Consider the following 41,416-nt stretch of genomic DNA (forward strand, 5'->3'; position numbering starts at 1 on the left):
TGTGTTCGGGTCGACGCGCAGCTCCTCGCAGTCGACGCCCTTGCCGAGGAGTTCGGTGCGCGCGCCGGGAACGTCGTCGACCTCGAACGCGAGATGGCGCAGGCCCAGCGCTTCCGGTCCGCTGCGCCGGGGCGGAGTGTCCGGGAACGAGAACAACTCGAGGATGTACTCGCCGTTCAGGGCGAGCTTGCCCATCCAGGAGTCGCGCTCGGCCCTGAAGTACTCCGCTTCGAGCGTGCAGCCCACGACGTCGAGGTAGAACCGCTTCGAGCGCTCGTAGTCGCTCGCGATGATGGCGATGTGGTGCACCCGGTTGATCAGCATGCTCCCAGACTGACACAGCCGTTTCTGTGAGTCTCATAGCCCGAGTCCAGAAAACATCCGGGACCGGCAACTATCGTGAAGATTCTGACCATGGAACGCAACTAGGGGTTTTGTTGACGAATCACAGGCCCGAGGGTCGCGCGGACGCCCGCAGGCACGCCAGGGCGGCCACACTCATCCGTCACCGGCGCCGACCGAGTCGCAGCCACACGACGCTCGCCCTGATCAAGGCCCTCGCGATCGCGCTTGCGGTCGTCCTCGTGAGCGGTGCATCCGTTGCGGCCATCGCGGTCAGCCAGTTCGCAACGAAGGTTTCGGCCAACGCGGTCGACATCTCCAACGGGGCGACCGACCTCCCCGCGATGCCCCAGCTCGGCTCCTTCGAGGGCGGCTTCAACGTTCTGGTCGTCGGAGTGGACAACTCCCTCACCCAGTCGGCGGCCTATGGGGAACGCACCGGCACCCTCAACGACGTCAACATCCTGCTGCACGTCTCCGCCGACCATAAGAGCGCGGTCGTGATCAGCATTCCCCGTGACCTCGTCGTCAGCCAGCCTGCCTGCACGGACCCCGACACCGGGAAGGTGTCGAAGTCCGTTTCGTCCACGGCCATGAACGCGTCCTTCGGCAGGGGAGGCCTCGGCTGCGTCGTCTCGACCGTTTCTGCGCTGACCGGGCTGACCATTCCATACGCGGGACTGATCTCCTTCGAGGGCACGGTCGCGATGGCCGACGCCGTCGGTGGCGTCCCGATCTGCCTCAACGATGCGATCAAGGACCCGTACACGGGACTCGACCTCCCCGCGGGAACGAGCGTCGTTTCCGGAACCCAGGCCCTGTCCTACCTGCGCAGCCGCCACGGCGTCGGCGACGGCAGCGACCTGTCCCGGATCTCCTCGCAGCAGGCGTACATGTCCTCGCTCATGCGCGTGATGAAGAGCAGCGCGACGCTCACCGACGTGTCGAAGCTGTCCGCACTCGCGACGGCGGCAGGGACGAACCTGAAGCTCTCCACATCGCTCGCCAATATCCCGACCATGGTCAGCATGGCGCTCGCCCTGAAGGACATCGACCTGAACCAGCTCGTGTTCGTGCAGTACCCCTCGGCGACAGACCCGGACAACCTTGCGAAGCTCGTGCCCTCGACGGCGCTCGCCAAGAAACTGTTCGCCGCGGTGACGGCTGACCAGTCCTTCACCCTCGACGCCGAATCCCTCGGCAACAGCGCCGAACTCGACCCCACGTCGACGCCCGTCGCGACGCCCGCCGCCACGCCGGCCCCGACGCCGACCCCCTCTGCTTCGGCGACCGGTGCCGCGACGGGCACACCGACACCCGCGGCGACGGATCCGGCGGCGCCCGTCCAAATCGCCGGCCTGCGCGGCCAGACCGCGAGCCAGCAGACCTGCTCGATCGCCTACAACTACTGATCCGGGGGTACGTCGCGTTCCGCGGGGCGTACTCTCGATCGCGCACGATACTGGTCCAGGGGCACGTCGAGCTCCGCTGGGCGAGCTCCGGCTGGTCGTGAGAAACCGGCCAGGTGTCGGCGGTTCCCACGCGCACTGTCCTTTCGCGCTCCCTGGTGCTAACGTCATCTTGTTCAGTTGACTTATATCTAGGAGAGTGAGATGAATTCTCGAGATCTCCGGCGGCAGGTCCTCGTCGTGATCGGCGCGCTCGTCGCCCTCGTCGGATCCTTCATCGGGTCGGGCGCAGCGGGCGGCACGCCCATCCAGGATGCCGCCGGCGGCGCGCTTGCGGCCGACGCGACCCTGATCGCGCCTGCGGTGCCCGCGTTCGCGATCTGGACGCCGATCTACCTCGGCCTGGTCGGATACGCCATCTGGCAGTGCCTGCCGGCGCAGCGGAGCGATCCCCGGCAACGTCTGCTCGGCTACCCGATCCTCGCGTCGCTGATCCTGAACGCAGCGTGGATCCTGAGCATCCAGTTCGACCAGCTCTGGCTCAGCGTTCCCGTCATCGTGGCTCTGCTCGCGGTGCTCGTCTGGACCTTCCGGCTCACCCTGGCCTCACGCCCGAAGTGCATCGTCGAAACGATCCTCGTCGACGGGACCATGGGCCTCTACCTCGGCTGGGTCTGTGTCGCGACCGCTGCGAACGTGACCGCCGTGCTCGTCGCCGCCGGTTTCACGGGCTTCGGGCTCGACCCCGACCTGTGGGCGGTCGCCGTCATCGCGGTCGCCGCGGTTGTCGGCGGGTTGCTCGCGATCGATGGTCACGGCCGGCTCGCCCCGGCTGCCTCCCTCGCCTGGGGACTCGGCTGGCTCGCCGTCGCGCGACTGGGCGGCGCCCCGCTCTCCATGCCCGCGGGTGTCGCGGCACTCGCCGCCGTGGTGCTCGTGATCGCCGTCACCGTCGGTGCGCGCCTGCGCATGGCCGAACTCCCCGTATCCCCACCGACCCGAACGGTAGTCGCATGACCGACCAGCACCCAGCCACCCCCACGTCACCCGCCGCCCGCACCGAGTCTCCGCGCCGCCGCTGGGCCGGCCTCGTCTTCATCAGCGTCGCCGTCGCGCTCATCATCGTCGACTCGACGATCATCAACGTCGCGATCCCCTCGATCGTGCGGGACCTCGCGATCACCTCGACCCAGGTGCAGTGGGTCCAGGAAAGCTACACCCTCGTCTTCGCCGCCCTCCTGCTCGTCTTCGGCACGCTGGCGGACCGGTACGGCCGCCGTCGGATCCTGCTCCTCGGCGTCGTGATCTTCGCCGCGGCATCCGTTCTCGCCTCGGCGGCCCAATCGGGCGACCTGCTGATCGGAGCCCGCCTGATCCAGGGCATCGGCGGTGCCATGGTGCTTCCGACCACGCTATCGCTGATCAACGCGAACTTCCGCGGCAGGGACCGCGGCATCGCCTTCGCGATCTGGGGCTCCACGATCGGCGGCATGGTCGCGGTCGGGCCGTTGCTCGGCGGCTGGTTGACCACGTACTTCTCCTGGCGATGGGCCTTCGGCATCAACGTTCCCCTCGGCGTGATCATCGTCATCGGCGTGCTCGTCTTCGTCTCCGAGTCGAAAGACGCCGGTGAACCGCGCCGGGTCGACGTCGTCGGCGCCGTCCTCTCGGTGGTCACGAGCGCGACCCTCGTCTTCGGGCTCATCGAGGGCCGCAGTTACGGCTGGTGGCTCACCAACAAGCCGATGGTGATCGGCGGCTTCACCTGGCCGTATTCGATTTCACCGATCCCGATCGCCTTCGCGATCACCCTCCTCGCCGGCACGGCCTTCATCCTCTGGGGTCTCTCCCGCCAGCGCGCCGGAAAGACCACCCTGCTCGCGTTCTCGCTGTTCCGGATCGCTTCCTTCCGCAACGGGAACATCGCGGCCCTGATCGTGTCGCTCGGCGAGTTCGGCATCATCCTGTCCCTGCCGCTCTGGCTGCAGAACGTGCTGGGCTATGACGCCCTGCAGACCGGGTTCGTGCTGCTCGCGCTCGCGATCGGTTCCTTCGTTGCGAGTGGTTTCGCGGGCGCGTACGGTAACCGGGTGTCCCCGGAAATGATCGTCCGGGTCGGAATCGTCCTGGAGATCGTCGGCGTCGCCGGCCTCGGCCTCGTGATCACCGCGGACGCGAGCTGGTTGTCGATCGTGCCGTTCCTGTTCGTGTACGGAATGGGCGTGGGCCTCGCGACCGCCCAGCTGACCGGGGTCGTGCTCAAGGACGTGCCGGTCGAGAAGAGCGGCCAGGGCTCAGGCACCTCATCGACCGCGCGGCAGATCGGCTCCGCGCTCGGCATCGCGGTGCTCGGCACCGTGCTGTTCACCTCGGTCGGCGCCTCGCTGGACGCGAAGCTCGCGGACGTTCCCGGGTTGCCCGAGTCTGCGCGCACCCAGGTCGTCGACGCTGTCGTCGACAGCGCCGGTGCGGCGATCCCCGCCCTCGAAGCCCAGAGCCCTGCCGTGGCCGCGGCCGCGCGGGACGCCTTCAGCGAGGGCACCCGGTACTCCGCGTTTGCGGCGGCCGGCTTCCTCGTCATCGGGCTGCTCGCGACCCTGCGGCTCTCCGGAACCGCGCCGCACCGCGACGGACGTGAGCCCGAAGCGGATGCCGGCGCCCAGGAATCCGCCGCCGTCACCCCGGCGGAAGAGCCGGTCTAGGGCGATCGACAGGGCGCTAGAGAGGCGGCCTACGGCCTGCGCTCGTCCTGATCGTTGGTCCTGTCGCCGCCGCGACGGCGGCCGCGGAGGAAGGCCAGCAGCACAGCCCCGACCAGGACGAACGCCACAGCCACCAGCAGGGGAAGGACGGCGTCGCTCCCGGTGGCGGGCAGGGCAGGGTGCGACATCGGTGGGGGCTGCGCCTGCCCGGTGTGTGCGGGCGGGGGCGCAGCAGTGGCAGTCGGTGCTAGCGTGCCCGTCGGTGCTGGCGTGCCAGCCGGCACGTCGCTCAGTGCGGAGACGGACATTCCGTCCGCCGCGGCGACCCAGACCCGTCCCAGTGCAGAGTCCGCGGCAATCGCGTCCGGGGCGTTGGGAACCGAGACGGTGCCGATGATAGTCCGGGCGGCGGTGTCAATCACCGACACCGTTCCGCCGTTGACGTTCGAGACGTAGGCCCGTCCGGAGGTCGGGTCGACGGCCACGCCGGACGCCCCAGCGCCAACACCGAGGGTTGCGGTCACGGATCCGGTCAGCGCGTCGACGAGGGAAACGGTGTTGTCGCCCGCGTTCGTAACAGCCACGGTGTGGGCGACGGGATCCACGGCGACACCGTGCGGGGAGCCGCCGACGGCAATCGTGCCCGAGACCGTCAGCCCCGTGATCGAGGCGATCGCGTTCGAGGCCGGTAGGGAGACGTAAACCGTGTGGGTGCCGGTGTCGACCGCGAGGCCCTGGGTGGTCGTGCCGACGTCGACGGTGCCGAGGAGCGTCTCGGTCGCGCCGTCGAGTGCGGAGACGGTGTGGGCGTCGGGGCTGGTCACGTAGACGGTGTTCGTCCCGGGGTCGACGGCGACCTCGGCGACGGCGGTACCCATCTCGATCGTGCCCGTCACCGTGGTGCTCGGGCCGTCGATGACCGTGACCGCGGTTCCGCTCGCGCCGTACAGGGTATGGGTCGCCGTGTTCACGGCGATGCCGCCGAGGCTCGGGTCGACGGGAATCGTCGTCGTCACCGTCGTGCCGTCGATGACGTACACCGCGGACGGAGTGAGGCTCGTGACGTAGACGGTGTGGGTGTCCGTGTCGACGGCGACGCCGCGCGGGTTGTACCCCACCGGGATCGTGGTGACGACAACCCAGGCGGCGAGGGCGCCGCCCACGGCGACCGGGGCGAGGACCAGAGTCCCAGTCAGGGCCAGCGCGGCACTGACGCGGGACAGGACGCCGATGGGTGAGTTCCTGCGCATGAGGTTCCCCTCGTCACTGACGCACTGTAGCCGTGCAGCGGCAGCGGCGATAGCTTGCCAGTCCCCACGGGGTCAGCGCACCCGACCGGACGGATGCCGGCGCCCAGGCATCCGCCGCCGTCAGCCCGGCGGACAAGCCGGTCTGACGACAAGGACGCCGGGACAGCGGCCGGCTGAACGCCGGGTCTGCGCGGCTAGGAGGCCGGCCGCCCTGGTGCGGCCGGCCGCGGCGTCGCCGTGGTCCGGCGAGCGGGCTGCGGCTTCTGGTACGCCAGTTCCCCGCCCACCCTGCCGCCGTACGGACGACCGTGATCCGCGAATTCCTCGCGGAAGAACGCCATCCGCCACGGCCCGAGTTCGATACGCGCTCCGGTGCGCAGGATCCGTCCGCCCGCTGCCGAACGACTCCCGTCGATGCCCTGGGACTCCGTTCCCGGAGCGACGGCCCCGAGGAGAAACAGCACGTACTCGTCATTCTCGTCGTGCCGGATCTCGGCGTGGATGGGAGTGAGCCCGTCGAGCCTCAGATCGGCGTCCGGGCTCGATCCGATCGTTGTGGTCTCCGGCATGAGGTCGAACTGGCGGGGCGGCCTGCCGTCCCAGTTCTCCGACCCGACGACGAAGATCAGCCGGGGTCGTCCGGATCCGCGGGTGTAGTGCGTGGTCGTCACCGTGCGCCGGATGCGGCGGTCGAGCGTCGGCACCAGGGGAAAGAGGGTGGAGGGCGGCAGGGTCACGACCGGTGCGGCTTCCGCGCCGCCGGCACGCCTGCGACGGCGCAGCAGCGGCGCCAGCGCCGCCCGCGTACCGAGGGCGACATGCGCGGACCCGGTCAGGAGGCGCTGCAGCCGCTGGGCCGGGATCGCACCGAGCCGGACGACCAGCCCATTCGGACCGCTCAGCGAGACCGAGAGCCCCCGTTCGGCCAGGTCGGCAGCGAGGGTACGGACCTCCTTGAGAGTGATCGTCCTCGTCTGCAGGAAGAGCTCCGGCCGGTTCGCGAAGATCTCTACGTCGGTTCCCGCTGCAGTGATCGTTCCCTGCATCCGCTCGCCGCCCTGCTGACCGTTCGGCTCGGCAAGGGAGAAGGCGAGATCGATGTCCAGGCGGGTGGTCGTTGCCATGGTCAGTTGGCGATGGACTCGACGGCAGGACCTTCGCTGGTCGTGACGCGGAGGGTGCCGTTCAGCTTCCACGTCGCCCGCGGGGCGTCCGGTCCGATGTCCCGCGGGACTTCGACGGCCATGTCGATGAAGGTGTAGTTGATCACGGCGCTCTTGCCGGTCAGGTACGACCACATCTCCTTCCCGAGGTCGGTCCAGTCCTGGATGATGTGGCCGTCGGGGCCCGTCGCCGTACCGGTGGTGTCGTCGCTCGGGCTCGTGCTGGTGGTTTCGCTCACGGTGTGTCCTTTTCGAATTCGTCGGTGAGGTCACGGAGTCCGACGTCGAGGAAACCCTCCGGAGCCTCCCCGTGAGGTGAGCCCGGCCACGTCAGCACTGCCGTTGGGTCGAGGCTAATGGGCCGCTCCGTGCTGTGGGGGATTCCACAGCCGGCTCACAGCAGCCGCATGTCGGTGGCTTCGGTTAGCCTCGGGTCAGATCCTTTCGGGAGGCCGTCGTGTTCCTGCTTGACCCTGTCACCGTCGTGTACTCGGCGAGCGACCTGAGCGCGGCCGCGGTCTGCGAATGGGCCGCGCTGCGCCGGCTGGACGCTCGCCTCGGGCGGATCGACCCGGTACCGGACCGCGTTGACGCCATGCTCGCTCGCACGGCGGTACTCGGCGACGCCCATGAGCTGCGGATGCTGAACCGGCTCCGTTCGTCCGGGCCCGTCGTCGAGATCGAGCGTCCCGCCCGCGCCGAGCGCGCTGCGATCCTCGAAGCCGCCCGGCTGAGCGCCGAGGCCCTCCGGGCCGGCGCCGGCGTCGTGTTCCAGGCCGCCTTCTTCGACGGGCGCTTCCTCGGGTACGCGGACTTCATCATCCGCTCGCCGGAGACGAATGATGCGGCAGGAGGAGCCCCGGTGAGCCCGAGCTATGAGGTCTACGACACGAAACTGGCCCGCTCGGCCAAGGTCACCGCGCTGCTGCAACTTGCGGCATACAGCGACCAGTTGGAACGCCTCGGCATCCGCACCGGCGAGCGGGTTCACCTCCTGCTCGGCGACGGGCGCACCAGTTCGCACCGGCTGGCCGACATCCTGCCGGTGTACCGGGCCAGGCGGGCCCGGCTCGAGGGCCTGATCGACGAACGCCTCGCCGACACCGCGCCGACCCCCTGGGGCGACCCCCGGTACGTCGCCTGCGGCCGCTGCGCGGTCTGCGAGGAACAGGTGCAACTGCACCGGGACGTGCTCCTGGTCGCCCAACTGCGCCTCTCCCAGCGTGCCCGCCTGCGCGCCGCGGGCATCAGGACGATCGAGGAGCTCGCCGCGTCGACGGGGCCCGTGGTCGGCCTCACCGATTCGACACTCTCGACCCTGCGCGCCCAGGCCCGGCTGCAACTCGACCCGCACCCCGGCCGACCGCTCGCCTGGCAGGTGACCAACCCGCCGGCGCTCGCCGCACTTCCACGGCCGAGCGCGGGGGACATCTTCTTCGACTTCGAGGGTGACCCCCTGTACCAGGAGGGTGCGGACGACGCCTCGGCCGGCACCGTGGTGTGGGGCCTCGACTACCTGTTCGGCCTCGTCGAACCCGACGACACCTTCCGCGCCTTCTGGGCGCACAGTCACGCCGAGGAACGCCAGGCCCTCATCGACTTCCTCGCGTACGTGCAAGAACGACGGGAACGGCACCCCGACCTGCACATCTACCACTACGCCCCCTACGAGCGCACCCACCTGCTCAGTCTCGCCGCCCGGCACGGTGTCGGGGAGGATGCCGTAGACGACCTGCTCCGCAACCACGTGCTCGTCGACCTGTACCCGATCGTGCGGCAGGGCCTCCGGGTCGGCAGCCGCAGCTACTCGCTCAAAAAGCTCGAGCCCCTGTACATGGGGGAGGAGGCCAGGGAAGGCGTCGACAACGCCGCAGACTCGATCGCCGAGTACGCGCACGCGGGCGAGCTCCTCGCCGCCGGCCAGGCGGAGGCCGCTGCGGCCGTCCTCGAGGACATCGCGCGGTACAACGCCTACGACTGCCGTTCGACGAGGCGGTTGCGGGACTGGCTCCTCGATCGCTCCGCGGACGACGGCGCGTTCGGCGACGGTGCCGCCGGACGCCTCGGCTTCCGGGGCGATGCCGGCGAGCTCTCGATCGCGGTCCCCGAACGGGAACGCGACCCGGTCTACCTCGAACTGACCGCCCTGCTCGAACAGGTGCCGCCGTCCGGCCGCACGCGGGACGAGACCGCCCTCGCCCTCGCTGCCGCGGCGATCGACTACCACCGCCGTGAGCAGAAATCGTTCTGGTGGGACCACTTCTCCCGGCTCTCCTCGCCCCTCGAGGACTGGTCGGACACCAGGGACGTCTTCTCTGTCGTGCGCGCCAGTGTCGAGATCGGCTGGCACCGCGAGGGCAGGCAGGTCCTCGACCGACGCCTGCTCCGGCTCGAGGGCACCCCGGCGCCGGGAAGCTCGGTCAAGGCCGGGCAACAGCCGTTCCTCGTGTACGACCCGCCGTATCCGCCGATCCGACGGAGCGACGAGCCGGGCGCCCGCACCGCCCACAACAAGGCGACCATCGTACAGGTGGGCGCCGACGGGGGTTTCGACGGTGCAGCTGAAGACGGTGTCGCAGACGACGGTGTGCTCTTCGTCGAGGAGATCCTCGAACGCGACGCGCCCCACCACGACGCCCTCCCGGTTGCCCTCACTCCGGGAACCCCTCCGCCGCCCGGCAGCCAGGTCGGCGCCATCTCCCAGTGGGGCAGGGCCGTGCTGTCCGCGTGGCCGCTCCCGCTCGCGGATGCCGCGTTCGACATCCTGCGCCGGGTGCCGCCCAGACTCCGAGCCGGCGATACCCTGCCTCTCGTCACCGCAGGAGACACCCGGGCCGCCATCCGCGACGCCGTGCTGGCCCTCGACCACTCGTACCTCGCCGTCCAGGGCCCGCCAGGAACCGGGAAGACCTTCGTCGGCTCGCGGGTGATCGCCGACCTCGTCGTCCGCCACGGCTGGCGGATCGGGGTCGTCGCGCAGTCGCACGCGGCGGTCGAGAACATGCTGCGCGCAGTGGTCGAGGCCGGTGCCGACGTCGGGCTCGGTCAGGACCGGGTCGGCAAGAAGCCCAAGACCGGCGAGGAACGCACCGCCACTCCCTGGCTCGCCCTCGATGCGAAGGGCCTCGCCGCGTTCACCGGCCGGCCCGGCGGCTGGGTGCTCGGCGGGACAGCGTGGGATTTCAGCAACGCCGACCGGATCCCGCGAGGCTCGCTCGACCTGCTCGTGATCGACGAGGCCGGCCAGTACTCCCTCGCAAGCACGATCGCCGCGGCCGTTTCCGCAGAGCGACTGCTGCTCCTCGGCGACCCGCAACAGCTGCCGCAGGTGAGCCAGGGCACGCACCCCGAACCCGTGGACCTCTCCGCGCTCGGCTGGCTCACGGACGGGCACCGGGTGCTGCCCGCCGACCTCGGATACTTCCTCTCCACGAGCTGGCGGATGCACCCGGCCGTCTGTGCGCCCGTCTCGACGCTCTCCTACGCGGGCAAACTCCGTTCGCACCCCTCCGACCGGGCTCTCGCCGGGCTGGAACCCGGGCTGCATCCCGTTCCGGTGCGCCACGCCGACAACGCGACCTCGTCGATCGAAGAAGCGGATGTCGTCGTCGGGCTCGTGCGGGACGCCATCGGCCGGCCGTGGACATCCGCCGGGCGAACCGCCCCGCTCGGCGAGACGGACGTGATCGTGGTCGCTCCATACAACGCCCAGGTCGCCCTGATCCGGGAACGTCTCCGGGCGGCCGGCTACTCTGCGGTGCCGGTCGGCACGGTCGACAAATTCCAAGGCAGGGAGGCCGCGGTCGCGATCGTCTCGCTCGCGGCGTCCTCTGCGGAGGAGGCGCCGCGCGGCCTCGATTTCCTGCTGCTCGCGAACCGGCTCAATGTCGCCATCTCGCGCGCCCAGTGGGCGGCGTGGCTTGTCTACTCGCCAGCGCTCACGGACTCGCTGCCCCGCAGCGTCGAGGCGCTCACCCAACTGAGCGCCTTCATCACCCTCGTCGACGGGTAGACGAACGACGGGCGCAAACCGACGGGCCCAAACCGACGGGCACCAAAAAAGGAAGCACCCTCGGCGACCGAGGGTGCTTCCTTGTCCTGCCGGTGGAGTACTACTCGGCGTCGAGATCCGTTTCGAGGATCTTCACGAGGGCTTCGAGCGCCTCGTCGGCGCCTTCGCCTTCCGCACGCAGCACGACGACGTCGCCGTTGGCCGCGCCGAGGCTCATCAGGCTCAGGATGCTCGAGGCGTCCATGGCGTCTTCAGCAGGCTCGCCCTCCATCGCGATGGTGACCTCGATCGGCAGCTCGCCGACGGCGGCCGCAAAAATGGACGCGGGGCGGGCATGCAGGCCGACTCGGCTGGCAATGGTGGCTGTGCGTTCGGACATAGTTCCTCCTGGTTGATACTCGGCGACGGTCGTGCTCGACGATACTGCGGGCTGACTGGAGTGGTGCGGGGTGTTGCTACGCGAGTGCGGTCACAGACCCAACTCTTCAAGTATGGGCAATCCGGCGCGCACGCGCTTACGGGCTTCTGTCGGATTCGGCGCGGAAACCGCGAGTACCGCGAGCTTCTTGGCGTCTTCGAGGGTGACCGACTTGAGCACTGCTCCGACCGCGGAGAGTGACCGGGAGGTCATCGAGAGGGTTGCGACACCGAGCCCGACGAGGACGACCGCGAGCACGGGATCGGCAGCTGCCTCGCCGCAGACACCGACGGGCTTGTTGTTGCCCTCGGCAATGGAGCCTTCGACGGTCAGGCCGATCAGCTTCAGCACGGCGGGCTGCCACGGGGAGTTCAGCGCGGCGAGGGTGCCGAGCTGGCGGTCGGCGGCCATCGTGTACTGGGTGAGGTCATTCGTGCCGAGGCTGACGAAGTCGACCTCGCCGAGGATCCGGTCCGCCAGAAGGGCGGCGGAGGGAACCTCGACCATGACCCCGGGGATCTTGAGTCCGGCGGTCGCACACATCGCTGCGAACTCGGCGGCTTCCTCGGGAGTCGCGATCATCGGGGCCATCACCCAGACGATCGCGGGGGAACCTTCGGCGGCCTGGGCGATCGCGGTGAGCTGGCGGGCCAGCACGCCCGGCGTGGTCAGGTCGGTGCGGTAGCCGCGAACGCCGAGCGAGGGGTTGGGCTCGCTTGTGTCGGTCAGGAACGGCAGCGGCTTGTCAGCACCGGCATCGAGGGTGCGCACGACGACCTTCTGGCCGGGGAACGCGTCGAACACGCCCCGGTAGGCGATGACCTGTTCGTCGATCGTGGGCTCGGTCTCGCGCTCGAGGAAGCAGAACTCGGTGCGGAGGAGTCCGACGCCCTGGGCGCCTGCCTCTGCGGCCTTGACGGCGTCCTTGGCCCCGCCGACGTTGGCGAGCAGGGGGACGAGGTGGCCGTCCGCGGTGCGGCCGTTGCCGTCGAAGACGGCGAGGATCGCTGCGGCGGTCTTCCATGCTTCGACTGCGGCGGTTTCCTCGGAGCCTGGCTCCAGGGAAACGGTGCCGGCGGCGCCGTCGACGTAGATCTCGGTGCCTTCGGCGATGGTGTCGACACCGGGCGCCGCGACGACGGCGGGGAGGCCGAGGGCACGCGCGATGATCGCGGTGTGGGACTGCGGCCCGCCACCGGACGTGACGAGGGCGAGGATCTTCTCGGGGTCGAGGGTCGCTGTGTCTGCGGGGGCGAGATCTTCGGCGACGAGAATGTAGGGCTCGTCGGCGAGGGGGATGCCCGGCGCGGGCACTCCGCGGAGCTCGGCCACGATCCGGGCGCGTACGTCGAGGACGTCCGTTGCCCGCTCGGCCATGTAACCGCCGAGGTTGATCAGCATCTCGGCGACCGAGGCTCCGGACTCCCAGATTGCGCGTTCGGCGGATGTTCCGGTGTTAATGTGCTTGACCGCGGCCTTGATCAGCATGGGGTCTGTGGCCATCAGCGCGGTCGCTTCGAGAACGGCCTTGCTCGCGCCCGAGGCTCCTGCTGCACGGCTCTGCAGTTCACCCTGGACGGTCTTGGCCGCGGTGCGGAGGAGGGCAGTGGCGGCATCCGCTGACAGCGACGCAGCCAACCTTTCTCCGGCCGGGGGTTCACTGACCGGTTTGGGCATCTGCCGAATCGATCCGATGATCCGTCCGGGGCTGACGCCCACGCCGGAGAATTTCTGCTGCACGGTTTAACCTCAATTCTTGCGTGGGAATTGGTTGCCCACGGTAACGATATTACGCGGCGGCCGGTACGGATCGCGTATCGGCCGCCGCGTCTTCATGCGGTGATGGTACTACTTGCTGGTTATGCGGTGACGAGAACCGGGGCTTCCACTCCGGCGGTGACCTTCTTGGTGGTGTACCGCTTCAGGGCGATGACCGCGAGGCCGGCGACGACGGTGCCGATCGCGATGGCCAGCGCGAACAGCGCGAAGCTGTCGATCGCGAAGAAGACGAAGATGCCGCCGTGCGGGGCCTTGCTCGTGACACCCCAGGCCATCGACAGGGCGCCCGTGACACCGGCGCCGAGCATGCTCGCCGGGATCACACGAAGCGGGTCTGCCGCTGCGAACGGGATTGCACCCTCGGAGATGAAGGATGCACCGAGCAGCCAGGCCGCCTTGCCGTTCTCGCGTTCGATCGGGCTGAACAGCTTCTTGTCGAGCACGGTGGCCAGGGCCATCGCGAGCGGCGGAACCATTCCGGCGGCCATCACGGCGGCCATGATCTGCCACGGCGCCTGGTTGGCCAGGGTCGCGGTGCCGAGGCCGGCGACGGCGAAGGCATAGGCGACCTTGTTGACCGGGCCACCGAGGTCGAAGCCCATCATCAGTCCGAGGATCAGTCCGAGGACGATCGCCGCTGCGCCGCTCATGCCGGTGAGCCAGGTGTTCAGCGCCGCGGTGAGCCAGGCGATCGGACCACCCAGCACGAGGAACATCAACCCGGAGGCGACGATCGAGGCGATGAGCGGGATGATCACGACGGGCATCAGGCTACGGAGCCAGCGCGGAACGTTGAGCCGCGCGAAGCTGGCCGCTGCGACACCGGCGAGCAGGCCGCCGGCGATGCCGCCGAGGAACCCGGCGCCCATGAACCCGGCGACGGCACCGGCGACGAACCCGGGAGCGATACCCGGACGGTCGGCGATCGCAAAGGAGATGTACCCGGCGAGGGCCGGAACCAGGAAGCCCATCGACAGGGCGCCGATCTTGAAGAAGACCGCGCCGAGGTAGATCGGGAGGCCGCCGTCCGGCAGGTTGAAGAGGCTGTTCTGCAGGGTCACGACGTCGGCGATCTTGGTGATCTCGTAGCCACCGAGGAGGAAGCCGAGTGCGATCAGCAGGCCTCCACCGGCGACGAACGGGATCATGTAGCTGACACCGGTGAGAAGCGCGCGCTTGACCTTCTGGCCGATGTGCTCGTTCTTCTCGTCGACCTCCGCTGCCCCTGCGGTCCCGCCGACGCGGCGGGCGTTCGGGTTCTCCGAGGCCGCGATGGCGTCCGCGATGAGTTTGGCCGGTTCGTCGATTCCGCGCTTGACCGGAACCTGGATGACGGGCTTGCCCGCGAAACGCTCGCGGCCGCGCACGTCGACGTCGACTGCGAAGATCACTGCGTCGGCGGCGGCGATGATCGCCGGGTCGAGCATGGTGAGGCCGGCAGAACCCTGCGTCTCGACCTGCATCTCGACGCCGGCCGCTTCCGCTGCTGCAGAGAGGGCCTCAGCGGCCATGTAGGTGTGCGCGATGCCGGTGGGGCAGGCCGTGACGGCGACGAGGCGCTTGACGCCGGTCGGGACGGATGCCGCGGGGGCGGCAATTCCGCCGCCGACGGCGACCGGAACGGGGGAGACGACGTTGGTGACGAGCTCGACGATCTCTGCGGGCGTCTTGGCGGCGCGCAGGGCGGCCGTGAACGCGGGCTTCATCAGCGAGCGGGACAGCTTCGCGAGGATCTTAAGGTGCTCCTGGTCCGCGCCTGCCGGCGCGGCGATCAGGAAGACCAGGTCTGCGGGGCCGTCTCCTGCGCCGAAGTCGACCGGGGTCGACAGGCGCGCGAGCGCGAGGGTCGGCTCGGTAACGGCGGCGGAGCGGCAATGCGGGATGGCGAGGCCGCCCGGGATTCCGGTGGCCGTCTTCGCTTCGCGGGCGAGAGCATCCGCGTACAGGCTCTCGATCTCGGTGGCCCGGCCTGCGCCGACAACGAGCTCGGCGAGTCGCCGGATGACGCTCGAGGGAGCGGCTCCGAGGTTCTTATCCAGAGCGACGAGCTCTGGGGTGATCAGTGCACTCACTGGACATCCTCCTTTGGATGGGTCAGCTGCGTCACGGTGACGTCGCTGGGCTTTGTTTGGTTCAGTGCCGGAACGGTTGATCCGGGCAAAGATGCGGCTGCGGCCCCGTGGGCCGCCGCCTGACGGAGCGCGTCGGGGGCGCTTCCGCCGGCCAGGTCGCGGAGCAGGAAACCGGCCAGGGACGAGTCACCGGCTCCGACGGTGCTCACGGCGATCATGGGCGGAGTCTGGGCGAGCCAGGACCCGTCCTTCGTCGTCAATACGGCCCCCTGGGCGCCGAGGGTCGCGAGGACCGCGCCGACACCACCGGCAACGAGCCGGGCGGATGCCGCGGCGACCATGGCGGGGTTGCCCTCGAGGGCCGCGGGGTCCGGGATGCCGGTGAGCTCGGCGAGTTCCTCGCCGTTCGGTTTGATCAGGTCAGGGCCGGCGCTCACAGCGGCTGCGAACGGGGCGCCGGAGGAGTCCACGGCGACCTTGGGTGCCGCGGCGCCGTAGCGGGCGCGCAGCCGGCGGATGATGTCCGCATAGAAGTCGACGGGAGCGCCCGGCGGCAGCGAGCCCGCGAGCACGACCCAGCCGGCGCCATCCGCCCGGTCGAGCACGAGCTCGATCAGTTCGGTCTGCTGCGCGGGGGTCAGCACCGGACCGGGCACGTTGACCTTCGTCGTGGTGCCGTCCGGTTCCGTGATCGCGACATTGCTGCGGATGCTTGCGCCGATCGGCATCCCGAGGTGCGGGATGCCCGCATCGGACAGTGCGATGAGCACCGGGTCGAGGGCGTCGCCAGGCAGGATCGCGAGGCTCTCCACGCCGGAGGCCTCGAGGGCGCGGCAGATGTTGACACCCTTGCCCCCTGGCTCGACGTGGCTCGCCACGGCGCGCTGGACCTCGCCGCGGGCGAGAACGCCGTCGAGCGAGATCGTGCGATCCAGGCTCGGATTCGGGGTAAGCGTGATGATCACGCGATCACAACCTCTACGTCAGCCACGGCCAGGGCCGCGGAAAGTTCCGGTGATGGGAGGACGTCCGTGATGAGGACGTCGATGTCGCCGAGGGCGGCGAACCGCACGAGGGTTTCCTCGTCAAGCTTGGTGGAATCGGCGAGCGCGACGACGAGCCGTGCCGACCGCACGATGGCGGTCTTCACGGACGATTCGACGAGGTCGGGGGTGCTGAGACCGAAGATGGCGTGTACGCCGTTGGCGCCGATGAAGGCGATGTCGGGGCGGAGTCCCTCGAGCTGGGCGATCGTGCTCTGGCCGACGACCGCGCGGGTCAGGCCGCGGACGCGGCCGCCGAGGAGGTGGAGCTGGATCTCCTCATTGCCGGCGAGCTTGTACGCGATCGGCACGGCGTTCGTGATGACGAGGAGCTGATCGTCGGGGCCAGCGGAGGTCCAGTCGGCGAGGCGGTCGGCGAGGAGTTCTGTCGTGGTGCCGGCGTCGAGGATAATCGATCCGGACTGGCTGGTCGGGATCATGGCGAACGCGGCCGCGGCGATGCGCTCTTTCTCGTCGTGTCGCTGGGTCTGCCGTTCGGCCAGGCTCGGCTCGGAGAGGCTGAGGCGGTCGAGGGCCACGGCGCCGCCGTGGACTCGACGCAACTGCCGCGAACCTTCGAGCGTATCGAGGTCGCGGCGCACTGTTTCCGGGGTGATGTCGAAGCGAGTTGCGAGTTCATTGACGGTGACCCGGCTGGCGGTTGTGACGAGTTCGGCGATCAGCGCCTGCCGTTCTTCCGCAAACATGATACCTCCTCGTCTTTGAGTGACCCCCCGCCACTGCGCGGCCCGATCGTTTCGATCAGGATGGTGTCCACGATATCTGTGTTTCTTTTTGTTTGTCAAGGAAAACACAGAAGAACAAAGATGGATGTTCGTGGGCGGGCCGACCGGGCCGTGTCGGTGCTGGGCGGTAGCGTGACGACCATGAGGATCCTGCACACGTCGGACTGGCACATCGGGCGCACGTTCCACACGCACTCGACCCTCGACCATCTCCGGATCGTGCTGGGCGCACTCGTCGACGTGGTCCGCGATCGATCGATCGACGTGGTCGTCGTCGCCGGCGACGTGTTCGATTCGGCGATGCCCTCTGCCGACAGCTACACCCTGCTCGCGACGGCCCTCCGCGAGATCCGGCGGGCCGGAGCGCAGGTCATCATGACGAGCGGCAACCACGACTCGGCCACCCGACTCGGGTTCCAGTCCGAGTGGGCCGGCCTTGCCGGCATCCATGTGATCACCCGGCCCGAACAGGTCGCCTCGCCGGTCACTGTCACCGACGAGCACGGCCCGGTGCATTTCTACGGCATCCCCTTCCTCGAACCGGCACTGATTCGGCATCACTATGCCAATCAGGCGCGCCCGGAACGAACGCTCAAGACCCACGAGCAGGTGCTCGCCTTCGCCATGGAGCAGATCCGGGCGGACCTCCTGGTTCGCGGCGGCCGCTCTGTCGTGCTCGCGCACTGCTTCGCGGCCGGCGTCGCGGCCACGCAGGAGTCGAGTGACGTCGAGAGGGACATCACCGCCGGCGGGCTCGACCTCGTGCCGGTCAGCGTGTTCGAGGGGCCGGACTATGTCGCCCTCGGGCACATCCACGGGCGGGCCAGGCTCGAAGACCGGGTGCGCTACTCGGGCGCGCCCCTGCACTATTCCTTTGCCGAGGCCGCCAAGCCCCGTGGCGCCTGGCAGGTCGACCTCGGCCCTGACAGCCCGGGGAAGGGCGCAGAGCTCGAGATCGAATGGGTCGCCCTCCCGGTTCCCCGCAGGCTCAGCGTGCTCACCGGCGAACTCGAGGAACTCCTCACCGAAGACCGGTTCGCGGCATTCGACGGCGACTGGGTGTCGGCCGTGCTGACAGACCAGGTCCGTCCCCTCGACGCCATGCGCGCACTCCAGAAACGGTTCCCGTACTGCGTCACCCTCGAACACCGGCCGGCCGTCGTCATGGACACCGGAAGCGAGAGCTACGCCGAACGGATCAACCGACAGACCGATCCCGATATCGTCGCCGGCTTCCTGAGCTTCGTGCGCAATGGTGTCGGGCAGACGGAGTTCGAGCGGGACCTTGTCGCCGAATTGCTCGCGGCCGGGGAACTGAAGGAAGTCACCCAGTGAGCACCGGAACCACGAGGAGTACGACGTGAAGATCAAGCGCCTGAAGCTCGCCGGGTTCGGCCCGTTCAAGAACGAGCAGGTCGTCGACTTCGAGCGCTTCGATGACGACGGTATCTTCCTGATCACGGGCAAGACCGGTGCGGGAAAGTCCAGCATCCTCGACGCAGTCTGCTTCGCCCTCTATGGCAGTGTTCCGCGCTACGAGGGCACGGAGTCGCAGTTGCGCAGCGACCACTGCGAATCCGGTGACCCCACCTACGTCGAGCTCGAGTTCGGCCTGAACGGGCACGACTATCGCATCTTCCGCACTCCCAAGTACCTCAAGGCCAAGAAGCGCGGCACCGGCACGACGCTGTCCGCACCCGACGCCCGGCTCGACATCCGTGACCCCGATACGGACGACGCCGGTGCCGTCGGTGCCGTCGGTGCCGTCGGTGCCGTCGGTACTGCCGGTGCCGTGGGCGGCTGGCGGGGTATCGCCGCGCGCCCCGTCGACGTCGGGAATGAGCTCGCCCGCATCCTGCCGCTCAAACAGGACCAGTTCCTGCAGGTGATCCTGCTCGCTCAAAACCGGTTCCAACGCTTCCTGCTCGCCAAGACCGACGATCGCCGCGAGGTCCTGCGCACCCTCTTCGGCACCAGCAGGTTCCAGAGCCTGGAGACCGAACTCATCACCCGTCGCAAGGCCCTCGACGACGAACTCACTGGAGTGCGCGTTCGGCTCGACGCACTCGCGGAGGCCGCGGCCCGGCACCGGCCCGCAGCCGCCGAGTCGGGCACCGCGGCACGGGACCTGGCCTGGTTCGACGCGGCCACCGCCGAACTCGAGCAGGCACTCGCCGTCGCCGTCGCCGCAGCCTCCGCCGCGGACGCCGCACTGGCCGACGCGACCGCAGCGCTTCGCGCCCAGGACGAGATGCGCGCCCGCCAGGACCGCAGGGACACCGCCGCCGCCGGCCTGGCCGTGTTCGACGAGCGCAGCGCCGTTGTCGACGCCGACCGTGAACGCCTCGCCGCCGCGCACCGCGCAGGCCGGGTGTTGCCCCAGATCGAGGCCGAGTCCGCTGCCCTTGACGCTGCCCTTGAAGCGGCGCGGTCAGAGGTGGCGGCTCGGGAGACCTGGCTCACGGTCCACGGTTCCGACGTGGACGACCAGAACGACGACCAGGATGCCGTGCCGGTCTCTGCCACCATCGACCTGCTCCTCGAACAGCTCGGGTCCCTGAACGATGTCCTCGCGGCCGAAGAAGAACTGCCGGCCATCAACGCCGGGATCGGGTCCGCCGAGGCCGGGCTCTCCGAGGTCCAGGCCACCCTCGACGGGCTCCAGGCCCGGATCGACGCCGCGCCCGCCCTGCTCGACGACCTCGACCGGGACCTCGCCGTGCTCGCTCGCGACGCCGCCCGCGAACCGGAGTCCGTCGTTTCCCTCGCCCGCGCGGTGGCCGCCGAAGCCGCAGCCGCAGAAGCTGCCGCACTCGAGGCGGACCTCGACGCCGCACGCAGCAGGCTTGCGGTCGCGGCCGCCGAGAACGCAGACGCCGCCGGGCACTACCGGGACCTCGTCGCCAAGCGGCTGGCCGATCACGCCGGCGAGCTCGCCGGCCGGCTCGTTCCGGGCGAACCCTGTGGGGTGTGCGGGTCCACGACGCATCCGCACCCCGCTGAGGCTCCTGGTGAGCCGGTCACCGACGCCGACATCGAGGCCGCCCTTGCCGACATGACCCGGGCCCAGGGCGACCTCGGGAGCAGCAACGAAGATGTCCTCACCCTCGGTGCGCGCGCCGCCGCCTCCCGCGCCGCCGCGGGCCCGGGAACAGAGGCCGATCGCGCGGCAACGCGTGCCGCCGCGCTCACCGCGGTCGAGAGCGCACGCACGGCGGCGGCACGGGAGACAGAACTCGGTGCCGAGCGGCTGCGGCTGCGCGCCGAGCTCGACCACGCGCGGGAGACCCTCGCCGGAGTCCGCTCCGGCAGGGACGACGCTGCGACCCGGCTCACCGAACTCCGTGGCCGCCGCATCGCGATCGAGGAACGCGTCAACCGGCAATCGGCGGGCTACGCCTCCGTCACCGAACGGGCGGAGAGCCTGCGCACCGAACTCCAGGCGGGCCGCACCCTCGAGACGGCCCGCGCGCTCAGCGGCGAACGGGATCGTGCCCTTGCCGCCGCCTCAGCAGCCGTCGCCGAGCGCCTCGCCGCCGAAGGGTTCGCCGACGAGGCGGAGGTCGTCACCGCACGACTCACGCCGGCCGAAATCGCGACGCGGGAGACCGGCATCCGTGCCCACGACGACCAGCTCGCCGCCGTGCGCGCCGTGCTGGCCGAACCGGAGCTCGCCGGCCTGCCCGGTGCCGCTCTCGACCTTGAACCGGCCAGGGCAGCCAGGACCGCCGCCGCCGAGGCCAGGGACGTTGCCTTCGCCGCGCAGGGTACCCTCGCCGTCCGCCAGGATGAACTGGCCGTCGTCGTCGCCGAGGCACGTGCCCTTGCCGCCACTTCCGCGACCCTCCTCGTGACCCAGGCCCAGGTGCGGGAGCTCGCCGCGGTCGTGCATGGCGAGGAACCGAACACCAAAAGGATGAAACTCGAAACCTACGTTCTCGCCGCGCAACTCGAGGAGATCATCCTCGCCGCGAACGGTCGGCTGCGGGACATGACCGGAGGCCGATACGTCCTCGAACACGACGATTCCCTGCAGTACCGCGGCACCCAGTCCGGACTCGGACTCGCGATCCTCGACCAGCACACCGGTCGGGCCCGGCCGACCCAGTCGCTTTCCGGCGGCGAGACCTTCCTCGCCTCCCTCGCCCTGGCCCTCGGACTCGCCGAGGTCGTCTCGCACCAGGCCGGAGGCATCGCACTCGACACCCTCTTCGTCGACGAGGGCTTCGGCTCGCTCGACAGCGAAACGCTCGAGACCGCGATGAGCACCCTCGACGGCCTGCGTGCCGGTGGCCGTACGATCGGCCTGATCAGCCATGTGGATTCGATGAAGGAACAGATCCCGGCGAAGCTCGAGGTCACCGTCACCGACCAGGGCTTCAGCGAGATCGCGAGCACAGTCCTCGTCTGACCGGCCCGGCCGGCCCGGAGGGGTCACAGCCGATGGGCGGGACCCTCTTGGCCGACACCGCGGCGCCTCATGGAAATCCGATAGCTTCCGGGACTTGGGTGGGAACCAGTCGCGGCGGGGGACGCGGTGACCGGGGTCGGCAACGCGGGCGGAACGAGCACCCTCACCGCCGCGGCCGGCAGCGTCACGAGCGTCGGCCAAACCATCACAGCGTCGGGCGAGGACGCCACGCACGCCGAGACCCTGACCGGACTGATCCAGGTCGACGCGGACATCCAGTCCGGCGACTCCGGCGGGCCGCTCTACGACGCCGACGGTGAGGTCATCGGCATCGCCACGGCGGCGTCCTCGGGGACGGCCGCGATCAGCGGCTTCGCGATCACGATCGACGCGGCCCTCGACGTCGTCACCCTGATCCACGCCGGCGTCGAAACCAGCACCGTCACGATCGGCTACCCGGCGTTCCTCGGCGAGGCTGATCGGTTCGAGCGCGACCGCGTCGACGGACACGGGGTCGGTCAACGGCCGCAGCTATCGCGGCAGCCTTGGCGCGGCATCCGGCACCACCGGCTCGACGGCAACGACCGGTGACTCGGCCCTGATCACCGCGGTCGTCGACGGCTCGGCCGCAGCGGCCGCCGGAATCGTCGCGGGAGACACCATCACTGCCGTCGACGGCACGACGATCGCCTCGGCCGCCTACCTCACCTCGACCGTCGACGCGTACAACCCCGGCGACGCGGTCACGATCACCTGGACGGACACCGCCGGCGCAACCCACACCGCGTCCGCAACCCTCACCGCCGGCCCCGCCGACTGACCCGCCCGATTCTCCTCCCCGCGAGAGCGTAATTTTGGCCCTTAAACCGCGGGTTTAAGGGCCAAAATTGCGCTCTCGCGAGGTGGGTGGACGCGTCGACGTGACGGGATGGAGCGGGGACGGCGGCATACTGTCTGCATGACCCGGAACTGGACCCCCCTCGCACTCCTGTACCTCGGCCTGGGCGTCGCCGGCCTGATCGGTACCTGGACGTACAACATCCTCTCGATCAGCCAGGCGCGCGACTACGTCGGCGACTGGACCGGCAGCGGCCCCTCGGTGTCCTCGCTCACGGTCGATCTGCTCGTGACGGCCGTGGCCGGCAGCATCCTGATCATCGTCGAATCACGCCGGCTCGGCATGAAACGCGGCTGGCTCTACGTCGTCCTCGCGTTCGTCCTGGCCTTCGCGTTCAGCTTTCCGCTGTTCCTCGCGATGCGCGAGCGTCATCTGGCGGCGACACGGATGCTGCCGGATCTTCCGCCGGAACAGCTGTCGAAGCCGTGACTCCCGTCGCCTGGCCCGCCCGGCTCACGGAGATCGCTGCGCCCGCGAGGCCCGCGATGACGACGGCGATTCCGAGCACGTACCCGCCGACGCTCCCATACCCGCCGGGGCCGGTCGGGTCGAGGAACGGGTAGGTGTAGAACCCGGTGGCGGCGCCGCGGATCACCGCGTAGACGACCCACACGATCGGATACAGCAGCGCGAATCCCAGGGCCTTCCAGGCGAGGGCGGGCCGGCCGGGGGCGAGGAGCCAATCCACCAGGATGAGGATCGGCGCCCAGACGTGCAGCACCTCGTTCGGCCAGGCGATCCCGGTGAACCCGTCCGACACCACGTTCCGCAACAGTGCGTTGTAGACGACCGCGGTCACGATCGCATAGCAGAGCCCCGACATCCGGATCCGGGTGAAGAGCTCCGGGTCTGCCCGGTAGCGGAGGGCGAGGGAACCGCCCCAGAGCAGGACCAGCGCGTTGACCAGGCTCGACTGCACCGTGAAATACCCGAAGTACTCTGTCGGCACGAAGGCGTCGTGCACGGCCTGGTCGACGATCTGGGTGAGCACACTCCCGAGGAGCAGCACCCCGAGCGCGAGGCGGAAGACCCCGAAGAGCCGTCGGTGGGTGGTCGCCGCTGCTGTTTCCATGGCACCACGATATCGGCGCGGCCGGGCGGGGACGACGGGCCGGCCTGGCGCGTTCAGAACGGGTTGAGCAGACGGTGCAGGAACTGCCGGGTGCGTTCCTCGCGCGGGTCCCTGAGGACCTGCTTCGGGTCGCCGTGTTCGACGATCCTGCCGCCGTCGACGAAGGCGATCTCGCTCGCGACCTCCCTGGCGAACTCGAGTTCGTGGGTGACGATCACCATGGTCCAGCCCTCGATCGCGAGTTCCTTGATCAGGCGCAGCACGTCCCCGACCAGTTCAGGGTCGAGCGAGGACGTCGGCTCGTCGAAGAGAAGAAGCTGGGGCCGGAGTGCGAGCGCGCGCACGATCCCGACCCGCTGCTGCTGGCCGCCGGAGAGTTCGAACGGGTAGGCATCCGTCTTGTCGGCCAGGCCCACCCGGGTGAGGAGGGCGAGTGCCTCCGCGGTGACCTCGGCCTTCGGGCGGCGCTGGACGACGACCGGTCCCTCGAGCACGTTTTCGAGCACGGTCTTGTGCGGGAAGAGATTGTAGTTCTGAAACACCATTGCCGACCGGTCGCGCAGGGCGGCGAGCTGCTTGTCGCGCGGGCCCCCCGCTGCGCCGAAGTCGACCGTCATCTCGGTGCCCGTGCCGGCGGCTGCCGCGCCTGAAGCTGGGTCTGCTTCCGCGGGGGTGATCGTGATCGTGCCGCCGTCCGCGTTCTCGAGCCCGTTCAGGCAGCGCAGGATCGTGGTCTTCCCCGAGCCGGAGGGGCCGATCAGGGCGAGCACCCGGCCCCGGCCGACGGTAAGGTCGATCGATTCGAGTACGCGGGTCGTTCCGAAGCTCTTGCGCAGGCCGCGCACGGTCAGCAGGGCGGCGGATGCCGCAGGCGCGGTCCAATCGCCGGGCTGCGGTCCGGTCGGCGGGTCGAGCGGGGTGTCAGTGGGCGACATAGCGGTCCAATCGCTTTTCGAGCCGGCCCTGCACGGTCGAGAGCACGAGGCAGATCACCCAGTACACGAGCGCGGCCTCGAGGTAGAGCAGCATGAATTCCTGGCTGAACGCCGCGACCTTCTGGGCCTGTCGAAAGAGTTCGGTGACGAGGATCAGCGAGGCGAGGGAGGTGTCCTTGACGAGGCTGATGAAGGTGTTCGACAACGGGGGGACAGAGACGCGGGCGGCCTGCGGCAGGATGATCCGGGTCAGGGCCTTGCGGCGCGACATCCCGACCATCCACGCGGCTTCCCACTGGCCCTGGGGAACGGAGAGGATCGCGGCGCGAATGACCTCGGCCGCATACCCGCCGACATTGATCGAGAAGGCGATCACGGCGCTCGGCCACGGGTCGATCAGCAGGCCCAGCGAGGGCAGCCCGTAGAAGATCACGAAGAGCTGCACGAGGAGCGGGGTTCCCCGCACGATCGAGATGAACACCCGGGCGATCGCGGAAAGCCACCGCAGCCGGGACAGCCGCATCAGCGCGAGGGTGAGCGCGAGCACGAGGCCGAGCGCGAACGAGACGAGCGCGAGCGGAATCGTGCCCTGGATGGCGCCCATCAGGATCGGGCCCAGTGCACTGAGGGCGAGATCCCAGTTCGACTGAGTCATCTGCTGGTTACTTCGAGACGTCGGCCCCGAAGTACTTCTCCGAGATCGAGGTCAGGGTACCGTCAGCGGCCAGGTCGGCGAGGGCGGTGTCGACAGCGGTGGCGAGGGCGGTGCTGCCGCCGGCGAACGCGAGGGCGCTCTCCGACTTGTCGGTTGTCGTCGCGGCGACCTTGAGGCCGGAGGCGTCGTTGTTCTTCTTATAGTCGAGGAAGGTCAGGTTGTCGTTGATCGTGGCGTCGACCCGGCCCTGCTCGACGAGGGCGACCGACTGGGCCCAGCCCTCGACGGCCTGCACGTTGGCGCCGCTCTGGGTGGCGAGGGTGTTCCAGTTGCTCGTGAGCGACTGTGCCGTCGTCTTTCCGGAGAGGCTCTCGAACGAGGTGATCGACGTGTTGTCCGACTTCACGACGATCACGCCCGTCGAGTAGGTGTACGGGGTGGAGAAGGTGTACTTGGCGGTGCGCTCAGGGGTGATCGAGACCTGGTTGGCGATCGCGTCGAACCGGCCGGCCTCGAGGCCGGCGAAGATACCGTCCCACTGGGTCTCTTGGAAGGTCGCGGTGACTCCGAGCTTGGCGGCGACGGCCTTGACGACGTCGACGTCGTAGCCGGTGATGTCTCCGGCGCCGTTCTCGTGGAACGAGAACGGGCGGTATGTGCCCTCTGTCCCGACGGTGAGCGTTCCCGCTTTCTGCACCTTGGTGAGGGAATCGTCGGCGCTCGTCGCACCGTTCGTGCTGCCGGCGGTGCCGCCCGCGGCGCACGCGGTGAGCGACAGGGCGGCGAGGGTGACGATGGCTCCCGCGACTAGCGCGGAGGGGAACGTGAGCTTCATGGGAATGCCTAACGCGAATGCAGGGAATCGAACCGCCGGTTTGACGTTTCGGAAGGTGAGGGACCGGGGTGGCGGTCCTACACCGGGGGAGTCTCCGGGCCGGGTGTGTTCACCGGGGACGTCCGAAGACTAACAAGGTGCGGGCGACCCCGACTATTCCCGTGACGCCCGAAGACGCCGCACCGGTCGTTCTTCGCTCGCGCAAACGAGGTGCCGGAGGGCGCCGCCGCCTTGTCGGTCGAGTCGCCGGGACGTAGGCTGCGCGCATTCGATGTCATTGCTCCTGCCACGGAGGTCGCTGTGCTCACACCCGAACAGCATGATCGGTCCGCTGCCGTCCTGCTGGGGCTCGCCGCGGGGGACGCCCTCGCTTCCGGTGACGACTTCGAGTGGTCGGAGCGGACGGCGGCGGCCGTCGACATCGCGCTGCTCACGGCCGACGGCCGCGACCCCTCGGAGGCGGCCGTCCGGGAAGACCTCGGCGCAGACGCGGAACCGGAAGCCGCAGATCCGGCTGCCGCCACGCGCACCGCCGGCAGGCGCCTGCTCCGAACGGCCCCGGTCGCCCTCGCCCTGCTCGACGACCCGGTGGCGCTCGCCGAAGCCGCACGGCTGGTGTGTTCCGGGCGCGGCATCGCACTCACCGACTCCGAGCGCGGCGACCCCTCCACCGATCGAGGTGCCGGCGATGCGGCTGGTCTCTTCGGGCTCTCGCTTCGCGTGGCCGTCCTCGAGGGCCGCCTCGATGCTCTGGCCGGACTCGCGGCCCTGCCGACCGAAGTGCGGGCGATCTGGGAGGCCCAGCTCACCGCGGCCGGGCAGGGCCGGGCGGTCGACGTGCGGCGGAGGGGCACGGTCGGTGGGCTCCTGCAGGGAGCGTGGGCGATCCTCGGCGACGAGGGTGCAGCGGATGCCTCCCGCGTCGAACAGGTGATCTCCCGTGCTGCGAGAAGCGGCGCGGATCCCGCGAGCGTGGCCGCCGCCGGTGCCCTGCTCGCCGGCCGGTGGGGACTCGAGGCCGTGCCGGTCGCCTGGCGCCGTCTTCTGCATGGTCGCCTGCACGGACGGCCGGACCTGGTCGGCGTCGACCTCGTGCGTCTCGGGATGCTGTCCGCCCGGAGCGGGGTGCCGCACGATCCGGACGACCCGGCCCGGATGGACGTGCTGCGCTGAGGGTTTTGTAGACTCGACTGGGCTCCGCTCGCCGAATTCCCTGGGCGTCCCTCGAGAGGACAGCAGCAATGAGCCTGATCAGGCTGAACGACGTCAGTGTTCGATTCGAGAAGACGCAGATCCTGCGCGACGCCTTCTTCCGGCTGGAGCCGGGCGACCGGGTGGGCCTGATCGGGAAGAACGGGTCCGGGAAGACCACGATTCTCAAGCTCATCCTCGACCAGGTGGCGCCGGACTCCGGCACCGTCACGCTCGAGAGCGGCGTCTCGATCGGATACTTCTCGCAGTTCTCCGAACTGGACGGCTCCTCGACCATCACCGAGGTCCTGCACGGCCTCTTCGCCCCGATCAAGGCGATCGAAGCCGAACTCGCATCGATCGACGCGGCCATCGCCGTGGCCACGGACTTCGACGCCCTCCTGCATCGCCAGGCCGAACTCTTCGAGGACATGGACCGGCTCGGCGGCTGGGACTACCCGCGCCGGATCGACACGGCACTCAGCACCCTCGGCTTCAACGAGGCCCACCGCATCTGCGCGATCGACGAGCTCTCCGGCGGCTGGCGCAACCGGGCCGCGCTCGCCAAGATCCTGCTCGAGCACCCCGACGTCCTTCTCCTCGACGAGCCCACCAACTACCTCGACGTCGCCGGCGTCGAGTGGCTCGAGGCCTGGTTCCGCGACTTCCACGGTGCGGCGATCATCGTCTCGCACGACCGGAAGTTCCTCGACGCCGTCGTCACCCGGATCATCGAGGTCGAGAACTTCCACCTGCACGAGTACCCCGGCAACTTCGGCGAGTACGTCATCCAGAAGCAGTTCCGGCTCAAGACGCTCGAGCAGCAGTTCGTGCATGAATCCGAACTCCTCGCGTTCGAGTCAGAGGGGATCTCCGACCGCAGGGAGGCGGCGAAGGCCGCGAGCCGCACCCTCGACGGCCAGCTGGCCCAGATCAAGAAGGCGCGGGCTCCGCGCCCGGTCGACCAGATCATCACCGAGATCTACCGCGGCCTGCACGTCAAGGACGTGCTCTGCCGGGTCGAGGGCCTGAGCAAGTCCTACGGCGACAAGGCCCTGTTCTCGGACCTGAGCTTCGAGGTCCGGCGCGGGAACCGTATCGTGGTGCTCGGCGCCAACGGCAGCGGCAAGACGACCCTGCTCCGGGTTCTCGACGGCGAGGAGAAGGCCGACTCCGGGTCCGTGACCTGGGCGGGCGGCATCGCACCGGTGTCCTACAACCAGGTCCTCGCCGAACTCGACGAGAAGGACACGGTCACCCACGCGGTCAACGCCATGCCCGGCAGCCTCGCGTTCACCGCGACGCGCAAGTCGGTGAACCGGTTCCTCGCGATGTTCCAGTTCTCCGAGGCCGACCTCAAGCAGACGATCGGCAACCTGTCCGGCGGTCAGAAGGCACGCGTCGCCATGGCGCAGTGCCTGCTCTCCGGGGCCTCCGTGCTGCTGCTCGACGAACCGACCAACCACCTCGACCTGTCGAGCACCCAGGTGATGGAGCGCGCCCTCGTGCACTTCCCCGGAGCTGTCATCGTGGTCAGCCACGACCGGTTCTTCACCGACAAGATCGCCAACCGGTTCCTGGTCTTCGGCAGCGAGGCCGCCGAACCGGGGGAGATCGAGGTCAGAGTCGCCTGACCCCGCCGGAACGAGTCGCCTACATCAGGCCGAGCGCCCCGAGGGCGAAGCGGATGGCCGGCGCGATGTGGGCCGAATACGCTGCGGTCATGTGCACGGTGTCGTACTTGGTCGGGATCGTTCCTGCGAAAGCGGGGCAGGCGCCGTTATAGCAGCTGAACGGCAGCGAGGACACGAAGAAGCTGCCGGTACCGTCCAACGCGGTGGTCGCCGCCGCGAAGTCCTGCCAGGCCTGGTCGATGCCGGCGTTGCAGTTCTGCGGGCTCGAGACCGGTGAATAGCACTGGCCGAGGTTCGCGCCGAGGGGCGGCGGTGCGAGGTAGACGATCCGGCCGGCGGCGTTGTATGTTGCCGCCTCCGCGGCCGTCGAGGCGACCAGGGTCTCGGCAGAGAGGGCGGTGCGGTCGGGCGTCTTGCCGAGGGCGTACGCGTTCGAGATCACGACGAGCCGGGGGTTGTCTGCCACGATGCGCTGAGCCACGTCCTGCTTGCGCTGCGGGCAGGCATCCATCACGCCGGCACCGTCGTTCTGCACGGGCACGGCGGTGAATCGGCAGCCGTACAGGCCGATCGTGGTGATCTTCCACTGCCCGTTGCTGCCCTCCGCGATCGCCTTGAACGCGGGGGCATAGGCCAGGGCCGTCGAGTCGCCCACGAGGTACATGTGATTCGGGGCGTCCGAGTTGCCCCAGGTGCAGCCGTCGAAGCTCGGCGTGCTTCCGACCTCGAAGCAACCCCTGGCCGGGTTGTTGTTCGACGTGGTCGCGATCGCGTCGTCGAGGGAGGGTGAGAGGTTGCCCGGCCACTCGGTCGAGGAGGCAGCCGCGCCGAGGTCGGCCTGCAGCTGCGCCGTCGGGTCCTCCACCGGGCCGGGCGCCGCGATCGGCGCGGCCGGGGAGCTCGTGCCGTGCAGGGTGACCTGGGCGCTGACGCCGATCACGGTCGCGATCACGAACAGGCTCAGCCCGGCGAGGATGAACTGCGAGCCGAACTTCTCCCGCCAGGTGCGCCAGGCGAGGCGGCTGGATTCCGCGGAGCCGCCGAACCGGTGCAGCCACGGCGACCGGTGGAAGGGCTGTTCGATGAGGTAGTACGACACGGTCGAGAGCGCGAGGATCATGCCGAGGACGACCTGGACGCTGAGCGCGGGGTCTGCCATCAGCAGGAACACCATCACCGGGAAGTGCCAGAGGTACAGCGAGTACGAGAGATCGCCGATCCAAACGCTGAGCGGGTTCGTGAGCGGGAACAGGTAGTGCTGCGGGCCGGTGATGCCTCCGACGATCACGAGCGCGGTCGCCGCGACGGGGACGGCCGCCCAGGGCCCGGGAAACGCCAGGCTGTCGTCGATCAGGAAGAAGCCGGCCAGGATTCCGAGCAGGCCCGCCCAGCCGAGGAGCCCGCGCAGCACGACAGGGATCCTCAGGAAGATCGGGGCGGCCGCGGCGAGGAGGGCGCCGACGCCGAGCTCCCAGACCCGGGAGAACGTGGACAGATAGGCGGCGGCGGGCGTGGTCGCGCTCTCACCGAGGGCAAAGAAGAAAGACACGACGATGACGACGACCGCCACCAGGCCGAGGACGGCCCTGCCGCGGCGGGCGCTGCGCAGGCGTTTCGCGCCCACGGAGAGCACGAGGAGGACCGCGACCGGCCAGACGAGATAGAACTGCTCCTCCACGGAGAGCGACCAGTACGGCTGCAGCGGCGAGGCCGGGTCCGTCGCGTGGAAGTAGTCGGTGCCGATGGCCGTGAAGTGCCAGTTCGCCGCGAAGACGAAGGACCAGGCGGCGTCCCAGAGGGTGGAGAGCGCCCGCGTGGTGTTGAACAGGAAGTGGGCGAGGACCGCCGTGACGACCAGCACGATCACCGCGGCCGGTGCGATGCGCCGGATGCGCCTGGCGTAGAAGCGCCGGAGCGAAATGGTCCCCGTGGACTCGTGGTCGCGGAGCAGGATCCCGGTGATCAGGAACCCCGAGATGACGAAGAAGATGTCGACGCCGATGAAACCGCCGGTCGGCCACAGGATCACGTGGTTGAGGACGACAGCGACGATGGCGACGGCCCGTAGTCCCTGGATGTCCCGCCGCACGGCGGATTCGCGCGGCGGTGCCGGAGCAGGTCGCTCGGTCTTGAGTGTCGATGTCACGGGTCTCCCAGGATCTGAATGCCCGGAGAGCTTATCGGAACGATGTGCCGTCGAGGTTTCGCTCGCGGTTTCAGGAGCGCAGGGCCAGGGCGAACGGGAGCACAGCCGAGGTGCCCGCCCGGCGCAGCAGCCGCCCGGCGATGGTGAGGGTCCAGCGGCTGTCGGCGAGGTCGTCGATCAGCAGGACCGGCTTTCCGGCGAAGGGTGCCAGTGATGCGGCGAGTTCCGGCCCGACCGCGAAGCGGTTCCAGACCGCGGCGAGGCGGTAGGCGCTGTTGCCGCCGCTGCTTCCGTCTGGGCCGCCTCCGACCAGGTCGAGGGAGCCGAGCCAGGGCAGGCGCCCTGCTTCCGAGAGGGCGCGGGCGACCGAGGCCACGAGAAGCGGATGCCGCCGCGACGGCATGCTGATCACTGCGGCCGGTCGTTCGTCCCAGTTCCAGTCGGCGAGCACCCGCACGCAGGCGCTCGTCATCGCGGCGCTCGCCGGGGCATCCGCCGCCTGGACCGCGAACGTGTCGCGGAGGGCGCCGCCCCAGCCGAGGTCGGTGAGCCGGGCGAGGGCACGACCCGCGGCGAGGCGCTCGCCCACCGGGATGTTGCCGCGGACGTCGACCCCGAGGCTCGCGACCCCGGTCGGCCACTGCGCGCGGGGTTCGAGCTCGACGCCGACCCTGTCCAGTGAGGCCGCGGCTGCCGAGGCCGCCGCAATGGCGACGTCGGACGGGTACCAGGCCGCCGTGCAGTTGTCGCAGCGGCCGCAGGGCACAGCGGTGTCGTCGTCGAGGGCGCGCTGCAGGAACTCCATCCGGCAGCCCGTCGTCCGTTCGTAGTCGATCATCGCCTGCTGTTCGGCGAGCCGGGCGGCCGCGATGCGCTCGTAGCGCACCTGGTCGTAGACCCAGGGTTGCCCCGTCGACACCCAGCCGCCGGTGACCCTGCGCACGGCGCCGTCGACGTCGAGGACCTTGAGCAACAGCTCGAGGGGGGAGCGCTTGAGGTCGACGCGCGCCTCGAGCGCCGGCGTCGAGAGCGGGCGACCGCCCGCGTCGCCGAGGGCGCCGAGCACGGCCTCCGCCTTGTGCTCGCTCGGCATCGACGAGGTCGCGAAATACTGCCAGATCGCCTCGTCCTCGATGCCGGGGAGCAGGAGCACGTCGGCGTTCTCGGTCGCGCGCCCGGCGCGGCCGACCTGCTGGTAGTACGCGACGGGCGAGGAGGGGGCGCCCAGGTGCAGAACGAAGCCGAGGTCCGGCTTGTCGAAGCCCATTCCGAGGGCGCTCGTGGCGACGAGGGCCTTGACCTCGTTGCGCTTGAGCATGCCCTCCGACTCCTCGCGTTCCGCGGTGTCGGTCTGGCCGGTGTACGCGCGCACGGCATGGCCTGCCTCGCGCAGCAGACGTGCGGTGTCCTCGGCCGCCGAGACGGTGAGGGTGTAGATGATGCCGCTTCCGGGCAGCTCATCGATGTGGCTGAGCAGCCAGGCGAGCCGGGCTCGCGAATCGGGCAGCCGCAGCACGCCGAGCCGCAGCGAGGCGCGGGCGAGCGGACCACGGATGGTGACGACGCCGGGCCCCGCTGCCTGACCTGGTACCGCCACCGCCGGCGCGAGCTGCTCCGCGACATCCGTCACGACGCGGCTGTTCGCCGTCGCGGTGGTCGCGAGCACCGGCACTCCGGCAGGCATCGTCGCGATGAGGTCGCGCAGCCGCCGGTAGTCCGGGCGGAAGTCGTGGCCCCAGTCGGAGATGCAGTGCGCTTCGTCGACGACGAGCAGGCCGACGCGACTGATGAGCGCGGGCAACTGCTCGTCGCGGAACGACGGGTTGTTCAGCCGTTCGGGGGAGACCAGGAGCACGTCGACCTCATCCCTCCGCAACTGCTCGAGCACACCGGCCCACTCGTGCGCGTTCGAGGAGTTGATCGACACCGCACGCACGCCCGCGCGCGCCGCCGCGGCGACCTGGTCGCGCATCAGGGCGAGCAACGGCGAGACGAGGATGGTGGGACCCGCGCCCTGGCGGCGCAACAGCAGGGTCGCGACGAAGTACACGGCCGACTTCCCCCAGCCGGTGCGCTGCACGACGAGCGCGCGGCGGCGGTCGTCGACGAGGGTGGAGATGGCCTCGAACTGCCCATCGTGGAAGTCGGCGTCGTCACGACCCACGAGGGTGCGCAGAATCTCACGGGCGGATGCGCGGGTGTCGGTCCGGGTGTCGGTCATCGTCCCAGCTTCGCAGGTACCGCTGACAGTTCTGCAGGGACGCTCGGTAGGCTCGCAGCGTGAAGGTCACCCAGGAACTCGAATCCCGCATGCACCCCGACGCGATCGCCGGCTTCCGGCTCGTGCTCGCCGAGGCGCGTGTCAACGACACGATCCTGCTTCCCGAGCGGGCGATGCACCGGATGGTGGGACACGTTCAGTGGATCCTGCGCCGGGTCGGTGCCGACGGCATCCGCCTCACCGATGCCGGTTACCTGCCGCCTGTCGATGTGCTCGCGGCGACGACCGAGCTCGACTGGGGCTGGACCGTGACGGTCAACCGTGAGGTCAACATGCTTCCGCTGCAGGAGCTGCGCGACCACCTCCGCCGGGTCGGGTTGCTGCGGGTGAGCAAGGGACGGCTCATGCTCACGAGCAGGGGTCGGGCCCTCGCCGAAAACCCGCGCGAGCTGTGGTGGCACCTCGCGCGGACCATCCGCACGAGTCGCTCGCCCGTCGAGGCGGACGCCACGAGCCTCCTCCTGGTGCTCATCGCCCGGCGGGGGTTCACCGAGGCCGCCCTGTTCCAGCAGGCTCTCGCGCTCGGCCTCGAGACCGTCGGCTGGGGGCAGAAGAACGGCGAGCGTTTGTCGCCGGGTGCGGCGTCTCAGATCGTCCTCGTCAAGTGGCGCCTGTTGAACCACCTCGGCGTGTTCGACACCACCATCCGGGATCACCTGAACTGGACGATCACCCCCGGCGGGGCCGCGTTCGCCCGCGCCGCACTGCAGAGCGAGGTCTAGGCGAGCTCGAGCCATTCCGCGCTCGAGCGCGGGACGTGCGCCGCTCCGCGGGTTGTGCGCCACCCGCGGAGCGGCGGAACACCCGCGCTCGCCGGCTGCCGCTCAGGCCGCGATGCCCGAGCCGATCGTCGTGAGGAAGAGCGGCACGAGGGCCGCGAACTTGGCGAAGGTGACCAGCGTCGTGAGGACGACGATGCCGGTCCAGACCCAGATCGGGGTCAGGCCGCGGCCCGCCTGGTTGCGAACGACGATCGAGCGGCCGATCACGTAGACACCGGAGGAGAGGAAGGTCCAGGCCCAGTGGAACGGGCGGGTGAACCCGTCGGCGAGCAGCCGGCGCCGGTCGAAGTAGGCGAGGGTGACCGATGCCGCGTAGACGGCGATGCTGAGGAGCTGGCTGAGGACATCCGTCGCCGACGTCGTCGTGCCGGTGGAGCCCTCCGACAGCCCCCGGTTGAAGTCCGCGGTGAGGTCGGTCGACGCCACGTTGATGAGCGACAGGAGCGGCAGCAGCGTGATGATCCAGATGGCCGCGGTGTAGGCGGGCGTGTCGGGTGCGAGGACCCTGGTTGGAGCGAGGCGCCCGTAGACGGGAGGCTCGGGATAGTGCAGGTCCATGGTCCAGGCCGCGCCGTTCCACCAGCGCTGGCGAGGGGAGCCTGCGGGGTCCGGATACCAGCCCGCCGCGGGAGCCGCCGCAGGCAGCGGAAAGTAATTGCCTGATCCGTCGGTCATTGTGCCCCCACCTAGTCGATTGCGGCCAGTCTAGGGCCTCTGCTCCGGGACCAGTGGGAAATCGCGGACCTGGCCCGGGGAGAGCCAGGCGTCCTGGCCATCCACCCGTACCCGGATCGGCGGGGCACCGCCGGTGCTGAGTGTCACGCGCAGGTTCGTCGACGTGAGCTCGAGCCGGATCGGGTGGTCCCGGTAGTTGATGCTGAAGGAGAACGCACCGAGCTCCGCGGGGAGCACCGGATGCAGCCAGAGGATGTCGTCGCGGATCTCGAGGCCGCTGTAACACCGCACCATCATGTCCACGGACCCCGCCATCGCGCCGAGGTGGATGCCCTCGTGGGTGGTGCCGCCCTGAATGTCGGCGAGGTCGCTGTCCAGGGCCCTGGTCAGGAACTGCCAGGAGCGCTCCCGGTCGCGACGGGCCTCCACCCAGGAATGCACGACGTTGCTCAGGGTCGACCCGTGCGTGGACCGGGACCCGTAGAAGTCCACCGTGGCGACGACGGCCTCCGGCGGCAGCGGGTACCCCAGCCCGTGCAGCAGCCTCCGCAGTTCCTCGGCCGAGAACAGGTAGAGCAGCATCAGCACGTCGGCCTGCTTGGACACCCGGTAGTTGTTCGTGCTGTCGCCCTCCGCGTTGAGGATCAGGTCGAGTCGGCCGAGGTCGCCGTAGCGGGCGCGATACCCCGCCCAGTCGAACTCGGGGAGTGCCTCGTATCCGTCGAACTGGCTGGGCACCCCTCCGGGCAGGAACGACAGCCGGAGCCGGCTGCCGATGTGCCGCCAGCGGTCGACCTCGCCCGGGCGCAGGCCGAGCCGGTTCCAGAGCGGCCGGCAGCTGCGCCCGTTCAGCACGGCGACCGTGTCGACGGCCCGCGCCATCAGCCAGGCGGTCATCACGTTGGTATAGGTGTTGTTGCGCAGCCCCGTTCCGGGCGCTCCGGGGGCTCCATCGTGGAATTCGTCCGGTCCCATGACTCCACTGATGTCGAACCGATCGGCGCTCTCGTCGTACGTGGCCAGGGCCGCGAAGAACCGCGTGACCTCCAGCAGCAGTTCGGCACCCTGGTGGATGAGGAAGTCGACGTCCCCTGTGGCCTGGTAGTACGTCCACACGCTGTAGGCGACGGCCAGCCCGACGTGGCGCTGGTTGTGGGAATGATCGGGCATCCACTCATTGGTGCGCGGGTTGAACAGTTCGGCCGGGGTCACTTCCCGCCCGTCGATGCCGCTCTGCCAGGGGAACATCGCGCCCTCGAGGCCGGCGGCCGTCGCGGCCGCCCTGGCCTGGGCGAGGCGCCGGTACCGGTAGCCGATGAGCGCCCGGCTCAGGTCGGGTCGGCGCAGGGTGAGCACCGGGTAGACGAAGACTTCGTCCCAGAACACGTGCCCCCGGTAGCCCTCCCCGGTGAGCCCACGGGCGGGGACGCCGGCGTCGAGGTCGGCGTCGACGCCGGCGAGGGTCTGCAAGACATGGAAGGTGTTGAGGTTGAGCGCGAGGGACTGGTGCTCGTTGTCGTCGAGGTTCACCGCGAACTCGTCCCAGAGCCCGCGCCATTCACGCTCGTGCGCGACGAGAAGGTCCGCCGGGTCGGCGACCCGGCGCATCCACGCGGTCACGGCGAACGGCGCCGACACGACGGCGCGGTCCCTCGATGTGCCGACGATGACGGTCTTCTCCACCTTGACCGGTCGCCCAGGCTCGAGGAGCAGCTCGAACTCGTGCGCGACGAAGCCGGGTTCGCTCAGGAATCGCCGGGCCACCGTGATCTCGCGGGGTGGGCCCGGCCGATCCGCGCCCGCAGGGTCGGCCTCGAAGACCCGGGTGCGCGCGGCCATCGCGATGTGCACGCCCGAGACGGTGGTTTCCATTTCGAGGAGCACGGTGCGGTCGTCGACCTCGGTGCGGGTACGTGGCATCAGGTGCCTGTTCGTGAGCGCGGCATCGGCCGCTACATTGCGGTTCGCGACGCGGCCGTCGACGGCCGAGCGCACCGTCACCGGGCCCGACCAGCCGTGAGCTTCAAAGGTCGTCTCGAGCACGGCGACGTGCGGGTCGGACTGGGACACGAAACGCCGCGAGGTGACCGTTGTCGTGTGCCGGTCGGCGTCCCGAAAGCGGATGACCCTGGTCAGCAGGCCGCGCCGGAGGTCGAGTTCCTGCCGGTAGTCCAGGACTCCGGGGTCTTCTGGCCGGAACCAGTCCGCGGTGCCGATGCGGAACGAGAGGGCGAGCCAATTGGGGGCATTGACCATGTGTTCATCGTCGCGGGAATGGCTGCCGAGCTCGGTGTGCACCGGGTTGTAGACGCCGGCGAGGTAGGTACCCGGGTAGTGGACGGCATCCGCCGACGCCTCTGGGGAAGCGCCCCGGGTGCCCCAGTAACCGTTGCCGAGGGCGCAGAGCGCTTCGCGGACGCCCTCGGTGGCCGGGTCGAAGCCCTCGAAGCGCAGCACCCAGGCGTCGGCAGCCGCGTCGCCGCCCGCGACGGCATCCGCGACGGTGCTCGGCGGGCGCCTCGGAACGGTGCTCGCATCGGCGGTGTTGCTCGGCCGGACGGTCGGGACCATGGCACACCCTTCTGCGGTCATCCGTCCGGCGAAAGCCCTCGTGCATGCCCGTCGTCGGCCGGTGCTTGGATAGGGGGATGACCTTTGCACCGGATTCGCACCCAGAGTACATCGACGACCTCGCCGGCTTCATCGCAGCGTCGCCGTCCTCGTACCACGCCGCCGCGGAACTCGCGCGCCGGCTCGAGGCCGGTGGATTCACCCGGCTCGACGAACGCGATGAGTGGCCGGGCAGCGCGGTCGGCAGTGGCGCGGACAGCGGCGCGGGCGTGGCCAGGCGGCACTTCATCGTGCGCGACGGCGCGGTCGTGGCCTGGGTGCAGCCGGCCGGTGTCGGCCCGGCGTCGCCGTTCCGCATCCTCGGAGCGCACACAGACTCGCCCGGATTCAAGCTCAAGCCGAAGCCGACCATCGGCAGCAGAGGCTGGCTGCAGGCCGGCGTCGAGGTCTACGGTGGCCCGCTGCTCAACTCCTGGCTCGACCGCGAGCTCGAACTCGCCGGACGCCTCGTCACCCGCGACGGCACGGAGCACCTCGTGCGCACCGGCCCGTTCCTGCGCATCCCGCAGCTCGCCATCCACCTCGACCGTGACGCCAACAACGGCCTCACCCTCGACCGCCAGCGGCACCTGAACCCGGTCTACGGGGTCGGCGACCTCGCCGCTGCCGACCTCCTCGCCCACCTCGCCGGCCTTGCCGGGCTCGAGGCGGCGGATGTGGCCGGTTACGACCTCCTGACCGCCGACACCGCGGCCCCCGCACGTTTCGGCCTCGACAACGCGCTTTTCGCCGCCGGACGCCTCGACAACCTGTCGTCGGTGCACGCGGGCCTGGTCGCGCTCCTCGCCGTGGCGGACGACGGCACAGCCGGTGTCGATGCCGCCGCCGGATTGGTCCAAGGCACGAGTGTCCTCGCCGCCTTCGACCACGAGGAACTCGGTTCCCAGACCCGGTCGGGGGCGAGCGGACCGCTTCTCGACGATGTCCTGACCCGGATCGGGTCCGGACTCGGGGCATCCGCCTCCGACAAGCTGCGCGCATACGCCGGCTCCTGGTGCCTCTCGGTCGACGCCGGGCACCTCGTGCACCCGAACTACCCCGAGAAGCACGACCCGGCGAACCTGCCGGTGCCGGGGGCCGGCCCGCTGCTCAAGATCAACGCGACGCAGCGCTACGCCACGGATGCCGCCGGTGCCGCCCTCTGGGCCCGCACCTGCGCGCAGGCCGGCGTGGCCTACCAGGAGTTCGTCTCGAACAACACGGTCCCGTGCGGCTCGACGATCGGCCCGCTCACCGCGACCCGGCTCGGCATCCACACGGTCGACGTCGGCATCGGGCTCCTGTCGATGCACTCGGCCCGCGAACTCTGCCACGTGGCCGACCCGGTCGCGCTCAGTGCGGCGATCGGCGCCTTCTTCGCCCCCGAGGCGTAGCCGCCGCTGAGGTTCCGTGAGGTGTCGCGAATCGAGGTTCCGTCGGCTCAGGAAGGTCGATATGCGACACCTCAGCGACGTTGGCCGGGCACATCTGGATAGTTCCACTATCGGATAGCGCTTGTATCAGCTACTCTGAGCATCAGATAGTTCAGGTATCTGAAGGGGCGAGCCCCACTCAAGGAGGACTCATGACTGACCAACTCGTTGTCGGCGCCGGGTACATCGGCAGGGCGCTCGCCGCAGCGCTTGTCGAACGTGGTGACAGCGTCACCCTGGGCACCCGCAGCGGCACGGTCGTCCCCGGCGCCCGTGCCCTCGTCGTCGACGCCTCGGACGTGGACGCCCTCGCTGCGGCTGCCGAGGGCGCCGCCACGATCTTCCTCGTCACCGGCCCCAGCCAGTACCACCGCTGGCCAGAACTCTGGCCGCCGATGTTCCGGGCCGCGATCGAAGCCGCCCGCCGGTCCGGGGCCCGGCTCGTGCTGATGGGCAACCTCTACGGGTACGGAGAGGGCAGCCCGATGCCGATGACCGAGGCGACTCCGCAGCATCCGACGGAGCCGAAGGGCCGGGTGCGCACCGAGGGCTGGGAGCTCGCCCTCGACGCCGCCAAGCGCGGCGAAATCCAGGTCGTGGAGGTGCGCGCGAGCGACTACTTCGGCCCGGGAGCGGGCAAGACCTCCCAGCTCGGAAGCGCCTTCTTCGGTCCGCTGGTCGCCGGAAAGACCGCGCGCGTCTTCGGGAGCCCCGACGCCCCGCACAGCTGGTGCTACCTGGCCGACATCGTCGCGACCCTCCTCTCGGCGGCGGACTACCGCGGGCCGTGGGGTCGCGTCTGGCACGTGCCGGCGGCCGAACCGCTCTCCCGCACCGAGCTCGCGGCCCGGGTCGACGCACTCACGGGCAAGCGGGGGAGCCTGGCCAGGCTCAGCCCGGCGCTGCTGCGCGTGCTGGGGATGTTCGTACCGTTCATCCGCGCCGCCAACGACTCCGACTACCAGTTCACCGCCCCCTTCGTCGTCGACGCCGCCGAGACCGAACGACTGCTCGATGTGTCGGCGACGCCTTGGGAGCAGTCCCTTCCCGAGGTCATCGCGAGCTACCGTGCCCTCGAGGTTGCCGGCCTGCCGGCCCAGGACAAGCGATGAGAATGGCAGAACTGAGCACCCGGAGCGGGACCCCCGTTGCGACGATCAAGTATTACCAGCGGGAGAACCTCCTCGCCGGCGGTGAGCGATCCGGGCCGAACCAGGCGCTGTACGCGGAGTCGCACCTCGAGCGCATCCGCCTGATCCGCGGCCTCACCGAGGTCGGCGGACTGAGCGTCGCGGCCGTCCGGCGGGTACTCGAGGCCATCGACTCCGAGCGGTCGCTGCCGGAGACGTTCGAGATCGCCCAGCACTCGGTGTCTGCCACGATCGACGAGTCCACGGTGAGCGCGGAAGCGCTGGCCCGGGTGGACGCCCTCACCGCCGGCTGGCATGTCTCGGCGGCGAACCCCGGTCGACTGGCCGCGGCGCGGGTCGTCGACACGTTCGCGGAGGTCGGCCAGACCGACGTCCGCGGCTGGTTCGACCGGTACGCCGCCGCCGCCCTGCTGGCCGCAGAGGCCGACATCGACGAACTGGATGCCCGGGTCGACCGGGCCGCGAAGGGCGAGACCGTCGTCGTCGGCACCGTTCTCGGCGACAAGCTCTTCTCCGGCCTCCGCCGCGCGGCGCAGGAACACATCGCCGCCCTCCGCTACGGACAGCCGCCCGAGTCGACACCCGACCATACCCCCTGAACATCGCACGACAGCACGACAGCACGACAGCACGACAGCACGACCTACCGCACCGCCACCACTCGACCGACAGAACAGGGAGCGACCCATGACCACCCCCGAGTTTCCAGAGCGCCCGGCGTCCGGCCGCGCGACATCGCCGGCCTCCGTCGACGCCGGCCAACGACCGGCCACCGCCTGGCCCGCACCGCACACCCTCGCCTGGCATCGACCGTTGCTCGCGGCCACCGCGGCCATGGCGGTCCTCGTGGTGGTCTGCCTGGTCGGGCTGCTGGTGGACCAGCGCATCCTCACCGGCGCGCCGGTCTGGGCCAAGCCGCTCAAGTTCTCGCTCAGCGTGCTCATTTACGCCGCGAGCCTCGCCTGGCTGCTCGGGATCCTCTCCGCGCGTCGTCGTCGACTGGCCTGGTGGATCGGCACGGTGTCGACGATCGGGCTCGTCATCGAAATGGTGATCATCGTCGGTGCAGCCTCCCTCGGCGTCACGAGCCACTTCAATGTGTCCACCCCGGTGTCGGCGACGCTGTGGTCGGTGATGGCCGTCTCGATCGTGGTCGTCTGGATGGCCGCCCTCCTCACGGCGGTGCTGTTGTTCCGCACGGACCTCGGCGATCCCGCCAGGTCACTCGCGATCCGGGCCGGCAGCGTGATCGCCGTGATCGGGATGGGCCTCGCGTTCCTGATGACCGGGCCGACCGCCGCACAACTCGACGCCTTCCAGGGCATCGTCGGTGCGCACACCGTCGGCGTCCCTGACGGCGGCCCGGGGCTCCCGCTCCTCGGCTGGAGCACCGTCGCCGGCGACCTGCGGATTCCGCACTTCGTCGGAATGCACGCCCTCCAGGTGATCCCGCTCTCGGCCCTGCTGCTCGAGGTGCTCGCTTCCCGGCTGGTCATGCTGCGTGCACCGGTGGTGCGGTTGCGGCTGGTCCGGCTCGTGATCGGGCTCTATCTCGGTGTCCTCGCGATCCTCACCGGGCAGGCGCTCGCCGGACAGTCGATCGTGCGCCCGGACGCGCTCGTGACGACCCTCACCGCCGCGCTCGTCGCCGTCGGCGCGGTGGCGGCGACGCTCGTGCTGTCCGCAGCCTCCCGCGCCGCCCTTTCACCGACGGATGCTGCGGCAGCTCCGTGAAGTGTCGCAGATCGACGTTAAGTCGGCTCGGGAACGT

General features: G+C 69.7%; 33 protein-coding genes. 16 read left to right on the top strand and 17 right to left on the bottom strand.

Annotated elements, in window-relative coordinates; all coding sequences use genetic code 11:
• The coding region (locus QN350_RS09065; protein WP_323516234.1) for a VOC family protein at positions 1 to 324 on the bottom strand (324 nt) is incomplete at its 3' end.
• Positions 325 to 437: 113 nt separating this feature from the next.
• On the opposite strand from QN350_RS09065, the gene QN350_RS09070 reads away from it, so the two are divergent.
• The 3 genes from QN350_RS09070 (at position 438) to QN350_RS09080 (ending at position 4,453) form a co-directional block, all read left to right on the top strand.
• Positions 438 to 1,754: an LCP family protein gene (locus tag QN350_RS09070; RefSeq protein WP_322137661.1), complete on the top strand. Its 1,317-nt coding sequence runs from the start codon at positions 438 to 440 to the stop codon at positions 1,752 to 1,754.
• A 201-nt stretch (positions 1,755 to 1,955) separates the two neighbouring features.
• On the top strand, positions 1,956 to 2,768 hold the full coding sequence (locus QN350_RS09075) for a TspO/MBR family protein (RefSeq protein WP_322137660.1): 813 nt from the start codon (positions 1,956 to 1,958) through the stop codon (positions 2,766 to 2,768).
• Complete coding sequence (locus QN350_RS09080; protein ID WP_322137659.1) at positions 2,765 to 4,453, top strand: DHA2 family efflux MFS transporter permease subunit; 1,689 nt, start codon at positions 2,765 to 2,767, stop codon at positions 4,451 to 4,453. The genes QN350_RS09075 and QN350_RS09080 overlap by 4 nt, the downstream gene beginning before the upstream one ends.
• A 29-nt stretch (positions 4,454 to 4,482) precedes the next feature.
• Here the strand turns inward: QN350_RS09080 and QN350_RS09085 are convergent, their stop codons facing one another.
• From QN350_RS09085 to QN350_RS09095, 3 genes are all read right to left on the bottom strand, one after another.
• A complete protein-coding gene (locus QN350_RS09085; RefSeq protein WP_322137658.1) occupies positions 4,483 to 5,703 on the bottom strand; it encodes a YncE family protein in 1,221 nt (406 codons plus the stop codon).
• 194 nt (positions 5,704 to 5,897) lie between these two features.
• Positions 5,898 to 6,827 carry an FHA domain-containing protein gene (locus QN350_RS09090; protein WP_322137657.1) on the bottom strand — a complete coding sequence of 310 codons (930 nt, stop codon included), beginning with the start codon at positions 6,825 to 6,827 and terminating at the stop codon, positions 5,898 to 5,900.
• Between the two features lie 2 nt (positions 6,828 to 6,829).
• Entirely contained in the window at positions 6,830 to 7,105 is a 276-nt protein-coding gene (locus QN350_RS09095; RefSeq protein WP_416173000.1) for a hypothetical protein, read from the bottom strand.
• A 218-nt stretch (positions 7,106 to 7,323) separates the two neighbouring features.
• Between QN350_RS09095 and QN350_RS09100 the strand changes: the two genes are divergently transcribed.
• On the top strand, positions 7,324 to 10,878 hold the full coding sequence (locus tag QN350_RS09100) for a TM0106 family RecB-like putative nuclease (RefSeq protein ID WP_322137656.1): 3,555 nt from the start codon (positions 7,324 to 7,326) through the stop codon (positions 10,876 to 10,878).
• A gap of 100 nt (positions 10,879 to 10,978) precedes the next feature.
• Here the strand turns inward: QN350_RS09100 and QN350_RS09105 are convergent, their stop codons facing one another.
• The 5 genes from QN350_RS09105 to QN350_RS09125 form a co-directional block, all read right to left on the bottom strand.
• Entirely contained in the window at positions 10,979 to 11,257 is a 279-nt protein-coding gene (locus QN350_RS09105) for an HPr family phosphocarrier protein (RefSeq protein WP_281535524.1), read from the bottom strand.
• A gap of 90 nt (positions 11,258 to 11,347) precedes the next feature.
• Complete coding sequence (ptsP, locus tag QN350_RS09110; RefSeq protein ID WP_281535523.1) at positions 11,348 to 13,036, bottom strand: phosphoenolpyruvate--protein phosphotransferase; 1,689 nt, start codon at positions 13,034 to 13,036, stop codon at positions 11,348 to 11,350.
• Positions 13,037 to 13,155: 119 nt separating this feature from the next.
• Positions 13,156 to 15,147 carry a fructose-specific PTS transporter subunit EIIC gene (locus QN350_RS09115; RefSeq protein ID WP_323516236.1) on the bottom strand — a complete coding sequence of 664 codons (1,992 nt, stop codon included), beginning with the start codon at positions 15,145 to 15,147 and terminating at the stop codon, positions 13,156 to 13,158.
• Positions 15,144 to 16,112 carry a 1-phosphofructokinase family hexose kinase gene (locus tag QN350_RS09120; protein WP_322137654.1) on the bottom strand — a complete coding sequence of 323 codons (969 nt, stop codon included), beginning with the start codon at positions 16,110 to 16,112 and terminating at the stop codon, positions 15,144 to 15,146. The genes QN350_RS09115 and QN350_RS09120 overlap by 4 nt, the downstream gene beginning before the upstream one ends.
• The gene (locus QN350_RS09125) at positions 16,109 to 16,897 is read right to left on the bottom strand and encodes a DeoR/GlpR family DNA-binding transcription regulator (RefSeq protein WP_322137653.1); all 789 of its coding nucleotides are present in this window, start codon (positions 16,895 to 16,897) and stop codon (positions 16,109 to 16,111) included. Before QN350_RS09125 ends, QN350_RS09120 begins: the two co-directional genes overlap by 4 nt.
• A gap of 180 nt (positions 16,898 to 17,077) precedes the next feature.
• Here QN350_RS09125 and QN350_RS09130 point away from each other — a divergent pair, with 180 nt between their 5' ends.
• From QN350_RS09130 to QN350_RS09145, 5 genes are all read left to right on the top strand, one after another.
• Positions 17,078 to 18,271 (top strand): exonuclease SbcCD subunit D, encoded by a 1,194-nt coding sequence (locus QN350_RS09130; RefSeq protein WP_322137652.1) that lies wholly within the window; start codon positions 17,078 to 17,080, stop codon positions 18,269 to 18,271.
• A gap of 25 nt (positions 18,272 to 18,296) precedes the next feature.
• Positions 18,297 to 21,347 (top strand): SMC family ATPase, encoded by a 3,051-nt coding sequence (locus QN350_RS09135; RefSeq protein WP_322137651.1) that lies wholly within the window; start codon positions 18,297 to 18,299, stop codon positions 21,345 to 21,347.
• A gap of 126 nt (positions 21,348 to 21,473) precedes the next feature.
• Complete coding sequence (locus QN350_RS09140; RefSeq protein WP_416172999.1) at positions 21,474 to 21,938, top strand: trypsin-like peptidase domain-containing protein; 465 nt, start codon at positions 21,474 to 21,476, stop codon at positions 21,936 to 21,938.
• 10 nt (positions 21,939 to 21,948) lie between these two features.
• Positions 21,949 to 22,167, top strand: a complete 219-nt coding sequence (locus QN350_RS19980) for a PDZ domain-containing protein (protein ID WP_416347726.1) — start codon at positions 21,949 to 21,951, stop codon at positions 22,165 to 22,167.
• A gap of 138 nt (positions 22,168 to 22,305) precedes the next feature.
• Positions 22,306 to 22,674, top strand: coding sequence for a DUF2834 domain-containing protein (locus QN350_RS09145; RefSeq protein ID WP_322137650.1), 369 nt, complete (start codon positions 22,306 to 22,308; stop codon positions 22,672 to 22,674).
• Here the strand turns inward: QN350_RS09145 and QN350_RS09150 are convergent.
• The 4 genes from QN350_RS09150 to QN350_RS09165 are packed head-to-tail and all read right to left on the bottom strand — an operon-like array spanning position 22,580 to position 25,742.
• Positions 22,580 to 23,317, bottom strand: a complete 738-nt coding sequence (locus tag QN350_RS09150; protein WP_322137649.1) for a Pr6Pr family membrane protein — start codon at positions 23,315 to 23,317, stop codon at positions 22,580 to 22,582. The genes QN350_RS09145 and QN350_RS09150 overlap by 95 nt on opposite strands.
• A 53-nt stretch (positions 23,318 to 23,370) precedes the next feature.
• Positions 23,371 to 24,252: an amino acid ABC transporter ATP-binding protein gene (locus QN350_RS09155; protein WP_322137648.1), complete on the bottom strand. Its 882-nt coding sequence runs from the start codon at positions 24,250 to 24,252 to the stop codon at positions 23,371 to 23,373.
• A complete protein-coding gene (locus QN350_RS09160) occupies positions 24,239 to 24,907 on the bottom strand; it encodes an amino acid ABC transporter permease (RefSeq protein ID WP_322137647.1) in 669 nt (222 codons plus the stop codon). Before QN350_RS09160 ends, QN350_RS09155 begins: the two co-directional genes overlap by 14 nt.
• Before the next feature lie 7 nt (positions 24,908 to 24,914).
• Positions 24,915 to 25,742, bottom strand: coding sequence for an amino acid ABC transporter substrate-binding protein (locus tag QN350_RS09165; protein WP_322137646.1), 828 nt, complete (start codon positions 25,740 to 25,742; stop codon positions 24,915 to 24,917).
• A gap of 300 nt (positions 25,743 to 26,042) precedes the next feature.
• Between QN350_RS09165 and QN350_RS09170 the strand changes: the two genes are divergently transcribed.
• Both QN350_RS09170 and QN350_RS09175 read left to right on the top strand, forming a co-directional pair.
• Positions 26,043 to 26,915, top strand: coding sequence for a hypothetical protein (locus tag QN350_RS09170; RefSeq protein WP_322137645.1), 873 nt, complete (start codon positions 26,043 to 26,045; stop codon positions 26,913 to 26,915).
• Positions 26,916 to 26,983: 68 nt separating this feature from the next.
• Positions 26,984 to 28,567, top strand: a complete 1,584-nt coding sequence (locus tag QN350_RS09175) for an ABC-F family ATP-binding cassette domain-containing protein (RefSeq protein WP_323516240.1) — start codon at positions 26,984 to 26,986, stop codon at positions 28,565 to 28,567.
• A 19-nt stretch (positions 28,568 to 28,586) separates the two neighbouring features.
• Here QN350_RS09175 and QN350_RS09180 read toward each other — a convergent pair whose 3' ends face one another.
• On the bottom strand, positions 28,587 to 30,713 hold the full coding sequence (locus tag QN350_RS09180; protein WP_322137643.1) for an acyltransferase family protein: 2,127 nt from the start codon (positions 30,711 to 30,713) through the stop codon (positions 28,587 to 28,589).
• A 70-nt stretch (positions 30,714 to 30,783) separates the two neighbouring features.
• Positions 30,784 to 32,934: a RecQ family ATP-dependent DNA helicase gene (locus QN350_RS09185; RefSeq protein ID WP_322137642.1), complete on the bottom strand. Its 2,151-nt coding sequence runs from the start codon at positions 32,932 to 32,934 to the stop codon at positions 30,784 to 30,786.
• A 59-nt stretch (positions 32,935 to 32,993) separates the two neighbouring features.
• On the opposite strand from QN350_RS09185, the gene QN350_RS09190 reads away from it, so the two are divergent.
• Positions 32,994 to 33,716, top strand: coding sequence for a hypothetical protein (locus tag QN350_RS09190; protein ID WP_322137641.1), 723 nt, complete (start codon positions 32,994 to 32,996; stop codon positions 33,714 to 33,716).
• A gap of 102 nt (positions 33,717 to 33,818) precedes the next feature.
• Here the strand turns inward: QN350_RS09190 and QN350_RS09195 are convergent, their stop codons facing one another.
• Together QN350_RS09195 and QN350_RS09200 are read right to left on the bottom strand one after the other, a co-directional pair.
• A complete protein-coding gene (locus QN350_RS09195; RefSeq protein WP_322137640.1) occupies positions 33,819 to 34,451 on the bottom strand; it encodes a DUF2510 domain-containing protein in 633 nt (210 codons plus the stop codon).
• 30 nt (positions 34,452 to 34,481) lie between these two features.
• Positions 34,482 to 37,022, bottom strand: coding sequence for a glycoside hydrolase family 65 protein (locus QN350_RS09200; RefSeq protein WP_322137639.1), 2,541 nt, complete (start codon positions 37,020 to 37,022; stop codon positions 34,482 to 34,484).
• A gap of 77 nt (positions 37,023 to 37,099) precedes the next feature.
• On the opposite strand from QN350_RS09200, the gene QN350_RS09205 reads away from it, so the two are divergent.
• From QN350_RS09205 to QN350_RS09220, 4 genes are all read left to right on the top strand, one after another.
• On the top strand, positions 37,100 to 38,455 hold the full coding sequence (locus QN350_RS09205) for a M18 family aminopeptidase (RefSeq protein WP_322137638.1): 1,356 nt from the start codon (positions 37,100 to 37,102) through the stop codon (positions 38,453 to 38,455).
• A gap of 191 nt (positions 38,456 to 38,646) precedes the next feature.
• Positions 38,647 to 39,606: an NAD-dependent epimerase/dehydratase family protein gene (locus QN350_RS09210; protein WP_322137637.1), complete on the top strand. Its 960-nt coding sequence runs from the start codon at positions 38,647 to 38,649 to the stop codon at positions 39,604 to 39,606.
• Positions 39,603 to 40,244 carry a MerR family transcriptional regulator gene (locus QN350_RS09215; RefSeq protein WP_322137636.1) on the top strand — a complete coding sequence of 214 codons (642 nt, stop codon included), beginning with the start codon at positions 39,603 to 39,605 and terminating at the stop codon, positions 40,242 to 40,244. The genes QN350_RS09210 and QN350_RS09215 overlap by 4 nt, the downstream gene beginning before the upstream one ends.
• An 88-nt stretch (positions 40,245 to 40,332) precedes the next feature.
• The gene (locus QN350_RS09220) at positions 40,333 to 41,379 is read left to right on the top strand and encodes a hypothetical protein (protein ID WP_322137635.1); all 1,047 of its coding nucleotides are present in this window, start codon (positions 40,333 to 40,335) and stop codon (positions 41,377 to 41,379) included.
• Positions 41,380 to 41,416 lie beyond the last annotated feature (37 nt).

Origin of the sequence: Cryobacterium sp. 10I5, from assembly GCF_035019865.1 — a bacterium.
Taxonomy (GTDB): domain Bacteria; phylum Actinomycetota; class Actinomycetes; order Actinomycetales; family Microbacteriaceae; genus Cryobacterium; species Cryobacterium breve_A.

Bases quoted from the DNA above. Each gene is read 5' to 3' on its own strand.
- QN350_RS09130 (WP_322137652.1), top strand. From the start codon at position 17,078: ATGAGGATCCTGCACACGTCGGACTGGCACATCGGGCGCACGTTCCAC.
- QN350_RS09175 (WP_323516240.1), top strand. From the start codon at position 26,984: ATGAGCCTGATCAGGCTGAACGACGTCAGTGTTCGATTCGAGAAGACG.
- QN350_RS09080 (WP_322137659.1), top strand. From the start codon at position 2,765: ATGACCGACCAGCACCCAGCCACCCCCACGTCACCCGCCGCCCGCACC.
- QN350_RS09165 (WP_322137646.1), bottom strand. From the start codon at position 25,742: ATGAAGCTCACGTTCCCCTCCGCGCTAGTCGCGGGAGCCATCGTCACC.
- QN350_RS09155 (WP_322137648.1), bottom strand. From the start codon at position 24,252: ATGTCGCCCACTGACACCCCGCTCGACCCGCCGACCGGACCGCAGCCC.
- QN350_RS09145 (WP_322137650.1), top strand. From the start codon at position 22,306: ATGACCCGGAACTGGACCCCCCTCGCACTCCTGTACCTCGGCCTGGGC.
- QN350_RS09205 (WP_322137638.1), top strand. From the start codon at position 37,100: ATGACCTTTGCACCGGATTCGCACCCAGAGTACATCGACGACCTCGCC.
- QN350_RS09185 (WP_322137642.1), bottom strand. From the start codon at position 32,934: ATGACCGACACCCGGACCGACACCCGCGCATCCGCCCGTGAGATTCTG.
- QN350_RS09200 (WP_322137639.1), bottom strand. From the start codon at position 37,022: ATGGTCCCGACCGTCCGGCCGAGCAACACCGCCGATGCGAGCACCGTT.
- QN350_RS09215 (WP_322137636.1), top strand. From the start codon at position 39,603: ATGAGAATGGCAGAACTGAGCACCCGGAGCGGGACCCCCGTTGCGACG.
- QN350_RS09105 (WP_281535524.1), bottom strand. From the start codon at position 11,257: ATGTCCGAACGCACAGCCACCATTGCCAGCCGAGTCGGCCTGCATGCC.
- QN350_RS09150 (WP_322137649.1), bottom strand. From the start codon at position 23,317: ATGGAAACAGCAGCGGCGACCACCCACCGACGGCTCTTCGGGGTCTTC.
- QN350_RS09075 (WP_322137660.1), top strand. From the start codon at position 1,956: ATGAATTCTCGAGATCTCCGGCGGCAGGTCCTCGTCGTGATCGGCGCG.
- QN350_RS09210 (WP_322137637.1), top strand. From the start codon at position 38,647: ATGACTGACCAACTCGTTGTCGGCGCCGGGTACATCGGCAGGGCGCTC.
- QN350_RS09125 (WP_322137653.1), bottom strand. From the start codon at position 16,897: ATGTTTGCGGAAGAACGGCAGGCGCTGATCGCCGAACTCGTCACAACC.
- QN350_RS09195 (WP_322137640.1), bottom strand. From the start codon at position 34,451: ATGACCGACGGATCAGGCAATTACTTTCCGCTGCCTGCGGCGGCTCCC.
- QN350_RS09085 (WP_322137658.1), bottom strand. From the start codon at position 5,703: ATGCGCAGGAACTCACCCATCGGCGTCCTGTCCCGCGTCAGTGCCGCG.
- QN350_RS09160 (WP_322137647.1), bottom strand. From the start codon at position 24,907: ATGACTCAGTCGAACTGGGATCTCGCCCTCAGTGCACTGGGCCCGATC.
- QN350_RS09220 (WP_322137635.1), top strand. From the start codon at position 40,333: ATGACCACCCCCGAGTTTCCAGAGCGCCCGGCGTCCGGCCGCGCGACA.
- QN350_RS09090 (WP_322137657.1), bottom strand. From the start codon at position 6,827: ATGGCAACGACCACCCGCCTGGACATCGATCTCGCCTTCTCCCTTGCC.